General features: G+C 71.6%; 49 protein-coding genes and 1 other RNA gene (2 of these 50 running past the window's edge). 29 read left to right on the plus strand and 21 right to left on the minus strand.

Translation table 11 applies throughout. From position 1 onward, the window contains the following. On the plus strand, positions 1-498 hold the 3' portion of the coding sequence (locus tag ACFWY5_RS13410; RefSeq protein WP_379609711.1) for a TetR/AcrR family transcriptional regulator. It extends 93 nt beyond the left edge of the window; 498 of the gene's 591 nt are visible here — the last part of the coding sequence; the start codon falls outside the window, past its left edge; it ends in the stop codon at positions 496-498. Positions 499-505: 7 nt separating this feature from the next. On the opposite strand, the gene ACFWY5_RS13415 is transcribed toward ACFWY5_RS13410, so the two are convergent. From ACFWY5_RS13415 to ACFWY5_RS13430, 4 genes are all read right to left on the minus strand, one after another. Beyond that, positions 506-1,288: a hypothetical protein gene (locus ACFWY5_RS13415; protein WP_379631957.1), complete on the minus strand. Its 783-nt coding sequence runs from the start codon at positions 1,286-1,288 to the stop codon at positions 506-508. A 12-nt stretch (positions 1,289-1,300) separates the two neighbouring features. Beyond that, complete coding sequence (locus ACFWY5_RS13420; RefSeq protein WP_090929286.1) at positions 1,301-1,600, minus strand: DUF4193 domain-containing protein; 300 nt, start codon at positions 1,598-1,600, stop codon at positions 1,301-1,303. 287 nt (positions 1,601-1,887) lie between these two features. Then, entirely contained in the window at positions 1,888-3,171 is a 1,284-nt protein-coding gene (locus ACFWY5_RS13425) for a sensor histidine kinase (protein WP_379609709.1), read from the minus strand. Beyond that, positions 3,168-3,821, minus strand: coding sequence for a response regulator transcription factor (locus ACFWY5_RS13430; protein ID WP_184971867.1), 654 nt, complete (start codon positions 3,819-3,821; stop codon positions 3,168-3,170). The genes ACFWY5_RS13425 and ACFWY5_RS13430 overlap by 4 nt, the downstream gene beginning before the upstream one ends. A 211-nt stretch (positions 3,822-4,032) precedes the next feature. Between ACFWY5_RS13430 and ACFWY5_RS13435 the strand changes: the two genes are divergently transcribed. After that, the gene (locus ACFWY5_RS13435; protein ID WP_184971869.1) at positions 4,033-4,197 is read left to right on the plus strand and encodes a hypothetical protein; all 165 of its coding nucleotides are present in this window, start codon (positions 4,033-4,035) and stop codon (positions 4,195-4,197) included. A 61-nt stretch (positions 4,198-4,258) separates the two neighbouring features. Here the strand turns inward: ACFWY5_RS13435 and ACFWY5_RS13440 are convergent, their stop codons facing one another. Next, the gene (locus ACFWY5_RS13440) at positions 4,259-5,059 is read right to left on the minus strand and encodes an inositol monophosphatase family protein (RefSeq protein WP_379631959.1); all 801 of its coding nucleotides are present in this window, start codon (positions 5,057-5,059) and stop codon (positions 4,259-4,261) included. Next, entirely contained in the window at positions 5,056-7,032 is a 1,977-nt protein-coding gene (locus ACFWY5_RS13445; RefSeq protein ID WP_379631961.1) for a prolyl oligopeptidase family serine peptidase, read from the minus strand. Before ACFWY5_RS13445 ends, ACFWY5_RS13440 begins: the two co-directional genes overlap by 4 nt. A gap of 39 nt (positions 7,033-7,071) precedes the next feature. Here ACFWY5_RS13445 and ACFWY5_RS13450 point away from each other — a divergent pair, with 39 nt between their 5' ends. Then, complete coding sequence (locus ACFWY5_RS13450) at positions 7,072-7,983, plus strand: ferrochelatase (RefSeq protein WP_379609706.1); 912 nt, start codon at positions 7,072-7,074, stop codon at positions 7,981-7,983. Here the strand turns inward: ACFWY5_RS13450 and ACFWY5_RS13455 are convergent. Next, a complete protein-coding gene (locus tag ACFWY5_RS13455; RefSeq protein ID WP_379631963.1) occupies positions 7,974-9,131 on the minus strand; it encodes a lytic murein transglycosylase in 1,158 nt (385 codons plus the stop codon). The two genes, ACFWY5_RS13450 and ACFWY5_RS13455, sit on opposite strands and share 10 nt — an antisense overlap. 78 nt (positions 9,132-9,209) lie before the next feature. Here ACFWY5_RS13455 and ACFWY5_RS13460 point away from each other — a divergent pair, with 78 nt between their 5' ends. From ACFWY5_RS13460 to ACFWY5_RS13475, 4 genes are read left to right on the plus strand one after another with little or no spacing between them, the layout of a single operon-like run. Continuing rightward, positions 9,210-10,412 carry an MFS transporter gene (locus tag ACFWY5_RS13460; protein ID WP_379631965.1) on the plus strand — a complete coding sequence of 401 codons (1,203 nt, stop codon included), beginning with the start codon at positions 9,210-9,212 and terminating at the stop codon, positions 10,410-10,412. 56 nt (positions 10,413-10,468) lie between these two features. Beyond that, positions 10,469-11,179 carry a polysaccharide deacetylase family protein gene (locus ACFWY5_RS13465; RefSeq protein ID WP_184971880.1) on the plus strand — a complete coding sequence of 237 codons (711 nt, stop codon included), beginning with the start codon at positions 10,469-10,471 and terminating at the stop codon, positions 11,177-11,179. 45 nt (positions 11,180-11,224) lie between these two features. Continuing rightward, the gene (locus ACFWY5_RS13470) at positions 11,225-12,502 is read left to right on the plus strand and encodes a D-arabinono-1,4-lactone oxidase (protein WP_379609703.1); all 1,278 of its coding nucleotides are present in this window, start codon (positions 11,225-11,227) and stop codon (positions 12,500-12,502) included. Between the two features lie 55 nt (positions 12,503-12,557). After that, positions 12,558-13,787, plus strand: coding sequence for a sensor histidine kinase (locus ACFWY5_RS13475; protein ID WP_379609702.1), 1,230 nt, complete (start codon positions 12,558-12,560; stop codon positions 13,785-13,787). Positions 13,788-13,827: 40 nt separating this feature from the next. Here the strand turns inward: ACFWY5_RS13475 and ACFWY5_RS13480 are convergent, their stop codons facing one another. After that, a complete protein-coding gene (locus ACFWY5_RS13480) occupies positions 13,828-14,640 on the minus strand; it encodes a hypothetical protein (RefSeq protein WP_379631966.1) in 813 nt (270 codons plus the stop codon). A 113-nt stretch (positions 14,641-14,753) separates the two neighbouring features. Between ACFWY5_RS13480 and ACFWY5_RS13485 the strand changes: the two genes are divergently transcribed. Further along, on the plus strand, positions 14,754-15,887 hold the full coding sequence (locus ACFWY5_RS13485) for a S8 family serine peptidase (protein ID WP_379631968.1): 1,134 nt from the start codon (positions 14,754-14,756) through the stop codon (positions 15,885-15,887). Positions 15,888-16,046: 159 nt separating this feature from the next. Next, positions 16,047-18,281, plus strand: coding sequence for a septation protein SepH (gene sepH, locus ACFWY5_RS13490; RefSeq protein WP_379631970.1), 2,235 nt, complete (start codon positions 16,047-16,049; stop codon positions 18,279-18,281). Between the two features lie 194 nt (positions 18,282-18,475). Here sepH and ACFWY5_RS13495 read toward each other — a convergent pair whose 3' ends face one another. Beyond that, positions 18,476-19,933, minus strand: coding sequence for a PH domain-containing protein (locus ACFWY5_RS13495; protein ID WP_379609698.1), 1,458 nt, complete (start codon positions 19,931-19,933; stop codon positions 18,476-18,478). A gap of 170 nt (positions 19,934-20,103) precedes the next feature. Next, positions 20,104-20,637 carry a PH domain-containing protein gene (locus ACFWY5_RS13500; RefSeq protein WP_379609697.1) on the minus strand — a complete coding sequence of 178 codons (534 nt, stop codon included), beginning with the start codon at positions 20,635-20,637 and terminating at the stop codon, positions 20,104-20,106. Positions 20,638-20,732: 95 nt separating this feature from the next. On the opposite strand from ACFWY5_RS13500, the gene ACFWY5_RS13505 reads away from it, so the two are divergent. Together ACFWY5_RS13505 and ACFWY5_RS13510 are read left to right on the plus strand one after the other, a co-directional pair. Further along, complete coding sequence (locus ACFWY5_RS13505) at positions 20,733-21,680, plus strand: ATP-binding cassette domain-containing protein (protein ID WP_379631972.1); 948 nt, start codon at positions 20,733-20,735, stop codon at positions 21,678-21,680. Then, entirely contained in the window at positions 21,681-22,478 is a 798-nt protein-coding gene (locus ACFWY5_RS13510) for an ABC transporter permease (RefSeq protein ID WP_379609695.1), read from the plus strand. Here the strand turns inward: ACFWY5_RS13510 and ACFWY5_RS13515 are convergent. Next, entirely contained in the window at positions 22,462-25,617 is a 3,156-nt protein-coding gene (locus ACFWY5_RS13515; protein WP_379631974.1) for a BTAD domain-containing putative transcriptional regulator, read from the minus strand. The two genes, ACFWY5_RS13510 and ACFWY5_RS13515, sit on opposite strands and share 17 nt — an antisense overlap. A gap of 108 nt (positions 25,618-25,725) precedes the next feature. Between ACFWY5_RS13515 and ACFWY5_RS13520 the strand changes: the two genes are divergently transcribed. The 4 genes from ACFWY5_RS13520 to ACFWY5_RS13535 all read left to right on the plus strand — a co-directional run bounded on the left by ACFWY5_RS13520 (position 25,726) and on the right by ACFWY5_RS13535 (position 31,283). Beyond that, positions 25,726-26,298: a YbhB/YbcL family Raf kinase inhibitor-like protein gene (locus tag ACFWY5_RS13520; protein ID WP_379609692.1), complete on the plus strand. Its 573-nt coding sequence runs from the start codon at positions 25,726-25,728 to the stop codon at positions 26,296-26,298. A gap of 183 nt (positions 26,299-26,481) precedes the next feature. Beyond that, on the plus strand, positions 26,482-27,960 hold the full coding sequence (locus ACFWY5_RS13525; protein ID WP_379609691.1) for a hypothetical protein: 1,479 nt from the start codon (positions 26,482-26,484) through the stop codon (positions 27,958-27,960). Positions 27,961-28,018: 58 nt separating this feature from the next. Next, positions 28,019-30,235 carry a SulP family inorganic anion transporter gene (locus ACFWY5_RS13530; protein WP_379631976.1) on the plus strand — a complete coding sequence of 739 codons (2,217 nt, stop codon included), beginning with the start codon at positions 28,019-28,021 and terminating at the stop codon, positions 30,233-30,235. A gap of 34 nt (positions 30,236-30,269) precedes the next feature. Next, a complete protein-coding gene (locus ACFWY5_RS13535; RefSeq protein ID WP_379631978.1) occupies positions 30,270-31,283 on the plus strand; it encodes an NAD-dependent epimerase/dehydratase family protein in 1,014 nt (337 codons plus the stop codon). Between the two features lie 97 nt (positions 31,284-31,380). On the opposite strand, the gene ACFWY5_RS13540 is transcribed toward ACFWY5_RS13535, so the two are convergent. From ACFWY5_RS13540 to ACFWY5_RS13560, 5 genes are all read right to left on the minus strand, one after another. Then, positions 31,381-31,848 carry a GNAT family N-acetyltransferase gene (locus ACFWY5_RS13540; protein ID WP_379631980.1) on the minus strand — a complete coding sequence of 156 codons (468 nt, stop codon included), beginning with the start codon at positions 31,846-31,848 and terminating at the stop codon, positions 31,381-31,383. 384 nt (positions 31,849-32,232) lie between these two features. Beyond that, positions 32,233-32,622: RNase P RNA component class A (rnpB, locus tag ACFWY5_RS13545), an RNA gene on the minus strand. Positions 32,623-32,648: 26 nt separating this feature from the next. Continuing rightward, a complete protein-coding gene (locus tag ACFWY5_RS13550; RefSeq protein WP_379631982.1) occupies positions 32,649-34,163 on the minus strand; it encodes a bifunctional RNase H/acid phosphatase in 1,515 nt (504 codons plus the stop codon). Next, on the minus strand, positions 34,160-34,900 hold the full coding sequence (locus ACFWY5_RS13555; RefSeq protein ID WP_379609686.1) for a zinc ribbon domain-containing protein: 741 nt from the start codon (positions 34,898-34,900) through the stop codon (positions 34,160-34,162). Before ACFWY5_RS13555 ends, ACFWY5_RS13550 begins: the two co-directional genes overlap by 4 nt. A gap of 2 nt (positions 34,901-34,902) precedes the next feature. Continuing rightward, a complete protein-coding gene (locus ACFWY5_RS13560; RefSeq protein ID WP_379609685.1) occupies positions 34,903-35,703 on the minus strand; it encodes a Nif3-like dinuclear metal center hexameric protein in 801 nt (266 codons plus the stop codon). Positions 35,704-35,810: 107 nt separating this feature from the next. Between ACFWY5_RS13560 and ACFWY5_RS13565 the strand changes: the two genes are divergently transcribed. The 8 genes from ACFWY5_RS13565 to ACFWY5_RS13600 all read left to right on the plus strand — a co-directional run bounded on the left by ACFWY5_RS13565 (position 35,811) and on the right by ACFWY5_RS13600 (position 46,173). Continuing rightward, positions 35,811-37,562, plus strand: coding sequence for a flavin-containing monooxygenase (locus ACFWY5_RS13565; RefSeq protein ID WP_379631984.1), 1,752 nt, complete (start codon positions 35,811-35,813; stop codon positions 37,560-37,562). A gap of 100 nt (positions 37,563-37,662) precedes the next feature. After that, positions 37,663-38,691, plus strand: a complete 1,029-nt coding sequence (locus tag ACFWY5_RS13570; protein ID WP_379631986.1) for a dipeptidase — start codon at positions 37,663-37,665, stop codon at positions 38,689-38,691. Continuing rightward, on the plus strand, positions 38,688-39,776 hold the full coding sequence (locus tag ACFWY5_RS13575) for a M20/M25/M40 family metallo-hydrolase (RefSeq protein ID WP_379631988.1): 1,089 nt from the start codon (positions 38,688-38,690) through the stop codon (positions 39,774-39,776). The genes ACFWY5_RS13570 and ACFWY5_RS13575 overlap by 4 nt, the downstream gene beginning before the upstream one ends. A gap of 7 nt (positions 39,777-39,783) precedes the next feature. Next, a complete protein-coding gene (locus ACFWY5_RS13580) occupies positions 39,784-40,542 on the plus strand; it encodes a GNAT family N-acetyltransferase (protein WP_379609681.1) in 759 nt (252 codons plus the stop codon). 9 nt (positions 40,543-40,551) lie between these two features. Continuing rightward, positions 40,552-41,979 carry an Nramp family divalent metal transporter gene (locus ACFWY5_RS13585; protein WP_379609680.1) on the plus strand — a complete coding sequence of 476 codons (1,428 nt, stop codon included), beginning with the start codon at positions 40,552-40,554 and terminating at the stop codon, positions 41,977-41,979. A gap of 224 nt (positions 41,980-42,203) precedes the next feature. After that, positions 42,204-44,075 (plus strand): zinc-binding dehydrogenase, encoded by a 1,872-nt coding sequence (locus ACFWY5_RS13590; protein WP_379631990.1) that lies wholly within the window; start codon positions 42,204-42,206, stop codon positions 44,073-44,075. Between the two features lie 17 nt (positions 44,076-44,092). Further along, a complete protein-coding gene (locus tag ACFWY5_RS13595) occupies positions 44,093-45,046 on the plus strand; it encodes a helix-turn-helix transcriptional regulator (protein ID WP_379631992.1) in 954 nt (317 codons plus the stop codon). Positions 45,047-45,081: 35 nt separating this feature from the next. After that, complete coding sequence (locus ACFWY5_RS13600) at positions 45,082-46,173, plus strand: C45 family autoproteolytic acyltransferase/hydolase (RefSeq protein WP_379631994.1); 1,092 nt, start codon at positions 45,082-45,084, stop codon at positions 46,171-46,173. On the opposite strand, the gene ACFWY5_RS13605 is transcribed toward ACFWY5_RS13600, so the two are convergent. Together ACFWY5_RS13605 and ACFWY5_RS13610 are read right to left on the minus strand one after the other, a co-directional pair. Beyond that, positions 46,157-46,816 (minus strand): response regulator, encoded by a 660-nt coding sequence (locus ACFWY5_RS13605; RefSeq protein WP_379609676.1) that lies wholly within the window; start codon positions 46,814-46,816, stop codon positions 46,157-46,159. The genes ACFWY5_RS13600 and ACFWY5_RS13605 overlap by 17 nt on opposite strands. After that, entirely contained in the window at positions 46,813-47,871 is a 1,059-nt protein-coding gene (locus ACFWY5_RS13610; RefSeq protein ID WP_379631996.1) for a sensor histidine kinase, read from the minus strand. Before ACFWY5_RS13610 ends, ACFWY5_RS13605 begins: the two co-directional genes overlap by 4 nt. A 122-nt stretch (positions 47,872-47,993) precedes the next feature. Between ACFWY5_RS13610 and ACFWY5_RS13615 the strand changes: the two genes are divergently transcribed. Together ACFWY5_RS13615 and ACFWY5_RS13620 are read left to right on the plus strand one after the other, a co-directional pair. Next, positions 47,994-49,208: an FAD-binding oxidoreductase gene (locus ACFWY5_RS13615; protein ID WP_379631998.1), complete on the plus strand. Its 1,215-nt coding sequence runs from the start codon at positions 47,994-47,996 to the stop codon at positions 49,206-49,208. Positions 49,209-49,210: 2 nt separating this feature from the next. Further along, positions 49,211-50,173 (plus strand): carboxymuconolactone decarboxylase family protein, encoded by a 963-nt coding sequence (locus ACFWY5_RS13620; protein WP_379632000.1) that lies wholly within the window; start codon positions 49,211-49,213, stop codon positions 50,171-50,173. Here the strand turns inward: ACFWY5_RS13620 and ACFWY5_RS13625 are convergent, their stop codons facing one another. The 3 genes from ACFWY5_RS13625 to ACFWY5_RS13635 are packed head-to-tail and all read right to left on the minus strand — an operon-like array spanning position 50,174 to position 53,741. Next, positions 50,174-51,622: an AMP-binding protein gene (locus tag ACFWY5_RS13625; protein WP_379632002.1), complete on the minus strand. Its 1,449-nt coding sequence runs from the start codon at positions 51,620-51,622 to the stop codon at positions 50,174-50,176. Beyond that, the gene (locus ACFWY5_RS13630; protein WP_379632004.1) at positions 51,622-52,608 is read right to left on the minus strand and encodes an acyl-CoA dehydrogenase family protein; all 987 of its coding nucleotides are present in this window, start codon (positions 52,606-52,608) and stop codon (positions 51,622-51,624) included. Before ACFWY5_RS13630 ends, ACFWY5_RS13625 begins: the two co-directional genes overlap by 1 nt. Further along, positions 52,605-53,741 (minus strand): acyl-CoA dehydrogenase family protein, encoded by a 1,137-nt coding sequence (locus ACFWY5_RS13635; RefSeq protein ID WP_379632006.1) that lies wholly within the window; start codon positions 53,739-53,741, stop codon positions 52,605-52,607. The genes ACFWY5_RS13630 and ACFWY5_RS13635 overlap by 4 nt, the downstream gene beginning before the upstream one ends. A gap of 192 nt (positions 53,742-53,933) precedes the next feature. On the opposite strand from ACFWY5_RS13635, the gene ACFWY5_RS13640 reads away from it, so the two are divergent. The 4 genes from ACFWY5_RS13640 to ACFWY5_RS13655 form a co-directional block, all read left to right on the plus strand. After that, positions 53,934-55,241, plus strand: a complete 1,308-nt coding sequence (locus tag ACFWY5_RS13640) for a sensor histidine kinase (RefSeq protein ID WP_379632008.1) — start codon at positions 53,934-53,936, stop codon at positions 55,239-55,241. A gap of 34 nt (positions 55,242-55,275) precedes the next feature. Further along, positions 55,276-56,604 (plus strand): sensor histidine kinase, encoded by a 1,329-nt coding sequence (locus ACFWY5_RS13645; RefSeq protein ID WP_379609666.1) that lies wholly within the window; start codon positions 55,276-55,278, stop codon positions 56,602-56,604. 14 nt (positions 56,605-56,618) lie between these two features. Further along, positions 56,619-57,218, plus strand: a complete 600-nt coding sequence (locus ACFWY5_RS13650; RefSeq protein WP_379609665.1) for a TetR/AcrR family transcriptional regulator — start codon at positions 56,619-56,621, stop codon at positions 57,216-57,218. Positions 57,219-57,286: 68 nt separating this feature from the next. Then, positions 57,287-57,671: the beginning of a diiron oxygenase gene (locus ACFWY5_RS13655; RefSeq protein WP_379632010.1), read on the plus strand. It continues 599 nt past the right edge of the window; the window shows 385 of its 984 coding nt (coding positions 1-385); it begins with the start codon at positions 57,287-57,289; its stop codon lies beyond the right edge, outside the window.

The following is a 57,671-nucleotide window of genomic DNA, read 5'->3' on the forward strand; positions in this document are numbered from 1 at the left end:
GGGACCAGCATGGAGGACCTGGCCCGCGCGCTCGGCGTCACCAAGTCGGCCATCTACTACCACGTGCCCGGCAAGGAGCAACTCCTCGCGCGGGCGCTGGACCGGGCACTGGACGGGCTGTTCGAGGTGGTGGCCGACGAGCGGGCCGGCACCGGTCCCGCGATCGAGCGTCTCCAGTGGGTGGTACGGCAGAGCGTCCGCATCCTGGTGGACCGCCTGCCGTACGTGACACTGCTGCTGCGGGTGCGCGGCAACAGCGCGACCGAGCAGCAGGCGCTGGACCGGCGGCGCGAGTTCGACCGGTTCATCGCGCACCTGGTGAAGGAGGCGGCGGCCGACGGCCAGATCCGGCCCGACCTGGACCCGGCGCTGGTGACGCGGCTGTTGTTCGGGACGGTGAACTCCATCACCGAGTGGTACCAGCCCGGCAGGGGCGGCACGGCCGACGAACTGGCCGACGCGGTGCTGAAGATGACGTTCGACGGCCTGCGCGTCTGAACGCGGCTCAGGGGTCCAGGGCCCGCTTGCCGGGCGTCGGCAGCGCCTGCTTGCCCCGCAGGTCGTTGCGGATCGCCTCGCTCAGCCGCTTGGTGGCGGCCCGGTTGAGCGCGCCCCCGGCGACGGCGCCGGTGAGGAACGGCCCGAGCGTGGTCAGGTGCCGTCCCAGGACCTTGAGCAGCCGGTTGCGCAGCGCGGTCTTGGTGGCGGCGCCGATCGCCAGCGTCACCGTGGCCGGCGCGAAGGGGTCGATTCCGCGCTGCCTGGCCCAGGCCGCGGTGAAGGCGACGGCACGCTGGGTGCCGGTTCCCTCGACGCGGACGCCGTAGACCTCGTGCAGCTCGGCCAGAAGTTTGACTTCGACGGCGGCCACGACGATCGTCTCGGCGACCAGCTGGGCCGGCGCGGAGAGCAGGAGGGGTGGAGCGGCGAACTCGGCGGCGGCCAGTGCCCCGCCGATGGCGCCGACGGTCATGGTGGCCTTCTGGGCGGTGCGCACCAGGTCGTCGGCGAGTTGCTCACCAGTGAGGCCGTGATGGTGCTCGGAAAGTGTCTGCAGGTCCCTGATGGGGATGCGGGGCGCGATGCTGAGGAACACGTCGGCGAGCCATCGGCCTCGGCTCTCGCCGCTCTTGCGTGCCTTCCTCGCGCCTGCCGCGAGAGATTGGGCTAGTCGGCCGAGCAGCTTGCGCCGCTCGGCCGGCTCCAGCTCACCGGGTTGGGAGAGCTTGCCCACGATCTCGCCGATCTCCCTGTCGGGCTCGGCGTTCTCCTTGTCAGGTGCTGCCACGGTGCCTCCCAACTAGGCGGCGCACTCCCGGCAGACCTGCTGGCCGTTCCGCTCGGAGGCCAGCTGGCTACGGTGGTGCACCAGGAAGCAACGCGAACACGTGAACTCGTCGGCCTGGCGCGGTATCACGCGCAGGGAGAGCTCCTCGTTGGACAGGTCGGCACCGGGCAGCTCGAGCGACTCGGCGAGATCGGTCTCGTCGATGTCGATGCTGCCGGACGACTTGTCCGTGCGCCGCGCCTGGAGTTCCTGGAGGCTGTCCTCCCCCAGGTCGTCATCGGTCTTGCGCGGGCTGTCGTAGTCGGTAGCCATTGTGCTTACTCCATCCCCCTCATCTATATGTCTTCGCGCTCGTCGCGCGTGGTCTAACGTCCGGGACGTTCATCTTGTGCCCGTTCCTCGCGGGAGATTTTGCATCGGATACCCGCGAGAAGAGGTCGACGAACCTCCCAACACGTCATGACGCGCCGCCGACGGCAATGGTTAGCCAAATATGGCTAAACCCACAGCCTTGGCGTCTTGCGCCACCGTGTTCGACGGCACATCCAACCACATGTACGGCGCGAACGAGACGCCCGCGGTGGATCAACACGCCGGGATCAACGACCAGGAAGCCGAATGGTCACGACAAGTCCCCCACCATCACGTGGAACAGCGGCGACGTTTCCGCCGTGCGCCTGCACCACAGCACGGACGATCGAAAGCCCGAGTCCCGATCCCTTCGCCGAATCCACACGGTCCGCATGGAGCCTCCTGAACGGCTCGAACAGGCTGTTCACCTCGTACGCCGGGACGTGCTGCCCGGTGTTGGCCACCTGAACAACCAACGCCCCGTCCGCCATTCCCGTTCGGATCCAGACTTTTCCGTTATCGGGAAGGTTGTACTTGACCGCGTTCTCCAGCAGATTGCTCACGCACCGCTCCAGCAACACCGGATCCCCCACGGCGCCCGCCGGACTCAGTTCTGTGGTGACTGTCACACCGTGTTCCTCGGCGAAGGGCATCACCTGCTCCACCGCGGTCTGCGCCACGTCCTTGATGTCGAGCGGCTTGCGCACGGCCAGCTCGCGTTCGCTCCTGGCGAGCAGCAGCAGCCCCTCGATGAGCTTCTCGTTGCGCGCGTTGACCTCCAGGAGGGTACGGCCCAGCGCCTTCAGATCCTCCGAGGCCCCCGGGTCGCCCAGGGCGATCTCCAGGACCGTCCTGTTGATGGTGAGCGGCGTGCGCAGCTCATGGGAGGCGTTGGCCACGAAGCGCCGCTGGGTGTCGAAGGCGACGTTGAGGCGGGTGAGCATGTCGTCGAAGGTGTCGGCCATCTCCTTCAGCTCGTCGTCGGGGCCCTGCAGGGCGATGCGCTGGTGGCTGAGGTTGCCGTCGGAGAGCTTGCGGGCGGTGGCGGTCATCTTGCTGACCGGCCGCAGCGCCCGGTCGGCCACGAAGTAGCCGATGATCACGGCGAAGATGCCGACGCCGACCAGGGCCATGATGCTGCTGCGCAGCATCGCCTCCTGGATGTTCTGCCTGGTCTGGGTCTGCACCGCCCGCCACTGCGCCTCGGCGATGGTCGCCTCGATGGGCGCCACGCCCCGCAGGTTCAGGTTGGGCCACTCCGTGTCGACCGTGGAGCCGGCGATGGTGTACAGCGACATCACCACGACGGCGGCGGCGACGAAGAACATCCCGCTGTAGGCGATCGTGAGGCGCCAGCGGACGCTGACCTTGCCGGGCAGGTCCCAGAGGGACCCCTGCGGTGCCGAACCGAGGTACTCGGGAGGAGGCGGACCATCCCACGACGGCGCCCCGCTGGGCGAGGGCGCCTTCCTGCCTTCGGCCCGCTCCGAGTGCGGGCTGATCATGGGGTGGGTCGGCACCGGTTCGCTCACAGCTTGTATCCCACCCCGGGTACGGTCTCGATCACCTGCGGCTCTCCCAGCTTCTTGCGCAACGTCATCATGGTGACCCGCACGACGTTGGTGAACGGGTCGATGTTCTCGTCCCATGCCTTGTCCAGTAGGTCTTCCTGCGAGACGACGGCGCCCTCGGCCCGCATCAGCTCTTCGAGCACCGCGAACTCCTTCTTGGTGAGCACGACCTCCTTGCCGTCGCGCTCCACCAGCCGCTTGCCCGGGTCCAGCCGGATGCCTCCCCGCTCAAGGACCGGCGGCAGCGCCGGCGCGGAGCGCCGGCCCAGGGCCCGTACCCTTGCCACGAGCTCCACGAACACGAACGGCTTGGCGAGATAGTCGTCGGCGCCCAGCCCGAGCCCTTCGACCTTGTCGTCCACGTCGCCAGAGGCGGTCAGCATCAGGATGCGCGACGCGGTGCGCTGCGCCACCAGACGGCGGCACACCTCGTCCCCGTGGACGACCGGAAGGTCACGGTCGAGCACGATCACGTCATAGTCGATGTAGGAGGTACGCTCCAGCGCTCCGCCCCCGTCGTAGGCCACGTCCACGGCCATGGCCTCGCGGCGCAGCCCGGTCGCGATCGCGTCGGCGAGCACCCGCTCATCTTCGACCACCAGCACTCGCACGGTGTGCACACCTCTCTCCGGTCCCGGCTCACATTCTCCGCACACGACGATAAGCGCACGGTAAGGCATGTGTGAGCACGCGAGCCGCAAGCCGCGGCCAAATCCATGTTTCGGGAACGGAGGGTCCGGGGTATGCCGTCGGGACCACCCGCTGACGTGTGCTCGCGGGTTTTCGCGCGCTCTTTGCGACCCCCCTGAGAGAGAAGGTGAGATGGGCGAGTTCACCACTACGATCGAACGCCGCCTCGACCAGGCATATCGTGGCCTGAAGGAGGCCAAGTGCTCCGGCGACGACTACCTCGCCGACACCCTCAACGCCGAGATCGAGGACCTGCGCCGCCTGGCGGACGACCACGGGGTGCCGTTGCCTCGCTGACCACCGGAAGCACGAAACGGCCGGAGCCCCGCAGCGGGGCTCCGGCCGTTTCACGTGCGCGTCAGGCGTCCCGCTCCGGGTCCAGGGGAGCGAGCAGGCCGTGCAGGTCCTCGAACAGGCCGGGGCCCGCGCACAGCGTCAGCTCGGTGTTCGGAGCCTTGCCGCGCAGGCCGCCGATCCTGGCGCCGGACTCGGCGGCGACGAGCCCGGCCGCCGCCCAGTCCCAGTAATTGACGCCGCGCTCGTAGTAGGCGTCCACGCGGCCGGCGGCCACCGAGCACAGGTCCGTGGCGCAGGAGCCGCCCCGCCGGATGTCGCGCACCCTGGGCAGCACCGCCGCGAGCACCTCCCCCTGTACGGCCCGCCGCTCGGGCGAGTATCCGAACCCGGTGGCGACCAGCGCCCTGGACAGCGGCACGTCCCGGTTGCAGGCGAGCCGGGAGCCGCCGAGCCAGGCGCCCTCGCCGAGCGCGGCGGTGAACACCTCGCCCCTCGGCACCACGTTGACGACCCCGGCGACGATCTCGCCGTCCACCTCGACCGCGATGGACACGGCCCAGTCGGCCAGGCCGTACAGGAAGTTCACGGTGCCGTCGATGGGGTCGACGACCCAGCGCACGCCGCTGGAGCCCGGGGTGGCGCCGCCCTCCTCGCCGAGGATCATGTCGTCGGGGCGGGCGGCCAGGATGCGGGCCCTGATGAGCTCCTCCGAGGCCTTGTCCAGCGCCGTGACGACGTCGGTGGGGCTGGACTTGGTCTCGACCACCGCGGACATCGCGGGCCGCTCGGCGAGCAGCATGGCGCCCGCCTCCCTGGCGATGTCCTCGGCAAGCTTGAGGAAATCAGTCCTGAAATCAGTCATGCGACCGAGTCCGGGCGCTTCCACTCCTGGCCGAGGACGTGCTGGGCGAGGAAGGCCAGGACGGTCTCGTACCAGGCGACGGCGTTGCCGGGCTTGAGGATCCAGTGGTTCTCGTCGGGGAAGTACAGGAACTTCGACTCGACCTCGCTGCGCTGCAGGTCCCACCACAGGCGCAGGGCCTCGCCGATCGGCACCCGGTAGTCCTTGTCGCCGTGGATGACGAGCATCGGGGTGCGGATGTCCTTGAGGCCGTGGTGCGGGGAGAGCTTGGCGTAGCGCTCGGAGCCGGGCTCGCCGAACTCACGCTGCCAGTACATGGCGGCGTCGGTGGTGCCGGCGAACTGGTCGAGGTTCCACAGCGAGGCGTGGGTGACGACGGCCTTGTAGCGGTCGCTGTGGCCGGCGACCCAGCTGGCCATGTAGCCGCCGTAGGAGCCGCCCATCGCGCCGGCGCGCTCGCCGTCGACGTCGGGGCGGGCGAGGGCGACGTCCACGATCGCGTCGAGGTCGGCGAGCGTGCGCGGGCCCCAGTCGCCCCATCCGCGGTCGATCATCCGCTGGCCGTAGCCCGTGGAAAGGCACGGATCGGGCAGCAGTACGGCATAGCCGTGCTCGGCCATGATCCACGGGTTCCAGCGCCACTGCCAGTCGTTCCAGGAGGCGACGGGTCCGCCGTGGATCCAGAGCATGAACGGCGCGGGGTCGTCGGCCGAGGCGCCCTCGGGCAGCACCAGCCAGCCGCGGATGGTCGCGCCGTCGTCGGCGGTGGCGGAGATCTCGGTGAGCGTGCCCTTGACCTCGGGCCGCTCGGCCGGCGAGGGCAGGTCGGTGACCTGGCCGCCGGGCAGGTCGATGCGGGCGGGCCCGGCGGGGAAGGACACGGAGCTGCGCAGCGCGTAGACGGAGCGGCCGTCGGCGGCGGGGTTGAGCGCGAGGTAGGCGTCGTCGTCGCGGGTGAGCCGGGAGGCCGCGCCGCCGATCGGCACCAGGAACGCCGGGCGGCGGCCCTGGTGGTCGGCCACGATGTACACGGACGCGGAGTCGGGCGCCCAGGCCACGTCCGCCGGGAACAGGTCGGGGGCGTGGGTCTGGCCCTGGCCGGTGGCCAGGTCGCCGATCCACAGCTCGGTGCGGGCCGACAGGTCGAGCGCGGTGTGCCGGTCGCGGGCGGCGGCGACCTTGGTGCCGTCGGGCGAGACGGCCAGCGGGCCGGTGAAGTCCTGGCCCTCCTCGGTCACGACGGTGCGCCGCTCCCCGGTGGCCACGTCGATGGCGACCAGGTCGGTGCGCTGCTGCCCGCCGGGCAGGTACGTGGTCCAGGTGCTGACCACGGCGGCGCCGTCGGGGGTGAGGTCGAAGGAGGCGTTGACCAGCGCCCGTCCGGCGTCCGGCGTCAGGTCGCGCACCTCCGCCAGGCGGTCGCCGCTCAGCCGGCCGGCGAACAGCCGGGGGCCGCCGGGGCCGAGGTCGTGATCCCAGTAGCGGACGGGGTAGCCCTCGTGCAGGATCGCGCTGATGCCGGCGTCCTTGCGGGCCTTACGCCGCTCCTCCTCGGTGGACTCCTCGCCGGTGAGCACGTCGGCGGAGAAGACGACCACGTCGCCGGCGGTCTTGAAGGCGCCGATGCCGCCGGGCCTGTTGGCGATCTGGCGGGCCTCGCCGCCCTCGCGCGGCAGCAGCCACAGCGCCGGGACCTCCTCCTCGCCGTCCTTGACCGTCGGGTCGGGGCGGGCGGAGGTGAACAGCACGTCGCCGGCGGCGGTGAAGTCGGCCGAGCTCTCTCCCTTGGCCGAGCGGGTCAGCCGGTAGGGGGCGCCGTCGACGGGGATCGCCCAGAGCGCGGTGCCGAAGGATTTGCCGTCCGGATTGAGCGACTGGACCACCGACACCAGCCGCGAGCCGTCAGGGGACAGCTTGAGCGAGAGAACCCGAGGGATGGCCACATAGTCGCGAATGTCGTTGAATGCGCTCACCCGATCGAACCTACCTCAGCGCCCCCTAGGCTTGCCTACGTGGGAAACTACGACGCACTGCTGATCCTGTCCTTCGGCGGACCTGAAGGTCCCGGCGATGTCATGCCCTTCCTGGAGAACGTCGTGCGCGGCCGTAACGTGCCGCGCGAGCGGCTCAAGGAGGTCGCCGAGCACTACTACCACTTCGGCGGGATCAGCCCGATCAACCAGCAGAACCGCGACCTGATCGAGGCCGTGCGGCCCACGCTCGACGTGCCCGTCTACTGGGGCAACCGCAACTGGGCGCCCTACGGCGAGGACACCGTGCGCCGGATGCGCGCCGACGGCGTGCGCAGGGCGGCGGTCTTCGCCACCTCGGCCTTCGCCGGCTACTCCTCCTGCCGGCAGTACTACGAGGACATCGCGCGCATCTCGCTGCCCGGCGGGCCCGAGCTGGTCAAGCTGCCCCACTACGGCGACCACCCGGGGTTCGTGACCGCCATGGCCGACCGGGTCCGCGACGCGCTGGCCGAGCTCGGCCGGCCCGACGCCAGGCTCGTCTTCACCGCCCACAGCATCCCGCTGGCCCACGCGAAGAGCGCCTACGAGAGCGAGCTGCGGCGCAGCGCCGAGCTGGTCAACAAGGCGCTGGGCCGTACCCAAGACTGGGATCTCGTGTGGCAGTCGCGCAGCGGCCCGCCGCAGGTGCCGTGGCTGGAGCCGGACGTCTGCGACCACCTGCGCACGCTCGACGGGCCGGTGGTGCTGGCGCCGATCGGGTTCGTCTCCGACCACATGGAGGTCGTCTACGACCTCGACACCGAGGCCGTGGAGGTGGCCGCGGAGCTGGGGCTGCCGATGGCGCGGGCGGCCACGGTCGGCACCCACCCGGCGTTCGTGCGCGTGGTGGGCGAGCTGATGGCCGGTCCCGAGCCGGTGCCGTGCTCGACGGAGACGTGTCCTCAGGTGTAAGCGCGGGCGTAGGCCTCGGCGTAGCCCATGACCTTGTTCACGTAGTCCCACGAGTGGTTGTAGAACCAGATCGCCTTGCGGAGCTTCTCGCCGCCTTTGCCGGCGCCGTTGGCGCACAGGTAGTTGGCGGCGCCCGGCACCGCGTCGTACGGGCTCCAGATGTCCTTCTTGCCGTCGGCGTCGCCGTCCACGCCGTAGGCCCGCCATGTGGCGGGCATAAACTGCATCGGACCCAGCGCGCCCGCGCTCGACGGCCCGTTGTTGCGCCCGTGCCCGCTCTCGACCTGCCCGATGGCCGCCAGCACCGTCCAGGACAGCCCGGGGCAGCGGGTGGCCGCCTGCTTGTAGAGGTCGAGGTAGCTGCCCGGCCGTCCCACCGACGCCACCCGCTGTTCCTGCGGCGCCGGGGTACGGCTGCCGCCCAGCCCGATCACCTGGGCCCCCTTGCCGAGGAGCTTGGCGACCCCGGCGGTGCCCACCTTGCCCTCCTTGCCGTGCAGCAGCACGGCCACGCCCGGGGCGACGCCGAGCGCCTTGCCGGTCTCGGCGCTGACGATGCCGTCGATGCCCTTGAGCCCGAGCCCGGCCGAGGCGGCCAGCCGGAGCCTGGGGCCGCCGTCCACCTGGTAGTCCGCGCCCAGCACCATGCCGAGCCTGCGGGTGGCGGCGGTGTCGGCGACCAGTTCGCCGCGGCTCAGCGCGCTCCAGACGGCCGGCTCGTCGGCGACCGGCTTCGGGGTCCAGGCGCGGAAGTCGGCCGGGGTGACGGCCAGCACGTTCAGGCCGGTGCCGGAGATCTTGATGGCGCCCGCGTCCACGACCGCCACCTTCTGCACGTGCTTGAGCCGGCCGAGCGCGTAGCGGGCCTGCTTGGGCACGGTGGCGCGGGCGATCGCCAGCACCCTGGGCGGGGTGGGGGTGATGCCGGGGCCGCCTCTTCCGAAGTCCTTCACCTGTTCGGGGACCATCCGTTCCAGGGGTTCCGGCCTGGCCTGCGGTTCTTGGGCGCGGCGGGTCGGCTGGGGCCGGGCCGGGTCGGTGAACAGGTCGTCGCGGACGAGGAAGACCACGCCGCCGCTCGTCACGGTGACCACGGCGACCGCGGCCACGAGCAGCACCGCGGAACGGATCGAGGGAAGAGCGGACACGCGGGACACGTTACCCAAAATCAGTTGCGCTTCCGCGAGGGTCTGCAGAAGGGTGTCACGCGGCGATAGGGGGATTTTGTGGTCGGGCCGTATCGGGGACTGTTCAACGCGCCCGGAGTCAAGGGTTTCGTCCTGGCCGGATTCGTGGGGCGCTTCCCCATGTCGATGCTGGGGATCGGGATCGTCCTTCTGATCTCCGCGCTGACCGAGTCCTACGCCACAGCGGGAGCCGTCGCGGCCGTGGTCAACGTCTCCTATGCGATCGCGGCGCCGTTCTCGGGACGGCTGGCCGACCGCTTCGGCCAGAACCGGGTGATCGTCCCCTTCTCCGTCGTCAACGCGGTGGCCCTGGTCTCGCTCATCCTGAGCGCCGGGTTCCGGCTGCCCGAATGGACGCTCTACGCCTCGGGCCTGCTCGTCGGCGCGACCTCGCTCTCGCTGGGCTCGATGGTGCGCGCGCGGTGGTCGAACCTGCACGGCGGCTCGGGCAAGCTGCACACCGCCTTCGCGTTCGAGTCGGTGGCCGATGAGGTCATCTTCGTGACCGGGCCGGCGGCGGTGACGCTGCTGGCCACCTATGTCAACCCGTACGCGGGGCTGGTGGTCGCCGTGGTGGCGATGCTGGGCGGGTCGCTGGCGCTGGCGGCGCAGCGGCGTACGCAGCCGCCGATCGTGGCGGTGCGCGCCGCCGGCGGCACGCCGATCCTGATCCCGGGCGTGGCCCTGCTGTCGGCCGTGTACGTGGGCCTGGGCGCCGTGTTCGGCTCGGTCGACCTGATCACCGTGGCCTTCGCCGAGGAACACGGAGCCAAGGGGGCCGCGGGCTTCCTGCTGGCCAGCTTCGCGGGCGGTTCGATGGTCTCGGGCCTGTGGTTCGGCTCGCGGCACTGGCGTATCCCGATGCGCGGGCGCTTCGTGCGGGCGCTCGGGGTGTTCGTCGTCGGCCTGCTGCCGATCATGTTCGTGGGTGACACGCGGATCATGGCGCTGGCGCTGTTCGTCGCGGGACTGGCCATCTCGCCGACGCTCATCACGGGCTTCTCGCTGACCGAGCGCCTGGTGCCGCCCTCGCTGCTGACCGAGGGAATGGCCTGGATCTCGACCTCGATCGGCTTCGGCGTCGCGCTCGGCGCGTGGGCGGGCGGGCGGCTCACCGAGGCGTTCGGCGCCTCCAACGCCTACGCCTTCTCCCTGGCGTGCGCGCTGTTCGCGGCCCTCGTCGGGGTGTCAGGTTCGGGTTTGCTGAGGATTCCTGAAGCGCCTTCACCGGCGAAGAGCTGATCCGCTACGGTCGGGAGATCCCTCAAGCAACACCCTCAACTCACGAAAGCTCCGTAATGTCCCGACAAATTGCTTCACTTCTAGCCATCGCCGCTGTCACCGTCACTCTGGCCCCAGCGCCGGCGTCGGCCGCTCCTGAAGTCGACTGCACGCAGGTCAAATGCCTCGCGCTGACCTTCGACGACGGGCCGGGCAAGTACGCTGACAAGCTCCTCGACACCCTGAAGAAGGCCAACGCGAAGGCGACCTTCTTCCTGGAGGGCCAGTACGTCAAGACGCGGCCCGCCTTCGCCAAGCGCATGGCCAAGGAGGGCCACGAGCTCGGCAACCACAGCTACAAGCACCCCAACTTCACCGATCTCGAGCCGGGGGCCATCCGGAACGAGGTCAAGAAGACCCAGGACATCATCTACAAGACGACCGGGGTCACGCCCAAGCTGCTGCGCCCGCCGTACGGCATGGCCGACATCCAGGTGTCGGACGTGGCGGCGGAGTTCGACATGCCGATCGTGTTGTGGACGGCCGGCTCGCGTGACTGGGCCACCAAGAACGCCGACGAGATCAAGAAGCAGACCTTGGCGGTCGCCCAGCGCGACGGCATCATCCTGATGCACGACTGGGTCAAGCAGACGGTCGACGTGATGCCGAGCCTGGTCAAGCTGCTCCAAAGCCGCGGCTACACGCTGGTGACCGTTTCCACACTGCTCAAGAGCCAGAACCTTCAGCCCGGCGACATCTACCCTGTTCCCGAAGGCTGGGAGAGGTGAGTATCGTTCACGTTTAACGGAACGATCCTTTCCAGGGGGCGCGTCATGGTCTTCACCAACTGGGCCGGCAACCAGTCGGGCACCCCCGCCGAGGTGCGTACACCCGCCTCGGTAGAAGACGTGGTCAGCGCCGTCCGGGACGCCACACGCACCGGACGGCGGCTGCGCATGGTCGGAACGGGCCACTCCTTCACCGGAGTGGCCCTCACCGACGGCATCATGCTCCGCCCCACCGGTCTCACCGGCGTCAGGACGTGGGCGGAGGACCGGGTGACCGTCCTCGCCGGCACCCCGCTCAGCCACCTCAACGAACTGCTCGACCAGCGCGGCCTCGCGCTCGCCAACATGGGCGACATCACCGAGCAGACCGTCTCCGGCGCCATCCAGACCGGCACCCACGGCACCGGCCGCGACACGGGCGGCCTGGCCGACCAGGTCGTCGAGCTGGAGCTCGTGCTCGCCGACGGCTCCGTGGCCACGGTCAAGCCGGGCGAGGACCTCTTCGACGCCGCCCGGGTCGGGCTCGGCGCGCTCGGCGTCCTGACCGCGGTCACCTTCAAGGTCGAGCCCGCGTTCCTGCTGCACAACCGGCGCCGCCGTCTCCCCCTCACCGAGATCCTGTCCTCGCTCGACTCCATGACCTCGGCCAACGAGCACCTCGACTTCTTCTGGGTGCCGCACACCGACGCCTGCCTGGTCAAGACCAACAACAGGAACCCGGGGCCGGCCCGGCCGCCGAGCGCGTTCAAGCACTGGCTGGACGCGGTCTTCCTGGAGAACACGCTCTTCGGCGCGGCCTGCGCGCTCGGCGCCCGCTCCCCCGGCCTGATCCCGCGCATCAACGCCGTCAGCGCCGCCGCGCTCGGCGACTCCGAGTCCGTGGACACCTCCTACAAGATCTTCACCGCGCGGCGCGACGTGCGCTTCCTGGAGATGGAGTACGCCGTGCCGCGCGAGCACCTGGGCCAGGCACTCCGCGAGACCCGCGACCTGGTCGAGCTCATGGACTGGAAGATCACCTTCCCGGTCGAGGTGCGGGTGACGCCGCCGAGCGACGCCTGGCTGTCCACCGCGTACGGCCGCGACTCCGCCTACATCGCCTGCCACATCTACCGCCCCACCCCCAACCCCGCCTACTTCGAGGGCGTCGAGGAGATCATGACCAGGCTGGGGGGCCGCCCCCACTGGGGCAAGATGCACACCCGCGACGCCGCCTACCTCGCGACCGTCTACCCGCGCCTGCCCGACTTCGTGGCGCTGCGCGACCGCCTCGACCCCGGCCGCGTCTTCACCAACCCCTACCTGGACACCGTCCTCGGCTGAGTCGTATAGCTGGCTGGAGTGCCAGGCGGCCCGGGACGTCCATACCCTTTGAGGCATGACGCGTGACGCCCTCGAGGCTCTGGACCGCCTCGCGGGCGGGCTCGGCACCGCCGTACTCGCCCTGTTCGTCGCGATGGCGTGGTGGGTGACGCTGGTGAGCTGTCTCGCCGGCGTCGGCCTGCTGGCGCTGCCCGGCATGATCGGGCTGACCAGGTCCGTGGCCGAGCGGGAACGCGCCCGCCTGGGCCGCCGCGGCGAGCCGGTCATCTCCCCCTACGGCGAACCGGCGGAGGGCAACTGGGCCGAGCAGATGAAGGCGGCCTGGCACGATCCCTCCGTACGGCGCGACCTGGCGTGGGTGGCCGTCCACTCCACGATGGGGCTGGTGCTCGGGCTCGCCGGGCTCGCGCTGCCGATCATGGGGCTGCGCGACGTGACGTTCCCGCTGTGGTGGCACCTCCTGCCCGCGGGCGAGGTGGGCTCCTCGCTCGGCGTACGCGCGGAGACGTGGCCCGCGGTCCTGGCCGTCGGCCTGTCGGGGGTGCTCTGGCTGGGGCTGGCCATCGTGCTGGGGCCGCGGCTGGCCGTCCTGCAGAGCCTGCCCGGCCGCAGGCTGCTGTCGCCGCACGCCTCGGTGGACCTGTCCGCGCGGGTCGCGCGGCTGACCGCCACGCGGGCCGCCGCCCTGCGCGCTCATGCCGCCGAACTGCGCAGGATCGAGCGCTCGCTGCACGACGGCGCCCAGAACAGGCTGGTCGCCGTCGTCGTCACCGTCGCCGCCGCCAGGCGCGCGCTCTCCAGGAACCCCGAGGCCGCCGACCCCGCGCTCGAACGCGCCCAGACCGCCGCCGAGCAGGCCCTCGCCGAACTGCGCGGAGTCGTGCGCGGCATCCTGCCGCCGGTGCTGGAGGACAAGGGCCTGTCCGGCGCGCTGTCGGCGCTGGCCGCCGGGTCGGCCGTCCCGTGCGGCCTGAGCGTGGGCGAACTCGGGCCGCTCCCGCTGTCGGTCGAGGCCACCGCGTACTTCACCGTCGCCGAGGCCCTCACCAACGTCGCCCGCCACAGCGGCGCCACCCGGGTCGACGTCGAGGTCATCCTGTACGGCGAGGCGCTGCGGATCACCGTGGAGGACGACGGCAGGGGCGGCGCCGGCGAGGAGACCGGCGGGGGCTCGGGGCTGGCCGGGATCAGGCGGCGTGTGGAGTCGCACGACGGCGTCCTCACCCTGTCCAGCCCGGAGGGCGGTCCGACCCGGCTGCAGGTCGTCCTCCCACCGGCCTCCTGACACAGAGTTCGTCGTCAGCCGTACCGGATCGGAGGGGTTGTCAGGGGATGGGGGCGCGTTCCTGGTCGGCGGGTGCCTCGTCCGGGGGTGGGGTGGCCTCCTCCTCGGGCTGGCCGGTCTCCTCGGGCGGGTCCGTGGTCGGCTCGCCCGACGGCTCCGCCTCGCCGGTTTTGGTCGGCGTCGGCGTGGGGGTCGGCGTCCTGGTCTTGCTCGGCTTGGGTGTCGGAGTGGGCGTCGGGGTCGGCGTGGGCTCCTGTTCGTCCTGGGTGGCCGGGGTCTCGGTGGGCGGCGTGGTGTGCTCGTCCTCCCTGACCGGTCCCTTGGGTTCCTCCCTGACCGAGGCCGGGCGCTTGCCGGGCAGCTGGTCGGGGATCGCCGAGCCGCTGGCCGCCTGGTAGACGAGGATCGCGCCCATGCTGATCGCGAAGACCAGCGCGGCGGCGAACCCGAGCTTCAGCCACGGCAGCGGGCGGCGCCGTTCCGGCTTCTCCACCGCCGCCATGACCAGGGTCGCCTCCCCCGCGCCCGGCTCCGGCGGCGGCTCGTCGCGGAGGGTCGCCTGTGCCGCGGTGGCCAGTTCCCCCTCGCCGTCGCGGTGCGGCGGCACCTCCTCGCCGTCCTCGTGCTCGCGCCACGCGAGCACCGTGTGTTCCTTGACCTTCTCGCCGGTCCGCTTCAGGTAGTGCGTGTAGATCGCGCTGCCGACCGTGCTGGCCACACTGGCCACGGCCGCGCCGATCACCGTCCCCGCCACGCCGAGATACGACGCCGCCACCGCGGCGGTCACCGCGGCCAGGGCTCCACCGAGGACCTGCGGCACGCTCAGCTCGAACCTCCGCTGCTCGCCGCTCATCCTCCAGATCAGTCCCCTCTTGTCATTCGACAGGTAAAGAGCTTCCTCGTGAATAGACGCGAGTGCGTGTCCTGTTGTTCCTGTGACCTGCGTGACAGGAAGGCTCAAGGGCCGTGCCCCGCCGATTCGGACTGCCCTCCGTCTATGCCGCCGCGGCCGTGGCCACGGCCGTCACGACCGTCGCCCCGCTCGCCGTGACCGAACCCGCCTCAGGACTGTCCGCGCGGCCGGTGGTGACGGAGCCCACCCGCCCGTACATCGTGACCGCGCACACACGCGGCGACGCGCGGGACCTGGTCAGCGAGACGCGCTGGCGGGTACGCCGCTACTACACGGCCGTCCTGCCCGGATTCGCGACGTGGCTGAGCGACAGGGAGGCGGCCGAACTGCGGGCCGACGCGCGGGTACGCTCGCTCGAACCCGACCGGCAGGTCCACCCTATGGGCGGCTGGGCACTGGACCGGCTCGGCGAGCGCGAACTCCCCCTCGACGGCCGCCACCGCACCACGGCGACCGGCCGGGGCGTCACCGTCTACGTGCTCGACAGCGGCGTGGACGTCGGCCACCGCGAGTTCGGCGACCGCGCCTGGCGCGCCTTCGACGCCACCGGCGGGCGCGGCGCCGACTGCAGCGGTCACGGCACGCAGGTGGCGGGCGTCGCCGCGGGCCGCACGTACGGCGTGGCCCCGCAGGCCAGGATCGCCTCGGTGAAGGTGCTGGGCTGCGGCTTCGGTTCGATGTCGGACGTGCTGGCCGGAGCCGACTGGGTGCGCAGGCACGCGCGCGGCCCCGCCGTGGCCAACATGTCGATCGGCGCCGAGCCCTCCCCCGCGCTGGACGCCGCCGTGAGCAACCTCACCCGGGCGGGCGTCCTGGTCGTGGCCGCCGCGGGCAACTCCGGCGAGAGCGCCTGCTCGGTGTCACCGGCCCGCCGGGCGTTCGCGGTGGCGGCCAGCGACTCCGCGGACCGGCGGGCGCCGTTCTCGGGCCACGGCCCTTGTGTCGATCTTTACGCGCCGGGCGTCGACGTGCGTTCCGCCTGGCTGGAGGGGACCACGCGCGAGGAGAGCGGCACCTCGATGGCCGCCCCGCACGTGTCCGGAGTCGCCGCCCTCTACCTGGAGTCCCATCGCGGCTCCAGCCCGTCAACTCTCGCGTCTTGGCTCAAGTCCACGGCGACCCGTGGCGTGATTCGCCAGAATCCGTCGAGGACCCCTAACCTCCTGCTGCACTCCGGCGGGCTATAAAGGATGGAATCGACAAATGTGACCGGCGTCACAACGCTTGGGGAGTATCCCAGGCAGGCGATGTTCGGACATGCCGGGTACGGTGCTGGCAGGCAACCGGCACACGCGAGAGACTCAAGGGTCCGGGGGAAGAATGAGCGCGCTGACGAAGGGACTCGCATGCAGGAGCTCCGACTCGTCGCGGTGAGTGAGGACGGCACGTATCTCGTCCTGGCGACAGCCGGGCGGGGTACGCGGTTCACGCTCCCCGTGGACGACCGGCTCCGCGCTGCCGTCCGCGGAAACTTCTCCCGTCTCGGCCAGTACGAGATCGAAGTGGAGAGTCCGTTGCGCCCCAAGGAGATCCAGGCACGCATTCGCGCTGGAGAGACCGCGGAAGAGATCGCCGCGACCGCGGGAATCCCGGTCGAGCGTGTCCGCTGGTTCGAGGGTCCCGTGCTCCAGGAGCGGGAGTACGTCGCCCAGCAGGCGCAGCGCGTCGCCGTTCGCATGCCTGGAGAGTCCGCCCCGGGACCCACGCTCGGTGAACTCGTCGCCGAGCGCCTCACCCGCCGCGGCGTGCCCACCGACGAGATCGACTGGGACTCCGCCAAACGCGACGACGGCCTGTGGCGGGTCAAGCTCGGCTACGTCTGGAACGGTCACACCCGGCACGCGGAGTGGCTGTTCGACCCGCGCAAGCGGCACGTCACGCCGCATGACGACGAGTCCATGAGACTGTCGGCGGCCGACTTCGACCCGAACCCGCCCGCCGAGGACACCACCGTCACGCCGTTCGCGCCGCGGGCCGCCAAGCTGCAGCCGGTGCCGCCGCTGCCGTCGGTGATCCGGCACGAGCCGCCCGCCGTGGCCAGGCCCGGCGACGGCCCGGCCGTCGCCTACCCGCCCGGCCGTGACGGATTCCCTCCCGGCCGCGACGCCTTCCCGCCCGGACGCGAGTCCTTCCCGCCCGCCCGGGAAGGCTTCGCGCCTGGACGTGAGGGGTACGCGCAGGGCAAGGAGGGCACCGGCCGCGACGGGTTCCCGCCGAACCGGGACGCGTACTCACCGGCCCGCGGCGAAGGCGCCTACGTCCGCCCGCCCGAGACCCCCTCCAGGGAGGCCGAGCGCGGGTACCCGTTCGAGGACGAGACATCCGACTTCGACGGGCGGGGTGGAGAGGGTGTACGCCGGGCACCGGCGGCCTGGCACCCGGACTTCGCCACCAACCGCCCGGAACGCCCGCAGCCCCGCGACACCGACCCCATCTACGCCCCGGCCCCGCGCCCCCCCGACCCGGCCCCCGCGCCCCTCCCCCAGGAGCCCACAACCCCGGAGCCGGTAGCCCAGGAGCAGGTACCCCGGGAGCCGGTAGCCCAGGAGCCCCCCGCCGTCCAGGAGCCCGCGACCCCCGAACCGGCCACCCACGAGCCCCCGGCACCCGTCATCCAGGTGCCCGCGGCCGCTGTCGCCGAGGTGCCCTCGGCCCCTGTCGTCCAGGGGCCACCGGCCCCTGCGGTCCAGGAGCCACCGGCCGCTGAGGCGACCGCCGCTGAGCCGGCCGCCCAGGAGCCTGTGGCCGCTGAGCCGGTCGTCCATGAGGTCGTCGCCCCGGTCGCCCCGGTTGTGCAGGAGGCGGCGGTCGTGCAGGAGGCGGCGGTTGCCGCGCCTGACGTCCGGGAGCCGGAGACCGCCGAGCCGGTCGCCGAGCCTGCCGCTGCCGACGAGCCCGCCGCCACCGTGGAGGAGCTCACGGCCGAACCGGTTGTCGAGGAGCCGGTTGTCGCGGAGCCCGTTGCCTCTGAGCCGGTGGTAGAGCCGGTCGAGGCGGCGCCCGTGGAGGCCGTGGCCGCCGAGGCTGTTGTGGAGGAGGCCCCGGTCGAGGCTGTCGTGGTACAGCCTGCTGCGCCTGAGCCCGCCCCTGAGCCGAAGGCCGCCGCCCAGCCGATCGAGCCACCCAAGCCCGAGATCCCCAAGCCCGAGACTCCCAAGGCCGAAGCCCCGGAGCCCGAGGCTCCCAAGGCCGAAGCGCCCAAGCCTGAAGCACCGAAGGCCGAAGAGCCCAAGACCGAGGCGCCGCAGCCTGTGGCGCCGCCGGTTGAGGTGGCCGAGGTGGAACCTGCCAAGGCGGAAGAGGCGGTTGCCGAGAAGCCGCCGGTCGAGGAGACCAAGGCCGGGAAGGTTCAGGAGGACGAGGCGGGCAAGGGCGAGGAGGCGGCTGTGCCGGCGGCTAGGGACGGCAAGGACGAGCCGATCGCCAAGCCGAAGCCCAAGCCGAAGGACCCGTCGACGGTGCCCGTTCCGTCGCCGCCGCCCGCGCCTGCGGCCCGGCAGCCGCGCAAGGGTTCCAAGGGGCGGCGCGCCTCCGTCCCGACCTGGGACGAGATCATGTTCGGTGCCCGCAAGCAGGACTGAGGCTCCGGGTACGGCCGGCCACGGTAAGTGGCCGGCCGTGCGTCGTTACGGCGGGTCGTTCGTGCGACTGCCGGGCGCCTGACGACCGGGCCCGGCGCACGGCGGCGGGGGGCGCCCGCTTGGCTTGCCGTAAGAGATAAGGGGCATGCACAGAGCCACAGACGCCGGCCACAGACCCCGGGCAGAGAGCGCGATCAGGAACCGAAGGGCGCCAGCCAGTCGGGGGTGACCTCGGTGGGAAAGGCGACCGCCTGGGTTTCCGAGACGTCGACGGCCGAGTAGCCGCCCTCGCCCGCGCCCACCCCCGCCACCAGCGTCATGACGCCCGCGCGGCGCTGGAACCACGTCTGGCGGATCCGCCACCCCACCACCGCCCGGCGTTCGAACACCGCCTGTGAACGGCGCAGCGACCCGGAACGCACCGACAGCCGGATCCCGTCGTACCCGTGGCCCAGCGACTTGTAGCGGTCGAGGCCCAGCGGGACGCCGATCCCGGCCAGGATGAGGGCGGCGACGGCGAGTACCCACCAGGCCGTGGCGGCGGTCAGGAGGGCGGCGGCCAGCGCGACGGCGGCCAGCGCGGCCCAGGGGGCGATCGCGCGGAACAGGCGGCGGTTGCGCGCCACCGGCGGGTGCGGGCGCAGCTCGGCGGTGAAGGGGCCGATCGCGGCGCCGGTGACCTGGTGGGCGACGGCGCGGGGCACGTCGGGCAGGAGCTGGCCGCGGGCCTGGGAGTCGCCGAGGCCGGTGACGATGGCCCAGACGCGTACGACTCCGGCCCAGCGTTCGGCGAGGGCGTCGGCGATCTCGTAGCCGCGTACGCGCCGGGACTCCAGGGACACGCTCCTGCGGTTGATCAGCCCGCGCTCGGCGACGAGGTAGCCGTCGCGTTCCTTGAGCGTGAAGTTCCAGTTGAACACCGCGTACATGGCCCCGCCCACCACCGGCATCGCGACCACCAGCAGGACGACGGCGACCAGCAGCAGGTAGGGGCGGTCCCAGAGCCACTGCCCGGCGTCCCATGCGGCGTCGCGGCCGAAGCCGAGCTGGTCGCCCCACTGGAAGGCGAGGCCGATGGCGCCACCGGCCAGCGCGAACGGCGTCAGCAGGTACGCCCCCGACAACGGCCCGTAGAGCAGCCAGGCGCGGGGCACGCGCATGATGACCCGCTCGTTCTCCCGCGGCGGCTGAGGGGCGTCGGGAGCCGGTTGCGGCCGCTCCTGGGCGCGGGCGCGCAGGAGCACCGCCTTGAGGCGTTCGGCCTCGGCGAGGGTGACGCCGTCGAGCTCGCCCTCCTGCTCGCTGCCGCCGCTGGCTCCGGTGTCGAGTTTGAGTACGGCGAGGCCGAGCAACCGGTGCATGGGCGGCATGGAGACGTCCACCCCGCGGATGCGCTCAAGCGGGATGGTCCGGACGGAACGGCTGATCAGCGACCGCTTGATCTCCAGCCGGTCACCCGCGAGCTGGTAGCTGAACGTCGCCCAGCGCACCACCGCGAACGCCACCGTCCCGGCGACGCCCAGCGCGGCCCACAGGAACGAACGCGGCGAGAACCCGCCCACGAACAGCACGCCGACCAGCGGCAGCAGCAGCGAGGGCAGCATGCGGACCGGGTCGATGAGCAGCACCTTGGGACTGAGCCGCACCGGCACAGCCGCACCGCCAGCCGGTCCCTGAACGCCCGGCTCGCCATGATGCGGGCCGTCTGTCACTTGCCGGGTGGCTGCGGGATCGGGCTGTGTGGCCGGCCTCTCGGCCTCTCCGGGTCCGGGCTGGGCCGGTTCCGCCTCGGGTCGCGGCGCCGGGTGGTGGGGGTCGGGGGTCATGTGGCGTCGTCCCTGAGGTGCTCGGCCCGGTGGGCGAGCTGGTCGGCCAGCCCGGCGGCCACGCCGTACTCCAGACCCTTGATCGTGGAGGAACCGGCGTGCGACGCGGTGCGGATCTCCAGCGTGGCCAGCCCGAACAGCCGCTCCAGCCAGCCCTGTGCCTTGTCCACCGTCTGGATCCGGCTCACCGGCACGAACACCCATTCCCGGGTGAGGAAGCCGGAGCGGGCGTACACGACGTCTCCCGACAGCTCCCACCGATGGACGGCGAAGCGCACGAACGGCTCCGCCACCAGGAACGGCGTGGCCACCACGCCCACCCCCACCGGCAGCAGCCAGGAGTCGGCCGACAGCCACCCGGGCACCCAGCCCCACCCGCTGCCGCCCACCACACGCGCCACCACGATCGCCCCGCCCACCAGGAGGACGAAGCCGATCAACGACTCCAGCATCCACAGCTGCCTGGCCTTGGGCGAGACGCGGTGCGCCGGGTCACGCAGCGTCCCCGCTCGGGGCTCGGATTCACTCACACCGACCAGCTTAGGCGCGGCTCGCGTCAGCGTTATCTCAGCGGCCCGCACGCGGGGTCAGAGAACTGTCAGTGACGTGGGCCACAGTGGGGTCCATGCGATACGCGATCGAGGCCGAGGGCCTCGCCAAGCGCTACGGCGAGACCACCGCGCTGGCCGGTGTCGACCTGGTGGTGCCGCCGGGAAGGCTGCTCGGCGTGCTGGGCCCCAACGGGGCGGGCAAGACCACCGCCGTCAGAATCCTCGCCACCCTGCTGGCCCCCGACGCGGGCCGGGCCTCGGTGGGCGGGTTCGACGTGGTGCGCCAGTCCCATCAGGTGCGCTCGCTGATCGGCCTGACCGGGCAGTACGCGGCGGTCGACGAGATGCTGACCGGCGTGGAGAATCTGCTCATGATCGGCCGCCTGCTCGGCCTGTCCAGGCCGGAGTCGCGGGCGCGGGCGCGGCAGTTGCTCGATCGTTTCGACCTGGCCGACGCGGGCGGCCGGGCCGCCAAGACCTTCTCCGGCGGCATGCGCAGGCGCCTCGACCTGGCGGCGAGTCTGGTGGGGCGGCCTCAGGTGCTGTTCCTCGACGAGCCGACGACGGGGCTGGATCCGCGCAGCCGTACCGACCTGTGGGGTGTGGTGCGGGGGTTGATGGCCGACGGCGTGACCGTGCTGCTGACCACCCAGTATCTGGAGGAGGCCGACCAGCTGGCCGACGACATCGTGGTGTTCGACCACGGCAGGGTGATCGCCTCCGGAACCTCCGACCAGCTCAAGTCCATGACGGGCGCGCAGGTGCTGGAGGTGAGCCCGCTGCGGTCCGACCAGCTCGACCTGGTGGCCGAGGTGGTCCGGGCCGTGGTGGAGACGCCGCCCGAGGTCGCCGGCGGGAAGGTGACGGCGGCGGTGCACGATCCGCGGGTGGTGCCCGCGGTGGTGCGGCGGCTGGACGAGCTGGGGGTGGTGGCCGCCGAGCTCGCCCTGCGCAAGTCCAGCCTGGACGAGGTGTTCCTTTCGCTGACCGGCCACCGTGCCGATTCCAAGGTGGTGGTCTAGATGGCGGCGACGGCTGTGCGCTTGGAACGGCGGGCCGGGGTGGGCGCGACCGTCCGGCAGACGTCCACGCTGGCCTGGCGGAGCCTGGTGCAGGTCAAGCACAACCCCTGGGACCTGCTCGACCTGAGCATCCAGCCGATCATGTTCCTGCTGCTGTTCACGTATGTGTTCGGCGGCGCGATCTCCGGCTCCACCGGGGACTACCTGCAGTTCGCGCTGCCCGGCCTGGTGGTGCAGAACGCACTGTTCTACACCCTGTCCACGGCGATCGGGCTCAACACCGACATCAGCAAGGGGGTGTTCGACCGGCTGCGGAGCCTGCCCATCGCGCGCACGGCGCCGCTGGCGGGGCGGATCGTCGCGGACACGTTCAAGCAGGTGTGGGCGTTCGCGCTGCTGATGGGGCTCGGGATGGTGCTGGGCTTCCGGGTCCAGACGAGCGTGGCCGGGGTGCTCGGGGCGCTCGCGCTGCTGGTGGTGGTCGCGCTGGCCATGTCGTGGATGTCGGTGCTGATCGGGCTCAGGGCGTCGAGTCCGGAGAAGGTGCAGATGATCACGTTCTCCGCCATGATGCCGCTGACCTTCACGAGCAGCGCGCTGGTCGATCCGGCGACGTTCCCGGCCTGGTTGCGGGCCTGGTCGGAGGTCAACCCTGTCTCCTACCTGGCCGACGCGATCCGGGGGCTGCTCATCGGGGGCGAGGTGGCGACGCCGGCGCTGGTCTCGCTGCTGTGGGCGGCCGGGTTCGTGGCGGTGTTCGCGCCGCTGGCCATCAGGGTCTTCAGGACCCGCGTGTGAGCGAACCGGCCATAGCCAGGGCGGCGGGCCGGTCGAGGGTCTGACCTTGGGCGAAGTGGATGTCGAAGGAGCCGGGTGGCAGAGCGGAGCGGGTGTCGTGGGTGATCCGGGCGTGGTCGGGGTCCACGACCGTGGTGAGGCCCTTGACCGCGGCGGCCGCGCCCAGCAGGACGGCCGCGCGGGCGGCGTCGCCGGTCGCCAGCGCGTGCGCGGCGCAGCCCACCACGGCCAGGCCGGTCAGCTGCGCGTCGCCCGAGGCGGCGGCCTGCTCCAGGGCCAGCGTGAGATGGCGGCGGGCGTCGGGCAGCCGGCCCTTGTCCAGGGCGACCAGGGCCAGCGCGGTGTTGACGGCGGCGATCATCGGCTTGGGCACTCCGTCGGAGGACTCCATGATGGCCATCGCCCGCCCGTAACAGGCCAGCGCCGTGGGCAGGTCGCCGTCGTGGCGGGCCAGGTCGCCCTGGGCGGCGGTGACCCCGGCCTCGCCCACCCGGTCGCCGAAGCGGACGACCAGGCCGGCGATCTCGGCCAGGTGGCGCTCCGCGCGGGCGCGGTCGCCGGCCAGGTTGAGCGCGATCGCGAGGCGGGCGCGCAGGTAGGGGGTGTCCTCGACGGCGCCGAGCGTCTGCATGACCTCCAGGGCTTCGCCCATGACCTCGATGCCCTGGTGGATCTCGCCGCGCAGCACGTGGAGGTCGGCCACGGCGGCGAGGGCGGAGCTGATGCCCCACCGGTCGCCCACGGCGCGGTAGCCGGTGAGCGCCGCCCGCAGATCGGCCTCACAGGCGGCGATGTGGCCGCTGTAGTAGCTGAGCAGGCCGGCCATGAGGTGGCCGGAGGCGACGACCCACGGGTCGGCGTGGTTCAGCAGGTCGCCGGCCATGGGGTCGCCGGTTTCCCTGGAGGTCTGCTGGGCGCCGCCGTACAGGACGAACATGGGCATGGCCAGCGCGACCAGCGGATGACCAGGACCGCCGAGACGGCGGGCCTGCGCGAGCGCGGCGCGCGCCCCCTCCCACGGCAGCGCCGCGCCGACGGCGTTGATCCCGTGTACGGCCAGCCCCAGGGCACGCAGGTGCGCGGGAGCCGACGGCGCCGCGGCCAGCGCCTCGGCCGAGCGCTGGGCGCCTTCGAGCCGGCTGCCCCGCAGCCACCAGTACCACCCGAGCGCCCCCACCAGCCGCAACGCCATCTCCCCCGCCTCGGGATTTGCCGCCGCGTTCGCCACGCACCAGCGGAGCGCGGCGTCGAGGTTGTCGTGCTCGGCGGTGAGCGCGGCGAGGTGCCGGAGCTGACCGGCGGCGCGCAGGCCGGGCTCGGCGTCCTCGGCGAAGCGGAGATAGTACGCGGCGTGCGCGCGCCGGATCCGGTCGCCCTCGGGCAGGTGCTCGGCGGCGAAGGCGCGGATGGTTTCCAGCATGCGGTAGCGCCCGGACTCGAACACGACGAGGGATTTGTCCACCAGCCGGGTCAGGGGCTCCAGGTCGGCGGCGCACACCTGCTCCACGGCCTCCAGCGTGGCCCCGCCCGCGAAGACGGACATCCGGGCGGCCAGCTCGCGCTCGGGTTCCGGCAGCAGGTCCCAGCTCCACGACACCACCGCCCGGAGCGTCTGGTGGCGCGGCTGGGCCGTACGGCTGCCGCTCGTCAGCAACGAGAACCGGTCGCCCAGGCGCGCCGCCACCTCGCTCGCGCCGAGCGAGCGCATCCGCGCGGCGGCCAGCTCGATGGCCAGCGGCAGCCCGTCCAGCGCCCGGCAGATCCGCGCGACCTCGGCGGCCTCGGCGGCGTCCGGCGCGTAGCCGGGGCGGACCGCCGCCGCCCGGTCGGCGAACAGCCGCACGGCCGCGTACTCGCGGGGGTCGCCGGCGCCGGGCGGGGGCAGTTCCAGCGGCGGCACGGCCCAGCTCGTCTCGCCGGTGACCGCGAGGGGTTCGCGGCTGGTGGCCAGCACGCGTACCCCGGGGCAGGCGGCGAGCACGCGCTCGGCCACCTCGGCGGCGGCGTCGATCACGTGCTCGCAGTTGTCCAGGACGATCAGCGGCTCGCGGTCGCCGATGAGCCGCACGAGCCGCTCGATCGGGAGCTCGGGGCCCGGCACGCGGGTGCCGTCACGCAGGTCCAGGGCGGCGGACACGGCCTGCGCGACGTCCGCGGCTCCGGCCAGTTCCACCAGCCAGGCCCCGCCGGGCGGCGCGAGCGCGGCGGCGGCCTCGACGGCGAGCCGGGTCTTGCCGGCGCCGCCGGGTCCGAGCACGGTGACGAGGCGGTGCCGGCCCAGAAGGTCGCCGATGCGAGCAACATCACGATCACGGCCGACGAAGCTCGTCAGCCTGGCCCGCAGATTCCCCGCCCGCCGCTCACGGGGCTCTTCGGTGCGGGCCGCGGGCTCGTCGCGGAGCAGGTTCAGGTGGATCCGGGCCAGTTCGGGAGAAGGGTCGGCGCCGAGGGTGTCGCGGAAGGAACGGCGGGCGCTCTCGTAGGCGGCCAGCGCCTCCACGCGGCGGCCCGCCCCGTGGAGGGCGCGCATGCGCAGGCCGTGCAGCCGCTCGCGCAGCGGGTGGGCGGCCAGCAGCCCGGCCAGCCCGTCGAGGGCGTCGGCGGACCGCCCGAGCCGCAGGTCGGCCTCGATCCGGTCCTCCGCCGCGGCCAGCCGGAGATGGTCGAGACGGGCGACGTAGGCCGCGACCACCTCCAGGTCGGCGAGGCCGGCGAGCGCGGGCCCGCGCCACAGCGCCAGCGCCTCCCGCAGCACCCCCGCCGCCGTCGCGGCGTCCCCCTCGGCCAGCCGCGCCTGCCCTTCCCTGGCCAGTACGGCGAAGCGGTGCGCGTCCACCTGGTCGGGACCGGCAACCAGCCGGTATCCGGCCTGTTCCGCGACGATGAGCTGGCGCACCGGGTTTTTGCCGAGTGCCGCCCGAAGCCGGGAAACCAGTGCCTGAAGGGCATTGGCGACCCCGTCAGGCGGCCGGTCCCCCCACACCCCGGCGATCAGCGTCGCCAGGGGAACGGTCCTGCCCGCCTCGACAACCAGCAGGCCAAGGAGGGTGCGTAGCCTCTGACCTGTGATCTCCACGACCTCGCCGTCCCGGCGAACCTCGAGCGGGCCGAGAATGGCGAAGGTCATGCTTGTGGTCAAGCTCACCTTCTCCATCCCATGATTCTGGATGATTTCCGGCCCTTCCCCCGCCACCGACCCTCGCGAAACGGTCGGCGCACCGCCGTGAGCCGCGTAGCATCATCCGGCATGGGGCTGCGTTACACGGCGACACGCGTGCGACGGGCCGTCGTCCTCTCGGCGGCGGTCGCGCTGGCGCTCGCGTCGTCGGGCTGCGCGCTCCTTCCGGGCCGGTCGATGGCCAAGGACATCGGCCAGCTCAACGTCACCAGTCCAGAACTGCGCGAGGGCAAGCCATTGCCCCGCGAATATTCCTGCAAGGGCAACCAGGGCAGCCCGCCGCTGCGCTGGTCGGGTGAGCCGCTGCCTGGGGCCAAGTCGATCGCGATCGTGCTCGACACCCACACCGGCGCCAATCCCGCGGTCAACTGGGTTGTTTACAACATTCCGCCAGACTGGACCGAGCTCGGCCCCAACGCCACCGAGGCACTGCCGGACGACGACACCGGCCAGGCCAAGGTGACCAGCGGCAAGGAAGGTTACGAGCCACCCTGCGACAAAGAGGCCACCTATCGGTTCAGCGTCTACGCGCTGGACGAGCCGGTGACGGTCGAAGGGGGCGCCTCTCTCCCCAAGGTCCTGAAGAACATCGCGGACCGGACCATCGCCCGGGGGCGACTGACGGTGGTCCACATCGAGTGAGAGGTCGAACACCGCAGGTAGTAATGGTTACCAATTCTTCACTTAGGGTGTGACAACGCTCATAGTGGTCCGACAGAATCAGATCCAATTGTTAGACGTCGGTGATCAATGGGGGCAGGTCGCGTCGATGGCCGCGCGATCTCACCGGCGCCACTGGGAGGCCATGGCTTTGAGGGTGGTGCAATGATCGCGGTCGTAGTCAGCTTGGTCGCTGTCGTGCTCCTCGTGCTCGTCGTCGTGGCACTGGGCATGCGTTCGATGAACAAGAGGGAGAGTTCCCTGCCTCCGGAGCGGCTGAAGGAGATGGCCGACCGGGAAGAGATGAGGACAGCGCGTTCGACCGACGAGTTCGCGGCGCACGAGCCCCGGATGAACAACTTCAGCCCGGACTTCAGCCCGATCGACGAGGTGAAGCAGCCCCGGCCGGTACGCACCGGCCAGCGTGGCAAACGCGGCGTCGACGAGTGGGGCAACCCGAGCTCCGATGACGAGGACGAGGAGTTCTGGGCGAACATCCGCAGCGATGCGGAGGAAGGCGGCTTCGGCGCCGGCGGCACCGTCGCGGCCCGCAAGGGCGCCTCCCGCCCGGTGAACGTCGACCGTCCGATGGGCGCCCCGCGCCCGGTGAAGCCGGAACAGCCGGTGAGCGCCGCCGCGGAACCCGACCCCAACGCCGCCACCGTCCAGCAGCCGCTGCCGCAGCGCACTCCCACGCCCGCCCCCGCGGCGGCCAAGGCGAACCTGGCCGACCTCGTCGAGCCGACGCAGCACATGGAAGCGGTCCCGAGCGAGGCCCCCGCCCCGCCCACGCGCCCGTCGCGGCGGGCCAAGAAGGCGGCCGCCCCCGCTCCCGCTCCGTCCACCGCCGACCTGGCCGACCAGCGCACCGTGACCTTCGCCGCCCCGACCTCGGACGTGATGAGCATCCTGGGCGCCGGCGCCCAGCCCGTGCCCCCGCCGCCCCGCCAGGAGCCCGCCCGCAACAGCGGCACCTTCCCCGCGGCCCCCACCACCCCGCCGCCCTCGCCGTCGTTCACCCCCACCAACAGCGGCTCGTTCACCGCGATCCCCAACGGCTCCCTGCACGGCGCGCCCACCAGCGACCCCTTCCCCGCCTACGTCAACAACGCCGAGACGTGGCAGAGCCCGGTCTCCCCGGCTCCCACCGCCTCCGGCTCGTGGCCGGCGACGCCGGTGCGCGACGTGCTCGACGACCCGACGCCCGTGACGCCGGGCCCGGCGGACTCCTGGCCGGCCTTCGAGGGCGCGTACGCCGCTCCGCCCGCCAACGACTTCCCGAACTCCTACGAGGTCCGCGCCGGCTGGGCCGTCGCCGATGACAGTGAGGTCACCGGCCCCACGCCCGCCTCCGGCACCCCCACGGCGCCCGCCCGCGCGGTCTCCGCCTACGACGACGTGCTGGCCGCGCCCACCGCGCAGCCCGCGCCCCAGCCCGCCCCCTACCCCGCCTACGAGACGGGCGACTACGCCCCGGCCAATGCCGCCACTCCCGGCGCCGCCTGGCCCGAGCCGCCCGCGAGCGGCCCCGGCTGGCCGAGCTACGGCGAGATGTACCCCAACGGCCAGGAGCAGCAGCCGGCCCGCCAGGGCGGCCGCCGCCGGGCGCCCGAGCAGCAGGACTATCCCGACTACTACCGGTGATCATCAAAAGCCCGAGTTAGGCGTAATCCCTGGTCAGTAGGGCACTAGAGTTGCTCGCATGATCAGGGACACACAGAGTAGCGTGATCCGCACGCTCCGATACGATCTGCCCGCCTCGCTGGTGGTGTTCCTCGTCGCGGTGCCCCTGTCCTTGGGCATCGCCATGGCCTCCGGGGCGCCGCTCGCCGCGGGCCTGATCTCGGGCGTGGTGGGCGGCATCGTGGCGGGCGCGCTGGGCGGCTCCGCCGTACAGGTGAGCGGGCCCGCCGCCGGTCTGTCGCTCGTCGTGGTGGACTTGGTGCACACGTACGGCTGGCGCGCCACCTGCATGATCACCCTGCTGGCCGGCGCGGTGCAGATCGTCCTCGGCCTCTTCCGCGCGGCACGGGCCACGCTGGCCGTCTCGCCCGCGGTCATCCACGGCACGCTGGCCGGGGTGGGCGTGGTCATCGCCCTGTCGCAGTTGCACGTGGTGCTCGGCGGCAGCCCGCAGACCTCGGCGGTCGCCAACCTCATCGAGTTGCCCGCGCAGATCGCCGCCCATCACGACCACGGCTTCGCGGTCGGCGTGCTGACGATCGCGGTACTGGCGATCTGGTCGAAGCTCCCGAAACCGGTCAGGGCCGTGCCGGCGCCGCTGGCCGCGTTGCTGGCCGCCGCGGTGACGGCGTGGGCGTTCGGCTGGAACGTGACAAGGGTCGACCTGTCCGGCAGCTTCACCGACTGGGCCTTCCCGGTGTTGCCGCAGGGCGACGGGCACCGTATCGTCGTCGCGGTGCTTCTCGTCGCGCTGCTGGCCAGCGTGGAGTCGCTGCTGTGCTCGGTCGCGGTCGACGGCACGCACAAGGGCCCGCGCTCCGACCTCGACACCGAGCTGACCGGCCAGGGCGTGGCCAACATGGTGACCGGGGCGCTCGGCGGGGTGCCGGTGGCGGGGGCGATCGTGCGCAGCACCGCCAACGTCAAGGCGGGCGCGCGCAGCCGCTGGTCGACGGTGCTGCACGGCGTCTGGATGCTGCTGTTCGCGCTGGGCTTCGGCTGGTCGATCCAGCTGATCCCGATGGAGGCGCTGGCCGCGCTGCTGGTCTTCATCGGCGTGCAGATGGTCAACCTGGGCCATGTCAGGAAGGTGCACGGCCACGGCGAGGTGCCCGTCTACATCGTGACCCTGGTCGGCGTCGTCCTGCTCGGGCTGGCCGAGGGCGTGGTGGCCGGGCTGGGCCTGGCCGCGCTGCTGGCCCTGCGCCGGTTGACCTGGGTGACGGTGAACGTACGCCCGGAGGAGGACGGCCACTACCACGCGACGATCTCCGGCTCGCTCACCTTCCTCGGCGTGCCCCGGCTGACCGCCGAGCTGCGCTCGATCCCCGAGGGCGCCAGCGTCGACCTCGACCTCAACATCGACTTCATGGACAACGCCGCGTTCGAGGCGATCCACTCGTGGCGGGTGGACCACGAGCGGATGGGCGGTCACGTGGACATCGACGACATGCACGACGAGTGGTACGCGATGGCGGCCTCGGGCTCGCGCATGTTCCCCGCCAAGACCCCGCCGCGGGCACCGGACCGCTGGTGGCTGCCGTGGGCGCACCGCAGACGGCGTACCGTCCGGCCGTCGCTGGTGCCGCAGCAGGTCGGACCGGTCGAGGTCGAGTGCCAGCTGACGGCGGGCGCGCGTGAGTTCCATCGGCGTACGGCTCCGCTGGTCCGTCCCATCTTCACCGAGCTGGCCCGCAGGCAGACGCCCTCGCACCTGTTCATCACCTGCGCCGACTCGCGGGTGATGCCGAGCCTGATCACCGCGAGCGGCCCCGGCGACCTGTTCACCGTGCGCAACATCGGCAATCTCGTGCCCCGGCGCGGCAGCGAGCCGCACGACGACTCGGTCGTGGCCGCGATCGAGTTCGCCACGCAGGTGCTGGGGGTGCGCACGATCACGGTGTGCGGGCACTCGGGCTGCGGCGCGATGACCGGGCTGCTCAGTGGCGGGCTTCAGGCGGGCAGTCTGCCGGGGCTGCGGCGCTGGCTGCGGCACGGCAACCACAGCCTGGCCCGGTTCATCGAATCCGAGAGCGACGGGAGCGACAGCGGGCCGCTGGATCGGCTGTGCCGGGTCAACGTGCAGCAGCAGCTGCTCAACCTGCGCACGTACCGGCGGGTGGACGAGCAGGTGAAGGCCGGGGAGCTGGAGCTGGTCGGGCTCTACTTCGACATCGGGTCGGCTCGGGTGCACATGCTGCCGCCGCTGCCTTCTACGCTCTCGGTGAAGAGGTGACGGAATTGGCGGGCCGTACGCGAAGAATGCAGTTATGAGAGTTCTGGTCATCGGAGGTTCCGCGTTCCTCGGCCGCGCGATCGTGCAGGAAGCGCTCGACAGAGGACATGAGGTCACGACGTTCAACAGAGGTCAGAGCGGGCCCGACCTGCCCGGTGTCGAGGCGGTGCACGGGGATCGCGAGGTCACCGCGGACCTGGAGCGGCTGGTCGACGGGCGCACCTGGGATCTGGTGGTCGACTCCTCCGGTTATGTGCCGAAGGTGGTGGGCGAGGCGGTGCGGCTGCTGTCCGGGCGGGCGGCGACGTACGCCTTCATCTCCACCATCTCCGCCTTCAAGAACTTTCCCGCCGAGCAGACCTCGGAGGACAGCCCGCTCTGGGACTGCGCGCCGGACGCCGGTTCCGACGCCGGTGACTACGGCGTGCTCAAGGCGGGCTGCGAGCGCGCCGTCGAGCAGGGCTTCGCGGGCAACGCCCTGATCATCCAGCCCGGCCTCATCCTCGGCCCCCACGAGAACGTCGCCCGCCTGCCGTGGTGGCTGACCAGGGTCTCGAAGGGCGGCAAGGTGCTGGCCCCCGGCGACCCGGCGCAGCCCATGCAGCTCATCGACGCCCGCGACATCGCCGTCTTCACGCTGGACCAGGCCGAGAAGGGCGTGGCCGACCGGTTCATCGTCACCGGGCCGCGGGGCAACGCCACCTACGGCGAGTGGCTGGGGATGTGCAGGCGGGAGACCGGGTCGGACGCGGAGTTCGTGTGGATCGCCGATGACTTCCTGATCGAGCACGAGGCCGGCGTGTGGATGGAGCTTCCGCTGTGGGCTCCCGCCCAGCCCGACATGGCCAACTTCTGGACCGTCTCGACCGCCAAGGCCGAGGCGGCGGGGCTGCGCAGCCGTCCCGTGGCCGACACCGTGCGCGACACCTGGGAGTGGCTGCGGCAGATCCCCGAGGACGAGCGGGTCTACGGCAAGAAGCACAAGCACGGCATGGAACCCGAGAAGGAACAGGCCATCCTGGCCGCCTGGGCCGCCCGTTCTGCGTAATCTTCCGCAGACGGGGCCATTCTCCGGTTCTAGCGTGAAGAGCGTCCCGACTCCCAGGGACGTGAGTGAGGGGCGGGGTTGCCGATGCCTCCGCCTCTCACTCCGCCAGGGCCCGCAACGGCTCGTCGGTGAGGCGGTAGACGGTCCACTCGTCCATGGGGATGGCGCCGAGCTTCTTGTAGAAGCCGATGGCAGGGGCGTTCCAGTCGAGAACCGACCATTCCAGGCGCTGGTAGCCCCGGTCCACACAGATCTTGGCCAGTTCGGCCAGCAGCGCCCTGCCGTACCCGCCGCCTCGGTGCTGCGGCCTTACGTAGAGGTCCTCAAGATAGATCCCGTGTACGCCACGCCACGTCGAGAAGCTCAGAAACCACAACGCGAACCCGGCGAGCTCCCCGTCATCCTCGGCCACGTGCGCGAAGGCGGCGGGCCGCTCCCCGAACAGGGCCGTACGCAACTGCGCCTCGGTCGCCCTGGCCTCATGGGGCACCTTCTCGTAATCGGCCAGCTCAGCGACCATGGCCAGGATCTCGGAGACGTCGTCGGGGGTCGCGGGTCGAATCATGTGCCTCAGGTTAACCGAGTCCCGCCCGGGCCTTATCCACCCGTGGGCGGATCCGGAGGAGGCGACTCAGCGGGCGGCTCCGGGGGCGGCTCCGGCGGCGGAGGTTCGGTCGGCGGGGCGGGTGGGGGCGGTTCGCTCGCGGGCAGGGGCGAGGGCGGCACCGGCTCCGCACCGCTTCCCATCGCCCCTGCCGCCAGCCAGATCCCCAGCAGCAGGGCAAAGACCCCCACCGAGGCTCCGGCGACCCGCCCCATGCGCAGGTGCGGCCGCACCCAGGTCCGGCCGCCTCCAGGGCGTCGCCGGTAGTGCCCCTTCACGTGCTGCCGCCTGTCGGCCATATGCGGACCGTAGACACGAAACGGGGAACGTTCCAGCCAGACTATGGTGACGAGCCGGCCTGTAGGCCGGGTTCTGTCCCTCTGGTGAGGGGGCGACCATCCATCTAGGGCCGCCGTTGCCGGCGGCCTCAAGCGGTCTACCCGCGCGGCTCGGGCGGGCAGCCCTCGAACGCCGTGCGCGGGCGCCTCTCGCGAGACGCCCTTCTTGACCTTGCTCCAGGTGGGGTTTACCGAGCCGCCCACGTCACCGTGGGCGCTGGTGGTCTCTTACACCACCGTTTCACCCTTACCTCCCCGAAAAGGGGAGGCGGTCTGTTCTCTGTGGCACTGTCCCGCGGGTCACCCCGGGTCGGCGTTACCGACCACCCTGCCCTGTGGAGCCCGGACCTTCCTCGGCGGACCCTCGCGGGCCCGACGCGGCCGCCCGGCCGGCTCGTCTGGCAGCGAGGTTATCACTCCTATTCAGCGCAGGTGCGCGGTGTCGTTGAACGCCTTCACCACGGCGTTGCCGTCCGCGTAATAGTCGACCAGGCTCAGGCAGGCCAGGTCGAGGTGCATCCGGTACAACGCCGCCGGCGGCGCCATCAGCGCGAACCGCAGCAGCATCTTGATCGGCGTCACGTGCGACACGACCAGGACCGTCTTGCCCAGATGCTGCTCGACCAGGCGGTCCCTGACGCGCTGCACCCGGCGGGCGGCCTCGGCGAAGCTCTCGCCGTCCGGCGGGGCCACCGACGGCTCGGCCAGCCACGCGGCCAGTTCCTCTGGCCAGCGCCTTTGGATCTCGGTGAACGTGTGCCCCTCCCACGCCCCGAAATCGGTCTCCCTGAGGTCTTCGTCCACCTCCACGCCGAGCCCCGCGCGGGCCGCGACCGCCTCCGCGGTCTGCCGGGCGCGCTTGAGCGGCGAGCTCACAATCACATCCAGCCGGTACGGCTCCCGCGACAACCTCTCCGCGGCCGCCGCTGCCTGGGCCAGGCCGTTGGGGGTGAGCTCGGCGTCCCCCAGACCGGAGAAGCGCCGCTCCACCGACAGCGGGGTCTCGCCGTGGCGCAGCAGCAGCAGGGAGGTGGCGACGCGCGTGGCGTCACCCCAGCCCGACCCCTTGGCCCTGGTCTGGCGTGCGGCGGTGGAGGCGGAGGGCGCCGACAGATCCACGCTGGGAGGCGGCGTCTTGCGCGCAACCGCTCCGGCCGGTGCACCACCGTCGACGAAAAGCTCCGTCTGCCCGGCCCCGCCAGCCGCCTGCCCGGCGGCGCCCCGGCCAGCTTTGGACGCGCCAGGCTCACGGGCTCCGATGCCCAGCTCACCGACTTCGCCCCTGGCGCCCGGCTCACGCGCTCCGCTCCGGGTGCCTGGCTCGCCGACGTCGCCCCTGGCGCCCAGCTCACCCGCTCTGCCCCCGGCGCCTGACTCGCCGGCTCGGCTCCCGGTGCCTGGTTCGTCGGATCCACGCTGGCTGGCGGGGGCCGCCGGTGGTTCGCTCGGAAGGGCGGGTTCGCCACGGTCTGCGCGGGTTGGGGGTCCGGGGTCGGGTTGGTCGCCGGCCTGCCATGCCAGGCCCTTGGCCGCGGCGTCCATGGCCTCGTTGGCCAGGCGGTCGGCGTGTTTGTTGCGTTCCCGGGGGATCCAGGTCCACTCGGTCACCCGTAGCCGCCCGGCCAGCCGGTTGGCCTCCAGGGCGAGCGGGCGCAAGCCCTCGTTCTTGATCTTCCAGTTTCCGGCCATCTGCTCGACGACCAGCTTGGAGTCCATGCGCACCGCCACGGTGGCGCCCTCGCCGCCCAGCCGCAGCACCTCGGTCAGGCCGGCGATCAGGCCGCGGTACTCGGCCACGTTGTTGGTGGCGACGCCGATCGCCTCGGCGGTCTCGGCCAGCACCTGCCGGTCGGCGGCGTCGAGGACGACGGCGCCGTAACCCGCGGGGCCCGGGTTGCCCCGTGAGCCGCCGTCGGCCTCGATGACGTACGAGGTCACAGGCCCGACTCTGGCGTACGGACCAGGATCCTGCGGCACTCGTCGCAGCGCAGGACCTCGTCGTGGGGCGCGGCCTTGATGCGGTTCATCTCGGCGATGGACAGCGACACCTTGCAGCCCTGGCACTGGCCCCGGTAGAGCATGGCGGCGGCGACGCCGTACTGACCCTTGAGCTTGGTGTAGAGGGTCATCAGGTCGGCGGGGATGTCCGTGACGACGTCACCGCGGCGCTGCTGCACGTCGGCGGCGTCCTTGTCGATCTCGGCGAGCGCGGCGTCGCGGCGGTCCTCGGCGACGGCCCTGGTGGAGGCGAGGGCGTCGCGCTGGGCGACCAGGTCGACGGCCTTGGCGTCGGCGGCCTCACGGCGTTCCATGATCTCCAGGACGACCTCTTCCAGGTCACCCTGGCGGCGGTGCAACGAGGTGATCTCGGACTGCAGGCTGGCCAGGTCCTTGGGGGAGGTCACGGCGCCGGAGTCGAGGCGCTTCTGGTCGCGTTCCGATCGGGTGCGCACGGTGTCGACGTCCGCTTCGGCCTTGGTCTGCTCGCGCGCCAGGTCGCCCGCCTCGGTCTCGGCCTCGATCACCTCGGTCGAGAGCTTGGCGAACCGCTTGGTCTGCTCGTCGATCTCGGCCAGCTCGGGCAGGGTACGGCGGCGGTGGGCCAGCCGGTCGGCCGCGGAGTCGAGCTCTGCCAGGTCGAGCAGTCGCTTCTGTGCTTCAGGGGCTGCTTTCATGATCAATATCCTCTTGTCCAAGCATCGGTGACCGTGGCGGAGACGCGCGTCTCAACGTTAACGCCACTCGAGGCCAGGATGGACGCGGCGCTGTCCAGCCATGGCCATTCGGTGGCCCAGTGCGCGGCGTCGATGAGCGCCGGACCGTCGGCCTCCATGAACTCGCTGGCCGGGTGGTGCCGCAGATCGGCGGTCAGGAAGACGTCTACTCCGGCGGCGCGGGCCGTACCGAGGAGGGAGTCGCCCGCGCCCCCGCTGACGGCGACGCGCGAGACCTGACGGGACAGATCCCCCGCCACCCGGATACCCCAGGACGTCTTGGGCAGGCCATCGGCCGCCCGCTCGGCGAAGTCGCCCAGCGTGACGGGGGACGGCAGCGTGCCGATCCGGCCCAGGCCGCGCCAGGGGTCGTCGGGGAAGGGACTCAGCGGCACGAGGTCGCCGGTCAGGCCCACGGCTCGGGCCAGCGCGTCGGATACGCCGGGGTTGGCGACGTCGGCATTGGTGTGAGCGGTGTAGAGGGCTATGTCGTGCTTGATGAGGGTATGGACCAGGCGACCCTTGGGGGTGGTGGTGGCGACGCTCGTGGTGCCGCGCAGGTAGAGAGGGTGGTGGGTGACGATCAGATCGGCTCCCCACGCGATGGCCTCCTCCGCGACCACCGCCACCGGATCCACCGCGAACAGGACTTTCCGCACCTCAAGCGTGGGGTCGCCGCAGACCAGGCCGACCGCGTCCCAGGATTCGGCGGTGGCGGGCGGGTAGGCCGTTTCGAGCGTTCCGATCACTTCTGCCAGCGTCACGCTGCGCAGACTACCGGCCCGGACCGAGGCGTCAGGCGTGTTGTGGCGGGGGTGTCGTCCGAACAGGGTTCGGCGTAATGTAAGTGGATCCTGACGCGGAGGGCGTTATGTCACCTAGGATCGCGATCATCGGTGCGGGATTCGGTGGGCTCTGCATGGCGATCCAGCTCGAACGGGCGGGCATCACCTCCTACACCGTCTTCGAGAAGGCGGGCGAGGTCGGCGGCACGTGGCGCGACAACAGCTATCCGGGCGCGGGCTGCGACATCCCCTCCCATCTGTACTCCTTCTCCTTCGAGAAGTACGCCTCGTGGACCCGCCGCTACCCCGGCCAGCCCGAGATACTGGGCTATCTCGCCCATTGCGCCGATAAATACGGCGTCAGGGGGAAAATCCGCTTTCACACCGAGGTCTCGGCGGCGGTCTTCGACGGCGACCACTGGCACCTCACCACCCGCCCCTCCGGTACGGCCGACGCCCCCGCCACCCAGTCCACCCCACCCCCGAACCCCGGAACCAGCCCGCCGGACGGCCTCCGGCACGACGGACCCCAGGCCGACAGCCCCGGGAACGACGGCCTACGGGCTGACATCCCTGGGACTGAGAGACCTGGGGCTGGCATCCCTGGGGCTGACGTCCCTCGGGATGAGAGACCTGGGGCTGACATCCTTGGAGCTGACATCCCCGAGGACGAGGGACCCAGGGCTGACAGCCCGCGGGTGGACGGACCGCAGGACGACGGGCCTCGGGATGAGCGGTCAGTGCTCGGGGTGGGAGGTGTGCGGATTGAGGAGTTCGATGTCGTCGTGGCCGGGGTTGGGCAGCTGAATCGGCCCTTGGTGCCCGACATCCCCGGCATGGCGGACTTCGAAGGCGTCTCCTTCCACTCCGCTCGCTGGAACCACGACCACGACCTCAGCGGCCGCCGGGTAGCCGTCATCGGCACCGGGTCGTCGGCCGCGCAGTTCATCCCGCCGGTGGCGGGGAGGGCGGGGCATCTGGACGTGTTCCAGCGCACCCCGAACTGGGTCATCCCCAAGCCCGACGCCGCCTTCGGACCGCTGACCCGGCTGGCGCTGCACTTCGTGCCCGGGTTACAGCGCGCGTACCGCGAATGGATCTACCGCTACGCCGAGGGCACGCTCTACCCGGCGCTGGCCCGCGGATGGAGCGAGGGGCTGCTCAGGAAGCGGGCCCTCGGTCATCTGCGCGCGCAGGTGGCCGACCCCGGGCTGCGCGCCAAGCTCACGCCCGACTACCCGCCGGGCTGCAAGCGGGTGGTCATCGACAGCAGGTTCTATCCCGCGCTCACCCGGCCCAACGTGGACGTGGTGACCGACCGGATCGTCCGCATCACCGCCAAGGGGGTCGAGACCACGCGGGGGCTGCGCGAGGCGGACACGATCATCTACGGGACGGGGTTCAGGAGCACCGAGTTCCTCGCGCCGATCGCGTTCACGGGCCGTGGCGGGCAGCGGCTGGACGAGCGGTGGAAGCAGGGGGCGGAGGCGTACCTGGGCATCTCGGTGCCGGACTTCCCGAACCTGTTCCTGCTGTACGGCCCCAACACCAACCTGGGCCACAACTCGATCATCTTCATGATCGAATGCCAGGTGAACCACATCATGAACTGCCTGCCGTACCTCTCGGACCGGGGACCGATGGAGGTCAGGCCCGAGGCGATGACGGCGTGGAGCAGGCAACTGGACGTGGCCATGTCACGCATGGTGTGGGGGAACGGCTGCCGGAGCTGGTACAAGACCAGCGAAGGCCGCGTCACCAACAACTGGCCCGGCCCCACTCCTTTGTACCGGAAGCTGACCGCGCTACCGCCACTACCCGCCTACCGTTTCGGCTAGCGGGGCACGGCATCGTTTGTCGCGCGGTCCCATCCACCAGGGGTGGATTTGGCCTGGGGTACGAGCGATCACGGCCACCTGGCGCGATAACGTCGTTGGCATGACAACACCCCTCCACCAGCGTTCGGTCGTGGCCGACACGCACAACGACCTGCTGATGGCGGTCTCGGCGCGACCGGCGGAGAACTGGGCTTCGTTCTTCCGCGAGCGCTGGCTGCCCCAGCTTCAGGCGGGCGGGGTGAACCTGCAGGTGCTGCCGGTGTTCATCGACGACCAGTACCGCCCGGAGGGCGCGCTCCGGCAGACGTTGCGCATGATCGAGTGTGCCCACGTGATCGCCGAGGGCAACTCCGGTGCCGTGGCGCTGTGCCGTACCGGAGCGGAGATCGACGCGGCGCTCGCGGACGGGAAGATCGCGCTCGTCCTGGCGATGGAGAGCATGCCGGGACTCGACGCCAGTGTGGAGCTGATCTCGACCCTTCACCGGCTGGGCGTGCGGGTCGCCTCGATCGCGCACTGGGGGCGCACCCCGCTGGCCGACGGCAGCGGCGAGGACGCCACCGGCAGCGGCCTGACCTCCCACGGCGTGGCGGCGCTGCGGGAGATGGAGCGGCTGGGGATGGTGTTCGACATCTCGCACCTGGGCGCGTCGGGGGTGGCGCACGTGCTGGAGTTGTCGGCCAGGCCGCTCCTGGCGACGCATTCGAGCGCCCGCGCGCTGCGCGACCACCACCGCAACCTCACCGACGACCAGTTGCGCGCCGTGGCGGCGGGCGGCGGCGTGGTGTGCGTGAACTTCTTCGCCCCGTTCCTGCTGGAGGACGGCTCCAAGGCTCAGCTCGACAACCTGCTCGACCACATCGAGCACATCGCCACGGTGGCCGGGATCGACCATGTGGGTCTGGGCCCGGACTTCGTGTACGAGGTGCTGAAGGAGCTCACGCCGCCCTGCTGCGAGGACGTCAACCTGCGTGGCGTGGACCCGCTGCAGGCGATCCCCGGGCTGGAGGGCCCGGCGGGGCTGCCGATGGTCACCGAGGGGCTGCTGCGGCGCGGGGTGCCGGAAAACGACGTCGTGAAGATCATCGGTGGGAACGTCCACCGTTTCCTGGGGGAGCTGCTCGTATGATCGCGGAACTCGAAGAGCTGGTCACGTGTGAGTCGTTCTCCAGCGATCTGGAGGCGGTCGCGCGCAGCGCCAAGGTCGTGGGCGCGATGGGCGCCCGGCACCTCGGCGCCGAGCCCGAGTTCATCGTCGTGGACGGCGTCACCCACCTGCGCTGGACGTTCGGCGAGCCCCGCGTGCTCCTGCTCGGCCACCACGACACCGTCTGGCCGATGGGCACGCTGCGCACCCACCCGTGGTCGGTGGTGGACGGCGTGGCGCGCGGGCCGGGCGTGTTCGACATGAAGGCCGGGCTCGTGCAGACGTTCCACGCGCTGGCGGGCCTGCCGAGCCTCGACGGGGTCAGCGTGCTGATCACCGGCGACGAGGAGGTCGGCTCGACGACGTCCAGCGGGCTGATCGAGGAGACCGCGCGCGGGCTGGCCGCCACGTTCGTGCTGGAGGCCAGCGCCGACGGCGGCGCGCTGAAGACCGCCCGCAAGGGCACCTCCGACTATCGGGTCGAGGTGTACGGCAAGGCCGCCCACGCCGGACTCGAACCGTGGAACGGCGCCAACGCGGGCGTCGAACTGGCCCGCCAGATCCTCGCCATCGACGAACTGGCCCGGATCGTCGACGGCGGCGAGCTGCCCCGGGCCACGGCCACCACGGTCACGCCGACCGTGCTGTCCGGCGGCTCGACCGTCAACACCGTGCCCGCGCACGCCCGGGTCGGCGTGGACGTGCGGGTGTCGTCGGCGGCGGCGCAGACCCGCGTGGACGAGCTCATGCGCGCCCTGTCCCCCACGACCCCCGGCACCCGGATCGAGGTCAGCGGCGGACCGAACCGGCCGCCGCTGGAGGAGGCCATGTCTGCGGAGCTGTTCGCGCTGGCCCAGCGGCTCAGCCCGGAACCCCTGACCAGCGCGCACGTGGGCGGCGCCTCCGACGGCAACTTCACCGCCGGGGTCGGCTGCCGCACCCTCGACGGGCTGGGCGGCGTGGGCGGCGGCGCGCACGCCGACCACGAACACGTGATCGTCGCCGAGATGCCGCGCCGCACGGAGCTCCTGCGCGCTCTGGTGTCGGCGGTCCTGGCGGGTGAGTGAGGGACACGTGAGCGACCTCGAGATCCGCGAACTCCACGACCGGCGGGAGTTCGCCGAGCTGCACCGCCTGTTCGACGACATCTGGCAGCCGGAGCCGGGCAACCCGCCGGTGACCGTGGAGCTGATGAAGGTGTTCTCGCACACGGGCGGCTACGTGGCCGGGGCCTACCGTGACGGGGAACTGGTCGGCGGATCGGTGGGAATCCTGGCCGCGGGCGGCACCCTGCACTCCCACGTGACCGGCGCGCTGCCCGGCCAGGGCATCGGGCTGCCGCTCAAGCGGCACCAGCGCGACTGGGCGCTGGCCAGGGGAATCACGAAGATCAGCTGGACGTTCGACCCGCTCGTACGGCGTAACGCCCGCTTCAACCTGGTGAAGCTGGGCGCGCGGCCGGAGGAGTACCTGGAGGACTTCTACGGGGTCATGGTCGACGCCATCAACGAGGGCGACCGGTCCGACCGGCTGCTGGCGGTGTGGCGGCTGGACGAGGCGGCGGCGCCGTACCCGATCGAGAACGCCACGGCCGGAGTGGCGGAGCGGGACGGGATGCCCGTCGTGGGGCCGGTTGAGGGGCCCGTCGTGCTGGTGGCGACGCCGCGCGACATCGAGACGCTGCGGCGGGAGAACCCCGAGGCGGGCAAGGCGTGGCGGATGGCGCTGCGCGAGGTTCTGGGCGGGCTGATGGGCGAGGGCGCGCGGGTCGTGGATTTCACGGACCGTGGAGAATATGTACTAAAGCTGTCAGAGCGCGAACAGCCTGGCTAACGTCGGTGCATGACGGAATTCACCCCCACCGTCCCGCACCGTGTTCTCCCCCCGGTAACCGTAAGGGACCTGCCAGAACCACCGCGCACCACCTGGCGCGTCATCGGGCCCGGCCTGGTGGGCGCGGGCGTGGGACTGGCCTCCGGCGAGTTCATCCTCTGGCCCTACATCGCCTCCCAGGTCGGCCTGGTCTTCATCTGGGGCGCGCTGATCGGCATCGTCACGCAGTGGTTCCTCAACATGGAGATCGAGCGGTACACGCTGGCCACCGGCGAGACCGCGCTGACCGGGTTCAGCCGCATGTGGAAGCACTGGGGCCTGGTCTTCGTGCTGATGACGCTCTGCTCGAACCTGTGGCCGGGCTGGGTGACGACCTCGGCGACGATGGTCACGTACCTGACCGGCGGCGGCCAGCCGAGCGTCCGCTACATCGCGATCGGCATGCTGCTGGTCATCGCGCTGGGGCTGACGCTCGCCCCGGTCATCTACACCGTGCTGGAGCGGGTGATCTTCGTGAAGATCGCCCTCGTGCTGACGCTCGCGGTGGTCGCGATCCTGTTCGCGATCAACGCCGACGCCTGGGTGGAGCTGGGCAAGGGCCTGACCGTCGGGGCGAGCTTCCCGGTGCCGCCGCTGGAGTTCGCGGTGCTCATGGGCGCCATCGCCTACGCCGGGGCGGGCGGCGGGCAGAACCTGTGCCAGAGCAACTGGATCCGCGACAAGGGCTTCGGCATGGGCGCGTACGTGCCGCGCCTGGTCAGCCCGGTCACCGGGCACGAGGAGGCGGCGGCGTCCACGGGGTTCCAGTTCGCCCCGACCAAGGAGAACCTCGCCCGGTGGCGGCAGTGGTGGCGGTTCGCCAACATCGAGCAGGGGTCCACGTTCGCGGTGGTCTCGTTCCTGACGATCGCGCTGATGTCGATGCTGGCGTACTCGACGGTGTTCGGGAAGGAGGGGCTGGCCAACAGCATCACCTTCCTCAAGGTCGAGGGCGAGACGCTGCAGAGCGTGGTGGGGCCGTGGTTCGGCGTGCTGTTCTGGGTGATCGGCGCGCTGTCGTTGTTCGCCTCGGCGATGGGCATCGTGGACTACACCTCGCGGCTGGCCTCGGACGTCATCAAGACCGTCTACCTCCGCAACCGCGACATCACGGTCAATCGCGTCTACTTCCTCACGGTGTGGACGATGACCGTGCTCGGGATCACGATCCTGCTGCTGGGCTTCGACCAGCCGCTGATCCTGCTGGTGTTCTCGGCGAGTTTCGCGGCGGTGATGATGTTCGTGTACTCGATCCTGCTGATCATCCTCAACCGGCGGTCGCTGCCCGACGCGATCAAGGTCCGCTCGTACCGGCTGGCGGCCCTGTTCTGGTCCGTCGCGTTCTTCGGCTCGCTGACGATCCTCACCCTGGTCCAGCAGGCGGGCAAGCTTTTCTGACCGCTCTCTTCTGACGGCTCTCTTCTGACGGCGCGGCTCTGTCGGGGCTTTCTCTTTCTGACGTTTCTTCAGGCTGTTTTTCCGTTACGGCTCCCGCCACCCCCACCCCACCCACCGACCCGGGCCGGCGCCGATCGGGGGGATCGCTTCTCACGTCGGACGTGGTCCCCGCCGTTACGGCGCCCGCTTGACCTCAAGGTTGGTTGAGGTACCAGACTCCCGGTATGAACATTGTCGAAGTGACCCGGTTCGGTGGCCCAGAAGTCCTGCGGGTTCGTCAGTCCTCCCCGGTGGCCGCCGGGCCAGGGGAGGTTGTGATCGAGGTGCGCGCGGCCGACGTGTTGTCGATCGAGGTGCAGTTGCGCACCGGCTGGGGGCGGGAGTGGTTCGGCACCCAGCCGCCCTACGTGCCAGGGACGGCCGTGGCCGGGGTGGTCCGGTCTGCTCCGGAGGCGGCCTCCTGGGCAGGGCGGCGGGTCGCCGCGCTTCTGCCCGGTGGCGGGTATGCCGAGCAGGTGGCCGCGCCCTTGTCCGCGCTTGTGGAGGTGCCGGATCACGTCTCGCTGGTCTCGGCCGCCGCGCTGCTCCAGGTGGGACCGGCGGCGCTCAGCCTTCTCGATGCCGCCGAGCTCAAGCCGGGTGCGCGGGTGCTGGTGACCGGGGCGGGCGGGGCGCTCGGGCTGGTGCTCGTGGAACTGGCGGCCAGGGCGGGCGCCCATGTGGTCGGGGCCTCCCGGGGCCCGGCCAAGCGGGCCCGTGCCCTCTCGCTGGGCGCCTCGTCCGTGGTCGACTACCCGGACCTGGCCTCCGGCGACCTGGAGTTCGACGTCGTCTTCGACGGGGTGGGCGGGCAGGTGGGGGCCGACGCCTTCGCGCTGACCGTCCCGGGCGGGGTGTTCTTCGGGTACGGGGTGCTCAGCGGCGAGTTCGCGGCCGTCGGTCCCGAAGAGGCGGAGCGGCGCGGGGTGCGGCTGGTGGGGATCGAGCAGGTGCAGTTCAAGCCGGAGGCGCTGCACCGGCTGGCGGAACGGACGCTGGCCGCCGGGATCACGCCCACGATCGGGCTGGCGGTGCCGCTGGACCAGGCGCATCGGGCCCACGCGGCTCTGGAAGCACGCGAAGTGGTCGGCAAGGCGGTGCTGGTGACCCATGGGCGGGCGGTGCGCTACTCCGAACACGGTGACGCCGAGGTGCTGCGAGTGGACGAGGTGCCGATCCCCGTGCCCGGCCCTGGTCAGGTGCGGGTGGCGGTCAGGGCGGCCGGGGTCAACTCCGTGGACTGGAAGATCCGCAGCGGCGCCTTCGGCATCCCCCTGGACGGGCCCACGGGGACGGGCCTGGAGTTCTCAGGCGTGATCGACGCAATCGGACCAGACGTGAACGGCACGAGCGCGGACGGCGCGGGTGCGGGCGTGGGTGTGGGTGGGGAGCCGTTGCGGGTTGGGCAGGGGGTGGTGGGGCGGCATACCGGGGCGTTGGCCGATTATGTGCTGGCCGTGCCGGGTGAGCTGGGGCTCAAGCCTGACGGGCTCAGCCATGTCGAGGCGGCGGCGTTGCCGGTGGCGGTGGAGACGGCGGCTCGGGCGCTGGGGCTGCTTGGGCTAAAGGAGGGGCGGACGTTGCTCATTCACGCTGTCGCGGGCGGTGTCGGGCTGGCCGCCGCGCAGCTGGCGATCCGGGCGGGGCTCCGGGTGGTCGGTACGGCCAGCGAACCCCACCACCCCTACCTGAAAGGCCTGGGCGTGCACCCGGTGACCTACGGCGAGGGGCTGGAGGAGCGGATCGGGGAGCCGGTGGACCTGGTGCTGGACGCCTCGGGTAGGGATGTGGTGGCGATGTCGGTCAGGCTTACCGGCGATCCGGACAAAGTGGTCAGCATCGCCGATCCCGGTGCGGGCAGCCACGGGGTGCGCTTCTCCAGCGGATCATCCAACCCCATCAAACTTCGCGAAATTTCGGAAGAAATCGCTGCCATCCGCCTCCCCATCGCCGCCGAGTTCCCCCTCGAACAAGCGGCCGACGCCCACCGGCTCAGCGAGTACGGCCACTTCCTCGGCAAGATCGTGGTCAATGCGGAAGCGAACGTTCCTCGTTAGCGGGCACACTGGGCCACATGCTGGAAACCTCGGCCCGCCTGCTCAAGCTCCTGTCCCTGCTCCAGGCCCACAAAGAGTGGTCGGGACCCGAGCTGGCCGACCGGCTCCAGGTCTCCACCCGGACGGTCAGGAACGACGTCGAGCGCCTGCGCACGCTCGGCTACCCGGTTCACGCCACCCCGGGCGTGGCCGGCGGCTACCGGCTCGGCGCCGGGGCGGCGCTGCCGCCGCTGCTGCTCGACGACGAGGAGGCCGTGGCGGTCGCGGTCGGTCTGGGGCGGGCGGCCGGCGGTGGCGTGGCCGGGATCGAGGAGACCTCGGTACGCGCGCTGGCCAAGCTGGAGCAGGTGCTGCCCTCGCGGTTGCGCCGCCGGGTCAGCGCGCTCAACACCCACACGGTGCACATCCCGGGCGAGGCGCCGTCGGTGCCGCCCGAGGTGCTGACCACGCTCGCCAACGCCGCCCGTGACCATGAGCGCCTGCGCTTCGACTACGTGGGGCACGGCGGGGCGGTGAGCAGGCGGGACGCGGAGCCGTACCGGCTGGTGCATCGCAGGGGGCGCTGGTATCTGATGGCGTGGGACGTCGAGCGGGCCGACTGGCGCACGTTCCGGGTGGACCGGATCACGCTCAAGGTGCCCGCCACCGGGCCGCGGTTCGTGCCGCGGGAGCTGCCCGGCGACGTGGCGGCGTACGTGGAGAAGGGGATCAGCACCGCGATGTGGGAGCACACCGGAACGGTGCTGCTGCACGCGCCGGCGGAGCGGATGCGTGAGCTGGGGCTCGGCCTGGAGATCGAGCCGGACGGCGAGGAGCGCTGCCTGATGCGGGTGGGCGGCGACAACCTCACCGGCATCGCCGTCTGGATCGGCTTCCTCGACGTGGACTTCGAGGTGCTCGACCCGCCGGAGCTCGCCACCGCGGTGAAGGCGCTGGCCGACCGGTACGGCAGGGCGGCCAGCGACCGGTAAGCCCGCGGTCAGGGGCCGGCGGCATCGTCTGGGGCATGGATATCACGCAGGTCGCAGGCAGCAGGGACGACTTCCAGCTCGTCCGCCACATCACCGTCGCCGGCTCACAGGAGGAGATCGGCGGGCAGCTCGCGCAGGAGGCGCACCGGATCGGCTGGCAGCCCGCCCCCGCCGATCCCGAGGTCAACCGGGCGCGCAGGGAGTGGTTCGCCCGCCACTGGCCGCAGCATCTGGCCCGCATGAACGGCGCCGCCGCCACACTCGGCCTCGACCCCGAGCAGGACGAGGTCACGCTCGACGGGCTGACCGCGTTGCCGCAGGCCTGCTCGGCGCTGTGGGTGCCGCCCTCGGCGGCCACGGACGGGCACGGCAGGATCGGCCGCAACTACGATTTCTTCACCATGACCACGAGCGAGCTCATGGGCACCCCTCCGGTGCCGGACGAGCTGCCGATGGCCTCGCGCCCGCACGTGATCACCACCCGGCCCGCCGAGGGCCTGGCGAGCACGGTGCTGACGATGACGGAGTTCGACGGCTGCATGGACGGCGTCAACGAGGCCGGTCTCGCCGTGGTGCTGCTGATCGCCGACTTCGAGAGCGCCGAGCCGCCGGAGGACTTCTCCCCGCAGGCCGGGGTGAACTCGGTGCAGTTGCCCCGCTTCCTCCTGGACACCTGTGAGACGGCCGAGGAGGCCAGGGCGGCGCTGCGGGAGGCCACGACGTACGACTTCGGGATGCCGCTGCACTACCTGATCGCCGACGCGCGGGGGCAGGCGTTCGTGTGGGAGGGGCCCGGCCACGTGACCGAGGCCGGTGACGGCGCGCTGTGCGTGACCAACCACCTGCTGCACCGCCACCCCGACCCCAAGGCGCTGCCGGCGGACACCCCTGGGTCCTTCGCCTCCTACGCCCGCCTGCGTACCCTGCACGAGCGCAGCCAGGACGCGGTCATGAGCCCGGCGGACCTGCGCGCGAGCCTGCTGGAGGTGGCGCAGTCCGGGGACCCGTCGATGCGGACGCTGTACACCTCGTTCCTCGACACCGCGGAGCGCACGATGACGGTCCGCTTCTACCTGGGCGAAGGCCGCGGCCACTCCCCCGAGCTGGTCTTCAGCCCTTCGCCCTGACCAGGCCGGACTCGTAGGCGAACACCACGAGCTGGGCGCGGTCGCGCGCGCCCAGTTTCGTCATGGCCCTGCTCACGTGCGTCTTGGCGGTGAACGGGCTGACCACCATGCTCTGGGCGATCTCGGCGTTGGTCAGCCCGCGTGCCACCAGCGCGACGGCCTCGCGCTCGCGCGCGGTCAGCAGGTTGGCCTCCCCCGGCGGCAGCGTCAGCGGCGGCCGGGTCACGAACTCGCTGATCAGCCTGCGGGTGATGCCGGGCGACAGCAGCGCGTCGCCGCGCATGACCACGCCGACCGCGTGTACGAGGTCGCCGGGGTCGGTGTCCTTCAGCAGGAACCCGGCCGCGCCCGCGCGCAGCGCGGAGAAGACGTACTCGTCGAGGCCGAAGTTGGTGAGGATCACCACGTGGACGCCGGCCAGCTTCGGGTCGGCGGCGATGGCGGCGGTGGCCTCGATGCCGTCCATGACCGGCATCTGGATGTCGAGCAGGACCACGTCGGGCAGGAGTTCCCGCGCCAGCTCGATCGCCTCCTGCCCGTTGGCCGCCTCGCCGACGACCTCGACGTTCTCCTCGGCGTCCAGCAGCGCGCGAAAGCCGGCCCTGATGAGCTTCTGGTCGTCGGCGAGCAGGACGCGGATCATGCGGGCAGCTCCGCCCGCACGCTGAACCCGCCCTCGGGCCGCGGCCCCGCCGCCAGCGTGCCGCCGAGCGCGGCGACCCGCTCGCGCATGCCGGTGAGCCCGACCCCCGGCGTACCCGCCGACCGGCCGTGCCCGTCGTCGTCCACCTGCAGGACCAGCTCGGCGCTGCCGTAGTTGACGACCACGTCGGCGGCGGCCGCGCCGCCCGCGTGCTTGGTGACGTTGGTCAGCGCCTCCTGCACGATCCGGTAGGCGGCCTGCTCGACCTCCTCGGGCAGCGGGCGGGGCGAGCCGCCGACGGTCAGCCGCACGTCCTGGCCGCCCGCCCTGGTCCGTTCGACCAGTCCGGGCAGCCGCGCGAGCGCGACCGTCTCGTCGCGCAGCGCCTCCAGCGTCGCGCGCAGCTCGCGCATCGCGTCGCCGCTGGCCTCCTGGATCGTCAGCAGCGACGCGGGCACCTCCTCGCCGCGCTTCTTCGCCAGGTGTACGGCCACGCCCGCCTGCACCTTGATGACCGAGATCGCATGGGTGAGGGTGTCGTGCAGTTCCCTGGCGATGTAGAGCCGCTCCTGCTCGGCCCGGCGCAGCAGGGCCTCCTCCCGGGTGCGCTCGGCCTCGGCGGCCCGCTCGTCGGCCTGCAGGAGCGCCACGCCCATCGCCATCGCCGCCACGTACCAGCCCATGACGAGGAAGCCGCCCTTGATCGCGGCCACCGGAGGCAGACCGGCCAGGAGGTTCGCCGCGATCATGCCGAGGATGAGCGTCAGCGCGGAGGCGAGCGCGTACGGCCGGCCTTGGATCCTGACCACGCTGGTCAGCGCGATGAGGGCGGGCACGCTCGCCGCGATCTCGGGTTCGACGGTCAGGAAGTAGACGAGCGCGAGCCCGGTGGTGGTGGCCAGCACCGGGATGGGCGCGCGCCGGTGGAAGTGCATGGCGGCCGCGGCGGCCAGCAGCAGCGCGTAGCCGATCGGGCCTGCTTTGCCAGTGAGGGCGGCGTTGGCCACCATTACGGCCGCCACGACGGGCGCCATCAGGAGATCGGGCCTGCTCATGGCGGCAAACTACGCCATATATCGCCACAGCGCGTCCTCCGGGGGTGCTACTCCCCGGAGAGTAGGCAAGTGCGTTCGCTGGTACGACGACCTGCGGCGATCCGGCGGCGATCGTCGATGGCATGCGAATCGACACCTTCTCCGGCCCGACCCACCAGCCCGGCGACCCCGGCTACGACGGCGGCCGCTGGACCTGGAACCAGGCGGTCGACCAGCGGCCCGCGATCGTCGCCGAGGCGCTGGGCGCCGAGGACGTGCGGGCCGCGCTGCTGGCCGCCCGTGAACGCGGCCTTCCCCTGACCGTGCAGGCGACCGGCCACGGCACGCTGGCGCCGGCCGACGGCGGCCTGCTGCTGAAGACCACCCGGATGGCCGGCGTGGAGGTCGACCCGGTGCGCCGCGTGGCGGTCGTGGAGCCGGGCGCGGTGTGGGAGGACGTGCTGTCGGCGGCGGCCGCCCACGGACTGGCCCCGCTGGCGGGCGTGCCGTCGGTCGGCGTCACCGGCTACACGCTCGGCGGCGGCGCGGGCTGGCTGTCGCGCCTGTACGGCCTCGCCGCCGACAACGTGGTCGGCGCCGAGGTCGTCACCGCCGACGGCCGGATCCTGGAGGCCAGCGAGGAACACCACCCCGACCTGTTCTGGGCGCTGCGCGGCGGCAGCGGCAACTTCGGCGTCGTCACCCGGCTGGAGTTCCGCCTGTTCCCGGTGGCGCGGATGGTGGCCGGCATGACCATGCACGCCTTCGAGCGCGCCGGCGAGACGCTGGCCGCCTTCCGCGACTGGGAGCAGCCGGACACGGTCAACGCCGCCGTCTTCGTCATCAGGCTGCCCGACGGCACGCGGATGCTGGGCGTGCGCGTCGTGGCGGTGGGCGAGCCCGAGTCGGTGCTGGCCCCGCTGCTGTCGGCGGCCGGCGAGCCGCTGAGCGGCGAGTACGCCGAACTGCCCTACGAGCGGGCCGTGAGCGTACTGGCCCCCGCCCACGGGCCGATGCCGCTGGGCAACGGCTTCGAGTACGTGCGGGACCTGCCCGACGACCTGATCGCCGCGCTCCTGGAGTCACCGGTGGGCGGCATCGAGATCCGCAGGTGGGGCGGTGCCATGGCGGCGCCGGGCGGCCCGGCGGGGCATCGCGACGTGCCGTTCTCGGTGATGGCCGGTGAGCCGATCGAGGTCCCGCACGCGACCGGCGGCGCGTTCCTCAACTTCCTGACCGACACCTCCAGGACGGCCGACGCCTTCACCCCGGCCGCCTACGCCCGCCTGCGCGAGCTGAAGAAGGCCTGGGACCCGGAGGGCGTCCTGCGCCCGAGTCACCTGATCGAGACGGAGTGAGCATGGGATTCCTGCACATCAGCCCAGCCGAGCCGAAGGCCGCCACCGGCCTGGTCGCCGAGGTCTACCGCCGGCAGGCCGCCGACGTGGGACTGACCCGCATGCCCGCCCTGATGGCCGTGTCGTCCGTGCCCGCCCTGCTGGCCGCCACCTGGTCGCTGCTCAGGGAGTCGCTGATGGCGGGGCCGCTGTCCAGGACGGAGCGGGAGGTCGTCGCGCTGGGCGTGTCGACGGCCAACCGGTGCCCGTACTGCGTGGGCGCGCACACCCTGTTCCTGCACGCGACCGGTGACCACGCGCTGGCCGAGACCCTGCTGGCGGGCGGCAGGCCGGCCGAGCCGCGCCAGGCGGCCTTGTACGCCTGGGCGAGGGGCGAGACCCGCGACGCCCCGGAGGCGCCGGAGCTGCTGGGGACGGCGCTGGCCTTCCACTTCATCAACCGGATGGTCACCGCCCTGCACACGCCCGACGTGCTGCCGGGAGGGCTGCAGAAGACCCGGCTGGTGCGCCGGGCGGCGGGCCGTACGCTGGCCCGGCCCGCGCGCCGGCTGCTGCCGCCGGGCGAAAGCCTGCGGCTCCTGGACGCGCCGCACCCCGCCGCGCCCGCCTGGGCGCACGGCTCCCCCGCCGGTACGGCCTACGCCGCGCTGACCGAGGTCGCCGAGCGGGGCGGCACCCTCCTGACGTACCCGGAGCGCGTGGCGGCGGCCGTGGCCCGCTGGGACGGCGGCCACCCGCCCATGGGCGGCTCCTGGCTGGCCGACGCCCTGTCCGGGCTGCCCGCCGCCGAGGTGGCGCCCACGCGGCTGGCCCTGCTGGCGGCGCTGGCGCCGTACCGGATCACCGAGGGGGACGTGGCGGCGTGGCCGCACACCGACGAGAGCCTGGTCCGGCTGCTGGCCTTCGGCGCCGTGACGGCGGTGCGGCACGCCGAGCGGAGCTTCAGCCCGGCGGCGGCGAGCTGATCAGCGGGCGGCCAGGTACTCCTCCCTGACCTTGCTCCGGGACAGCTTGCCGGTAGGCGTGCGGGGCAGCCGCTCGCGGAACTCGATCACCTTCGGGTGCTTGAAGCGGGCCAGGCGCGGCTCCAGGTGGGTCAGCAGGGCGTCGGCGGTGATGGGGGCGTGTGGCTGGACGAGGGCGACGACGTTGTGGCCCCACTCCTCGTCCGGCACGCCGATGACCGCGACGTCGGCCACGGCCGGGTGCTCCAGGATCGCGGCCTCGATCTCGGCGGGGTAGATGTTGACGCCGCCGGAGACGATGAGGTCGGTGCGGCGGTCGCACAGGAACAGGAAGCCGTCCTCGTCGAGGTAGCCGATGTCGCCGGGGGCGTACCACTCGCCGCGCATGCTGGCGGCGGTCTTGGCCGGGTCCTTGCGGTACTCGAACGTGCCGAGGCTCGACTTGACGTAGATCATGCCGGGCTCGCCGGGCGGGAGCTCCTCGCCCGCCTCGTCGAGGATCTTGGCCTCGAACGTGGGGGCGGGGCGGCCGACCGTGCCGGGGCGGGCCAGCCAGTCGTGCGGCTTGACGGAGAAGGCGATCGTGGACTCGGTCGAGCCGTAGTACTCGTACAGGACCGGGCCCCACCAGTCGAGTATGCCCTGCTTGACGGCGACCGGGCAGGCGGCGGCGGTGTGGATGACCTGGCCCAGCGAGCTGAGGTCGTAGCGTTTCCTGACCTCGGCCGGGAGCTGGAGCATCCGGTGGAACATGGTCGGCACCATCATCGCGTTGGTGACCCGGTACCGCTCGACGAGGGCCAGGATCGGCTCCGGCTCGAAGCGCGGGGCGATGACGACGGTGTGGCCGAGGTGGAGGGCGAACTGGGTGTGGGCGCACGGGGAGGAGTGGTACATGGGCGAGGTCACCAGGTGCACGCCGTCGCCCGGCCGCAGGTCGCACACCTCGCCCAGGAACCAGACGTACAGCGGGACGATCGCCTCCGGCTCCGCGCCGGGCAGCGGGCGCTGCACGCCCTTGGGGAAGCCGGTGGTGCCGGAGGTGTACCACATGACGGCGCCCGAGGTGCGGTCCTCCGGGGCGGTGCCGGGGCGGCCCTCGGCCAGGCTCGCCACGTCCGCGGGGCCGGTCACCACGACCTTGGCGTCGCAGTCCTGGATGATGTAGTCGACCTCGGGCTCGGTCAGGTGCCAGTTGATCGGCACGTAGTAGAGCCCGATCTGGCCGGTGGCCATGAGCATGACGACCGCGTCGACGCCGTTGCGCAGGATGCCGGCGACCACGTCCCCGTTGCCCAGGCCGCGGGCGCGCAGGCCGTGGGAGACCTGGTTGACGCGGGTGAGCAGGTCGCCGTAGCTGGTGGCGGCGCCGTCCACGTCGATCACGGCGGTGCGGCCCGGATCGGCCGCCGCGATGGCGTAGAAGCCCGGGGTCTGGCTGAGGTCCATCACAGCTCCAGCAGCTCGGCGAGACGGGTGCGGTGGCGGCGGGGCGGGCCGAGCAGGACCTCGTCGGCCTTGGCGCGCTTGTAGTACAGGTGGGCGTCGTGTTCCCAGGTGAAGCCGATGCCGCCGTGCAGCAGCAGGTGGTCGCGGGCCACCTCGAAGCAGGCGCGGCCGACGTAGGCCTGGGCGAGCGCGGCGGCCTCGGGCAGGTCGGCGGGCGACTCGTCCCCGGCCCAGGCGGCGTAGCGGACGATCGACTCGGCCTGTTCGAGCTTGCCGTGCATGTCGGCCAGCTTGTGCTTCACGCCCTGGTAGGAGCCGATGTAGCGGCCGAAGGCGACGCGGACCTTGGCGTAGGCGACGATGGCCTCCAGCGCGGCCCTGATCACGCCGAGCTGCTCGGCCGCGAGGGCGACGGCCTGCAGGTCGCGGATGACGGCCAGCGTCTCGGGGTCGTCGGTGACCAGCCTGCCGGGCGGCGCGGTGACCCGCGCCTGGCGCCGCGTGAGGTCGAGCGTCTCCAGCGGCTCCCTGGTGACCTCCTCAGCCGGTACGGCCCGCAACTCGTTCCCGTCGTCCAGCAGGATGAGGCCGGCCTCCATGCCGTTGGGCACGTGGCCGGGGTCGGCGGCGTAGGTGGCGACGAGGCCGCCGTCGGCGATGCCGGGCAGCAGTTCCTTGTCGCCCGCCCTGGTCAGCGCGATGGCGGCGAAGGTGGTGGCCAGGAAGGGGCCGGGCAGCAGGGCGGCGCCGGTCTCCTCCAGGACGACCGCGAGCTCGGCGTGGCCGGCGCCGGCTCCGCCGTACTCCTCGGGGACGATCAGGCCGGTGAGCCCGAGCTCGCCGGAAAGGCGCGCGTAGACCTCGCGGGAGTACCCGTCGGGCGACTCCATGTCGCGGCGCACCTGGGCGAGCGGCGAGGCGGCGGCGAGGAAGGACCGTACGGCGGCGCGCAGGTCCTGCTGCTCCTGGCTGAGCACGAGCTTCACGACTGGGTCCCCACCTTCAGGTCCTTGAACGGCACGGTCTTGTCCACGCGCGGCTCCGGCGGCAGCCCGAGCACCCGGTCGCCGACGATGTTGCGCATGATCTCGTTGGTGCCGCCGCCGAGGGCGAGCGCGGGCGCCAGCGCGATCGCCTGGGACAGGCCGTCGTCGGTGACCGCGTCGGGTCCGGCGAGGGAGGTGGCGAGGTCGGCCTGGAACATGGTCAGCTCGGCCAGCAGCAGCTTGGCGGCGCTGCCGCGGGCGCCGGGGAAGACGCCGGCCCTGGTCTCCTGCGACAGACGCTGGTTGAACAGCGACAGCGCGCGGGAGCGGATGTGCAGCTCGACGAGCTGGTCGCGGACGTAGGGGTCGCCGGTGTCGAGCTTGTCGCGCAGGGCCTCGAAGGAGACGGGGTTGTCGCGCTGGCCGCTCATGCCGACGCCGGCGGAGATCGACAGGCGCTCGTGCAGGAGGGTGGTGACGGCGACGCCCCAGCCGTCGTTGACCTCGCCGATGCGGTCGGCGTCGGGGATCGTCACGTCGTCGAAGAAGATCTCGTTGAACCTGGCGTGGCCGGTCATGTCCTTGAGCGGCTTGACGGTGACGCCGGGGTGGTGCATGTCGACGGCGAACATGGTCAGGCCCTTGTGCTTGGGCACGTCCACGTCGGTCCTGGCCAGCAGCAGGCCCCAGTCGGCGTGCTGGGCCACCGAGGTCCAGACCTTCTGGCCGTTGACGACCCAGCCGTCGCCGTCGCGCTCGGCCTTGGTCTGGAGGCTGGCCACGTCGCTGCCGGCCCCGGGCTCGGAGAACAGCTGGCACCACACGTGCTCGCCGCGCAGCAGCGGGCGCAGGAAGCGGGCGCGCTGCTCGTCGCTGCCCCGGTCGAGGATGGTCGGGCCGCACATGCCCAGGCCGATCGAGAAGACGTAGGTGGGCAGGTTGTGGTGGCGGGCCTCGGCGGCGAAGGCGCGTTCCTCCGCCTGGGTCAGGCCCTGCCCGCCCCACTGCTTCGGCCAGGTGATGCCGGAGTATCCGGCGTCGTGGAGCCGGGCCATGAAGGCCTTCGGATCGTCCTCCCGGGCATTCTCCGCCAGCCAGGCACGGGCCTCGCGCCGATACTCATCAAGGTTCACATCGTCTCCTTGGCATCAGTGCTCACTTACTCTAACTAGCCCGAAGTCGCATTCATAGAGCATTGCTCTGGCGTCGTTTTGTCCGGATTTATCGATGAATCTCCGTTGATTAGAGATGAGGGCACCTAGTGTGATCACCTGATCACGGGGGAGGACGTGATAGCGCGCTTTCGGGGTTCGGTACGGGGAAGGTTGACGCTCTTCGCGAGCTTCACCATCGCTTTGCTGTGCCTCGTGGTCAACACGTTCGTGCTGGTCGCCATCAGGGAGACCGCCGAGGAGTACCGGGCCAACGAGGTCGTCGGCGCCGCGCTGCGCGTGGTCCACCTGATCAAGCGGGGCACGCTGCCGTCCACCATGGCGCCCGAGCCCGGCGGCGCCCTGCAGGTGCTCAACAGCGACGGGAAGGTGGTCGCCTCCTCGCCCAACCTCAAGGGCAAGCCGCGCGTGTCCGGCACCACGCCCACCGCCGACAACTCCGCCAACATCAGCGTGGAGTGCGACCTGTACGCCTACCCCGGCCAGTGCATGGTGGTGTCGACCTTCCGGGTGTACGAGCCGGACGGCGACTGGTACGTCTACACGGTCGGCCCCGTCGTGCCCTGGTACGTGCACCTGAGCGTGCTCGCCTTCCTCATCGGCATCTCGATCGCGCTGACCGTGCTGGTGGCGTTCGGCACGTGGAAGGTCGTGGCCAACACGCTCGCGCCGGTGGACGCCATCCGCTCCAAGCTGTCCGACATCACCGCCACCGACCTCGGCCAGCGGGTGCCGGTGCCGATCACGCACGACGAGATCCGCGCCCTCGCCCTCACCGCCAACGAGACGCTGGACCGGCTGCAGACCGCCGTCGAGCAGCAGCGCAGGTTCGCCTCCGACGCCTCCCACGACCTGCGCAGCCCGATCACCGCCATGCGCGCCCAGGTCGAGGAGGCGCTGCTCTACCCCGACACCGCCGACTGGCCGCGCACCGCCGAGGCGATCGTCGGCAGCCTGGACCGGCTGCAGGCCATCGTCACCGACCTGCTCACGCTGGCCAAGCTCGACGCCGGCGCCTCCGGGGCCAAGGAGCCGGTGGACCTGGCCGACCTCGTCATCTCCGAGACCATCCGGCCGAGGGTCAAGAAGGTCGTCACCTCCCTCGACCCGGGCGTGGTCGTCACCGGCGACCGGCTGCGGCTGGCCCGCCTGCTGACCAACCTCATCGACAACGCCGAGCGGCACGCCGACCACACCATCACCATCACCGTGCGCGAGCAGGACGGCCGGGCCGTACTGGAGATCCTGGACGACGGCGCGGGCATCGCGCACGACCAGCGCGACATCGTCTTCCGGCGCTTCACCCGGCTGGACGCCTCCCGCAACCGCGACGCCGGCGGCACCGGCCTCGGCCTGCCGATCGCCCGCGAGATCGCCACCAGCCACCACGGCACGCTCACCATCGGCGACTCCGCGCGCGGCGCCCGGTTCGTGCTCTCACTGCCACTCAGGGAGCCGTGACCAGGTGTTCACCCGATGGTCGGTGAGAAGCCGGATGACGGCGATCGCGGCGGGCAACGCGCTCGTGCTCAACCTCGTCGTGGCCATCCTCGTCACGCCGCTGGTGCACGTGGTGATCAGCGACTACGTCACCGAGCGCGTGGCCAAGGCGGCCCGCCGCGTCGCCTTCAACGTCGAGCGCTTCGCACCCGTCGGCGAGCTCAAGTCCGTCACGCCCACCGAGGAGATCGACGCCCTGCAGGTCGTCGACAACGAGTCGAAGGTACGGCAGGCCAGCAAGCGGCTCCTCGGCCTGCCGCCGCTGACCAACCTGAAGCCCACCGAGGACGACGGCCGGGTGTCGACCACCACCTGCACCAGGCTGCTGCCCGGCAACCCCTGCCTGACCACCGTGGGCTTCCGCGTCAGCGTGGACGGCAACTACTGGATGTCCTACGCCTTCGGCCCCGACATCCCGTGGTACATCAGCCCGCTCTACGCGCTCGGCCTGCTGGCCGGCGCGCTCGTGCTCACCGTGCCCAGCTCGGTGGTGGCGTGGGCGGCGGTCGGCAACGCGCTGCGGCCGGTCAAGGACATCAAGACCGAACTGGCCGAGATCACCGCGACCGACCTGGGCCGCCGGGTGCCGCGCTCGCCGCGCCGCGACGAGCTGGACGACCTGGCCAGGACCGTCAACGACACGCTCGACCGGCTGGAGGTGGCGGTGGAGCAGCAGCGCAGGTTCGCCTCCGACGCCTCCCACGACCTGCGCAGCCCGATCACCGCCATGCGCGCCCAGGTCGAGGAGGCGCTGCTCTACCCGGACGAGACCGACTGGCCGCGGACGGGCAGGGAGGTGCTGGCCAGCCTGGACCGGCTGCAGGCCATCGTCGGCGACCTGCTCACGCTGGCCAGGCTGGAGGCGGGGGCGCCGGGCCGTACGGAGCGCGTGGACCTGGGCGAGCTGGTGGCGGCCGAGTCGGGGCGGCCCAGGTCGAAGCAGGTGGCGACCTCGCTGGAGCCGGGCGCGACGGTCATGGGCGACCGGGTACGGCTGGCCCGCCTGCTGACGAATCTCGTCGACAACGCCGAGCGGCATGCCGACGAGTCGATAACGATCACGGTTCGGGCCGAGGGCGGGCAGGCCGTACTGGAGGTGCTGGACGACGGGGACGGCATCGCGCCCGATCAGCGCGAGGTGGTTTTCCGGCGTTTCACCCGGTTGGACGCCTCCCGCAACCGCGACGCGGGCGGCACGGGACTGGGTCTGCCGATCGCCCGGGAGATCGCCACGAGCCACGACGGGACGCTCACGATCGAGGATTCGACGCACGGTGCCCGGTTTGTCCTGCGGATCCCACTCGCTGATGGTTACCGAGGGTAATAGAGTTCTCGGCTGTGACACGGGGTTTCAGCCGATTACGACGTGAGGATCTCCTCAAGACGGCCTGCGAGGTGATTGCGGCCCGTGGGTTCGGGCATACCCGGACCCTCGACATCGCCCGGGCGGCGGGCGTGAGCCAGGCGTTGCTGTTCTACCACTTCGAGACGAAGGAACAGCTGATCGCCGAGGCCTTCGCCTACGCGGCCAGGCAACATCTGAACGCCATCGGCAAGATCGAGCGCTCGCCGCACTCGCCGACGGAGCGCCTGCGCGCGCTGATCAGGCTGAGCTCGCCGGGCACCTCGGCCGCGGGCTGGCGCATCTGGATCGACGCATGGTCGGAGTCGATGCGCAACCCCGAACTGGAGGCCACCACCCGCCGCATGGACGTGCACGGCAGGACCGTGCTCAAGGAGATCATCGCGGCCGGGGTCGAGTGCGGCGAGTTCACCTGCGCCGATCCCGAGGCCTCCAGCTGGCGGATCTTCGCGATGATCGACGGCCTCGCCGTACAGCTGCACGTGCACGACAAGCTCATCTCCCGCCGCAAGGTCCTCCTGCTCGTCCGTACGGCTGCCGCGATGGAGGTGGGCCTGACGGTCGACGACGTGTGAGCCGGGTCACTCTTCCCTCGCTATTGGATGCTCCGTACAATTACGTGGCGAGGAGAGGAGTGCCTGCGATGACAGCCGCACCGAGCTCTACCGCCGCACGGGAATCCGACGAGACGGTCGCCGACCGCAGTGCCTACGAGACGGTCATCCATCGCCTCTCGAAGGCCTCGGTCGACAAGCATTGGGAGCCGTACAAGGACATCCCCTGGGACGACCCCGAGTTCCTGATCGACCAGGACGACCCGCGCTGGGAACTGCCCGAGGTCGACAAGCTGGGCGCGCACGCGTGGTACCGGTCCCGCTCCCCCGAGGTCAGGGCGCGGATCGGGCTGTTCAGGGTGGCCACCGCGATGAAGATCGGGCTGCAGTTCGAGAACCTGCTCAAGCGGGGCCTGCTCAACTACGCCTACCGCCTGCCCAACGGCGCGCCCGAATTCCGCTACGTCTACCACG

Origin of the sequence: Nonomuraea sp. NPDC059007 (assembly GCF_042740555.1) — a bacterium.
Taxonomy (GTDB): Bacteria; Actinomycetota; Actinomycetes; order Streptosporangiales; family Streptosporangiaceae; genus Nonomuraea.

Coding starts and splice junctions, on each gene's coding strand:
- ACFWY5_RS13615 (WP_379631998.1), top strand. CDS start 47,994: ATGCGAATCGACACCTTCTCCGGCCCGACCCACCAGCCCGGCGACCCC.
- ACFWY5_RS13540 (WP_379631980.1), bottom strand. CDS start 31,848: ATGATTCGACCCGCGACCCCCGACGACGTCTCCGAGATCCTGGCCATG.
- ACFWY5_RS13595 (WP_379631992.1), top strand. CDS start 44,093: ATGCTGGAAACCTCGGCCCGCCTGCTCAAGCTCCTGTCCCTGCTCCAG.
- ACFWY5_RS13525 (WP_379609691.1), top strand. CDS start 26,482: ATGATCGCGGTCGTAGTCAGCTTGGTCGCTGTCGTGCTCCTCGTGCTC.
- ACFWY5_RS13535 (WP_379631978.1), top strand. CDS start 30,270: ATGAGAGTTCTGGTCATCGGAGGTTCCGCGTTCCTCGGCCGCGCGATC.
- ACFWY5_RS13440 (WP_379631959.1), bottom strand. CDS start 5,059: ATGACTGATTTCAGGACTGATTTCCTCAAGCTTGCCGAGGACATCGCC.
- ACFWY5_RS13420 (WP_090929286.1), bottom strand. CDS start 1,600: ATGGCTACCGACTACGACAGCCCGCGCAAGACCGATGACGACCTGGGG.
- ACFWY5_RS13575 (WP_379631988.1), top strand. CDS start 38,688: ATGATCGCGGAACTCGAAGAGCTGGTCACGTGTGAGTCGTTCTCCAGC.
- ACFWY5_RS13620 (WP_379632000.1), top strand. CDS start 49,211: ATGGGATTCCTGCACATCAGCCCAGCCGAGCCGAAGGCCGCCACCGGC.
- ACFWY5_RS13605 (WP_379609676.1), bottom strand. CDS start 46,816: ATGATCCGCGTCCTGCTCGCCGACGACCAGAAGCTCATCAGGGCCGGC.
- ACFWY5_RS13475 (WP_379609702.1), top strand. CDS start 12,558: ATGACGCGTGACGCCCTCGAGGCTCTGGACCGCCTCGCGGGCGGGCTC.
- ACFWY5_RS13435 (WP_184971869.1), top strand. CDS start 4,033: ATGGGCGAGTTCACCACTACGATCGAACGCCGCCTCGACCAGGCATAT.
- ACFWY5_RS13510 (WP_379609695.1), top strand. CDS start 21,681: ATGGCGGCGACGGCTGTGCGCTTGGAACGGCGGGCCGGGGTGGGCGCG.
- ACFWY5_RS13600 (WP_379631994.1), top strand. CDS start 45,082: ATGGATATCACGCAGGTCGCAGGCAGCAGGGACGACTTCCAGCTCGTC.
- ACFWY5_RS13520 (WP_379609692.1), top strand. CDS start 25,726: ATGGGGCTGCGTTACACGGCGACACGCGTGCGACGGGCCGTCGTCCTC.
- ACFWY5_RS13555 (WP_379609686.1), bottom strand. CDS start 34,900: ATGAAAGCAGCCCCTGAAGCACAGAAGCGACTGCTCGACCTGGCAGAG.
- ACFWY5_RS13645 (WP_379609666.1), top strand. CDS start 55,276: ATGACGGCGATCGCGGCGGGCAACGCGCTCGTGCTCAACCTCGTCGTG.
- ACFWY5_RS13590 (WP_379631990.1), top strand. CDS start 42,204: ATGAACATTGTCGAAGTGACCCGGTTCGGTGGCCCAGAAGTCCTGCGG.
- ACFWY5_RS13470 (WP_379609703.1), top strand. CDS start 11,225: ATGGTCTTCACCAACTGGGCCGGCAACCAGTCGGGCACCCCCGCCGAG.
- ACFWY5_RS13530 (WP_379631976.1), top strand. CDS start 28,019: ATGATCAGGGACACACAGAGTAGCGTGATCCGCACGCTCCGATACGAT.
- ACFWY5_RS13610 (WP_379631996.1), bottom strand. CDS start 47,871: ATGAGCAGGCCCGATCTCCTGATGGCGCCCGTCGTGGCGGCCGTAATG.
- ACFWY5_RS13565 (WP_379631984.1), top strand. CDS start 35,811: ATGTCACCTAGGATCGCGATCATCGGTGCGGGATTCGGTGGGCTCTGC.
- ACFWY5_RS13480 (WP_379631966.1), bottom strand. CDS start 14,640: ATGAGCGGCGAGCAGCGGAGGTTCGAGCTGAGCGTGCCGCAGGTCCTC.
- ACFWY5_RS13570 (WP_379631986.1), top strand. CDS start 37,663: ATGACAACACCCCTCCACCAGCGTTCGGTCGTGGCCGACACGCACAAC.
- ACFWY5_RS13465 (WP_184971880.1), top strand. CDS start 10,469: ATGTCCCGACAAATTGCTTCACTTCTAGCCATCGCCGCTGTCACCGTC.
- ACFWY5_RS13625 (WP_379632002.1), bottom strand. CDS start 51,622: ATGGACCTCAGCCAGACCCCGGGCTTCTACGCCATCGCGGCGGCCGAT.
- ACFWY5_RS13585 (WP_379609680.1), top strand. CDS start 40,552: ATGACGGAATTCACCCCCACCGTCCCGCACCGTGTTCTCCCCCCGGTA.
- ACFWY5_RS13505 (WP_379631972.1), top strand. CDS start 20,733: ATGCGATACGCGATCGAGGCCGAGGGCCTCGCCAAGCGCTACGGCGAG.
- sepH (WP_379631970.1), top strand. CDS start 16,047: ATGCAGGAGCTCCGACTCGTCGCGGTGAGTGAGGACGGCACGTATCTC.